We start from the raw sequence: 57,105 nt of genomic DNA on the forward strand, positions 1-57,105 counted from the left end.
GGGATTGGCTCTGCGTGGGTATGACGTGCTGGCCGGAGTGGCTGAAATGAGGACGGCTCTGCCGGGTTCTGTCGCCCTGTTGTTGTATTCATGGAACAAGGCGGATGAGTTGGATGCAACTTTGGCGTCGCTTCTCGATTCTGATTTGACTGGTGCATCGCTTTTCGTGCTGGATAATGGATCGACTGATCGGACAGCCGAGGTCCTTGCCGGATGGGAGTCCCGGTTTGTGGCCGAGCTTGGTGCTGATCGATTTACGGTAATATCGTTGCCGGTGAATGTGGGAGCTGCATCGGCGCGGAACTGGTTGCTGCATATGGATGTGGTGCAGGAACATGAATTTGTTTGTTATCTCGACGACGATGTAGAGTTATCCAAGGATTGGTTGTCTTGGCTTGGAGCAGCGGTAAAGGTGTACCCGGAGGCAGGTGTTTGGGGATGCAAGGTCGTGGATCATGCCAATGGGTTGCTAATCCAGAGTGCGGACAGTCATTTGCTGGCCGAGCCGGATACTATTGTGGATTTTTCAAGGCTGGCGCCGAATCCGTTCAAACTTTCCGATCTGCATATTCAGACGGTGGATTCTGGCGATTTTGATTTTATGCGGCCCTGTGCGTCTGTGACCGGCTGCTGTCATCTTTTCCGAACCGAAACTCTACTTGAGTCCGGTGATTTTGCGATTCAGCTTTCTCCGTCGCAGTATGACGACATGGAGCATGATATTCGTTTGTGTGAGGCTGGATTATTTCCGGTTTATCAAGGGCATCTGGCTGTGCGGCATAAGAAGCGTACGGGTGTTGCGTCTCATACCTCAATGCAGGAAGAAGGGAATGCTTTGGGGAATAAATATAAGATGCAAACCATGCACGGGGTTGAGGAGGTGTGTGCTGCCGCACGGGCTGAACAGGCTGTTTTGGAAGTTGATATTTTGGTGAAATTGAAATTCCTTGAAGAGTATATGAAATAAGGAAGGGCCGCTTTGGAAGCGGCCTTTTTGTTAGGAAGATGTGCCTTCGGCGAGAGTCATTGTTGGGCGCTGAAGCACCCAAGGCTTTCCATGCCCTGCGCGGGCGGCGGATCTTTTTGGCTGAACCGCCCCAAAAAGAACCAAAAAACTCGGCTCACTAGTTTGGCCGCCCCCATGATCTGCGGCAAGAATCTGATCCAATCGAGTCGGCTCCACCCGATTAAAAGTATAATCCCTTCCTCTTCCTTTATCCCCCAGTCTAAGACAAATTATCTGACTCCTTTATAAGAGCCGCCTCCTTCGATTGGTTAGCTTCTAAGCAGCCAATCAAAGGCTGGGTTCCGTCTTCGTCTGGTTTGGGAGGGAAAGAAATCGTCTTCGGAGGGAGAGCGGTGTTGGGGTGCTGGAGCACCCCAAGGCCCTCTGTGGATAACGAAGAGCCTTAAATCAGAAATGGACACCTACACCGAGAAATCCCTTACAACGACGAACAATTGATAACGGGCCTTAGAGCCTGTCTCGCGTGGCGAATCGTAGCCCGACCGAGTCTGCTGTCACAGACAATCCTGTCGGGCAGTGGAGCCGCGTACAGGCTCTTAGGACCGCTATCAGGCTCACACCGAAAAGGCGTTTTTTGCCTCCTTTTTTTCGCCTCAAAAAAAGCAGGTCGCCGTAAAGGCGAAACCTTTTTAATAAAGACCGTTTGTACCTTCACTGCGAAGCACGCAACGCCCACCAAAAAAAGTACCCCTTTTTCCCTTTATCTTCATTGCGGTCGCCCGCAACGCCTACCAAGAAAGTACACACTCAAAAAAAGGAACCTTACACTATCGAAGAAGAAGCCTCTGCGCAGCAGAAAAGCACCGTCGGCGGACTAACCCCGAGACGATGAGCGTCCCCAACGAAGTTGACGCAACCAACATCAGCATGACCACGATTTGATAACGAATGGCTATGAGTGGATCAGTCCCGGATAAAATCTGACCGGTCATCATTCCCGGCAGAGACACGAGCCCTACGGCCATAAGCGAATTGATGGACGGGATCATTCCCGCCTTGATCGCATTGCGCAGGATGTCCTGCGAGGCTTCGCGATAATCCGCGCCAAGTGCGAGTTTCATTTCCACCTCTTCCCGTCGAGTTTTGAGGTCTGAGAAGAGTCGATCCAGACAAATGGAAATTGCGGTCATGGAATTCCCGACAATCATACCTGCCAGCGGGATGAAATATTGTGGAGTCCACCATGGCTTGGCTCCGACAATCACGCCGGTAACGAGCATGGTGACGAGTGAATAGGTAACGATCATGGAGAGAAATGTCGGGATGACAAAGGGGATGGCTTTTTCAGACACACGGCCACGTATGATATGCACAGCCGCAGTGACCATGCCTGTAAATATGAGCAGTACGAGCCAGCTTATATTTGCACTGAAAACGAATTTGAGGACGTAGCCCATGAGAAAAAGTTGAGCAAATGTTCGGATGGTGCCGATGAAGAGATCTCGCCCAAGGCCGAGATTATATTTGAAGGACGTGACGCCTGCCAACAGCACGAATCCGAGACAGAGGGAGAGTTGAAGCGGACCTATTTCAATGATGGATTGGGTCATTGCGCCACCAGCCCTTTGTCGAGAATAGAGACGATTTGATTGACGCCTTCCGGTGTTTTTTCAGAGTGGGAAATCATGATGACCGTGATTCCCTGACGACTGAGTTCCATTGTTTTTTTGAGCACGACTTCTGCGCTTTCCGGGTCGAGTGAAGCGGTGGGTTCATCCAACAAAATAACTTCCGGGTGGAGTAACAGGCTGCGAATAAGGCATATCCGTTGTGATTGGCCTACGGACAACCTGTTCGCTTCGCTGTCCAGTGTTATCCCTGTGAGTAGAAATGAATCCAAGTACCCTGTGAGTTCCAGATCAGCAGGAGGAGTGACGTTTTTATTGGAATGGAAGGAGAAGGGGAGCAACAGGTTGTCACGCACGGTTCCGGGAAGCAGGGTGGGCATTTGTTGAACATATGCCACGCACCGGCGCAGGGATGCCGGAGCAATGTCCGTGATGTCACATTCCTTATATTGAATGCTGCCGGCCTGAATTTCTTCCAACCGGCAGAGCAGGCGGAGCAGCGTGGACTTTCCTGAACCGGATGGCCCTCGTACGAGATAATACGCCCCTTGCTCGAAAGTCAGATTGGCATCGTGCAAAATGGCTGGGCCATTCGGGTATGAAAAGGATACGGATTCAAGAGTTAAACACATGCGTTATTCTTCTTTATTGATATATGCCAAAAATTTGTTGGCTTCTTCGAAAGAAGGATTCAGTTCAAGCGCCTTGGCCAGGTTCGCTTTGCATTCGTCCTTTTCGCCTTGTTCAAAATAGGCACGGGCGATATTGTAGTAGAGGTTCTCGTCGTTTTCAGTGATTTCAAGAGCGCGGGTATAATACTCAACGGCCTGATCAAGTAGCTTGGATTTGCGTAGGTTGATGCCGAACTCGTTGAATAAATGCTTGTGTTCGGGCGTAAATGCTGCGTCTAGACAGACCACTCGTTCGAAGATATCTCCCGCTTTTTCCGTTTCACCTCGTTCCATATATGTCAGGCCGAGACCAAAGTTGGCGCGTACGTTTTGCTCGTCGAAGTTCAGTGTGGCTTCATACTCAAATTGAGCTGAGTAGAGTGCCCCCTGTTCGCGTTGATTTTCGGCGCGTTTCAAGGTGGAGTCCATCTCCTGCATTCTTGGATAAACTTCTGCCTGATAGTATTCCAATTCCGGGTCGAATTTTTCCAGAAAATCGGGCAATGGGAAACCTTCCTTAGGCCCGGAGGGGATGTTGTTATTATTGAGAGGTTGGACCATGACTACTCGTCCATTCTCATCTTGATCAGCTTCTTCGGCAAACCAGTAAGACTTCTGGATAGCCTTGCGGGAAGTGGTGCCGGTGCCGACTCTGTTGACTGATTGAGAAGAGAAGACTCCAAAGATTTTTTCGAGTTCCACATCTTCGGGAATAGTGACGGTCTCCATGGGTTCATCCGGGGTGACCTTGTTTTTATCTTGGTTCACGACATGTCCTCGATTGGTTTCAATTTATCGTGTGTGAATAAAAAAATACACGGCAGAGCCATGAATGGCAACTGGCAGAGGTGTCGATTGAACGACAAAATAACACGTTTACAGGATGCGTGCATCCGATCTGTTGCCGTGTGTGGTGATGCAAAAGTTTGAGCCTTTTATTGATGCGGAGAACAGACGTTTCCGACGAACATTCGTTTGATAGAATATGAGAAAAAAAGATGTATCCATTGTAAAAAAATGAGCATCCTCTCCCTGACCCTCCAAGGTGACAATCCGGTTTGTTTCGGGTAAACGCAAAGACGGCGAATTACCGTCTTCTGGATCGAATGATTGCAGAAGATTTTATATAATGTAGATAATTGTTGATGTTTCAAGGAGACTCCACTGATGGACAATGTCGGCAAAAGGATTCAGTCCTACCGAGAAAAACAGAATCTGACCATTGAGGATTTAGCCAATCGAACCACTTTGAGCGAAGAGTTCATTCGCGCCGTTGAAGACGAGGACATGTATCCTTCCTTGCAGCCGCTCGTGAAATTGGCACGCGCATTAGGGGTGCGGCTTGGTACCTTTATGGATGACCATGTGTCCCGTGATCCGTTGATCACGCGTCTTGATGAGCGCACAGAAGAATTGGTCATGCATCCTGCCGGAAAGGAACCGGGGTTGAAGTTTCATTCCCTTGGCAAGGGCAAGACCGATCGCCATATGGAACCTTTTTTTATCGAGTTGATGCCCGAATCCGCTAAGGACGAGCACCTTTCCTCTCATGAAGGTGAAGAATTTATCATAGTTCACTCCGGTAAGGTTCGCATCAAATACGGCCAGGAAGAGACCATTCTTGAAAAAGGAGATTCCTCCTATTTCAACTCCGTGGTACCGCACAATGTGGCGTGTGCCGGTGATGAAATGGCCGAAATCTATGCTGTCCTCTACTTCCCAGAATAGGGGGGCGTCATGACAGCACTTCGCGAAATAACCCTTGGACAACTTTTGGACGAGGCCGTTGAAAAGTGGCCTGATCAGGACGCCGTGGTCTACGTGGATCGCGACTTTCATTTGACCTATGAGGAATTCGGCGATTTGGTGGATACCATCGCCAAAGGTCTTATGGGACTGGGTGTGCAAAAGGGTGAAAAGGTGGCTATCTGGGCGAATAATGTCCCTTATTGGGTCGCCTTGCAGTTCGCCACAGCCAAGATCGGGGCCATTCTGCTTACGGTCAACACTCATTATCGTTCACACGAACTTAAATATTTGCTTGAGCATTCCGAGGCCGAAAATCTGTTCATCATTGGCGAATATCGGGGGCATGATTATCTCGCCTCGGTGTACGAGCAGGTGCCGGAACTCAAGGTGCAGGAACGTGGTCAGCTTCATACCAACACGTTTCCTCATCTTAAGCGTGTATTTTACCTTGGTCACGAAAAGCATCGTGGCATGTATTCCATTCCTGAATTGCAGGCCATGTCCGCTATGGTCTCCGATCAGGATTACAAGGCCCGTCAAGCGGGGATTGATGCGCATGATGTTGTCAATATGCAATACACCTCCGGGACCACGGGGTTCCCCAAGGGCGTGCAGCTTTCTCATTACAACATTGCCAACAACGGGTACTGGATCGGCAAGAACCAGAACTTTCAGCCAGGTGACCGGCTTGCTTTGACTGTGCCATTGTTCCATTGCTTCGGCTGTGTGCTTGGCGTACTCGCCTGCGTCAACCATGGTGTGGCCATGATTATTCTTGAGGACTTTGTACCCACGGATGTCATGCTCGCCATTGATCAGGAAAAATGTACTGCGGTGTATGGCGTGCCAACGATGTTTATAGCCATGCTTGATCATGCCATGTTTGATCGTTTCGATTATTCCTCCCTGCGTACTGGCATTATGGCTGGTTCGCCATGTCCGGTGGAAGTCATGAAGCGGGTTATGGACAAGATGAACATGAAAGAGATCACCATCTGTTATGGCCTCACCGAGGCCAGTCCGGTGATGAGTCAGACCACCATCGGTGATACCATCGAGCACATGACCGAGACCGTTGGTCCGGCTATGCCCGAAGTGGAGATTCGCATTACTGATCCCGAAACGGGTGAAAAATGTGCCTCCGGTGTTCAAGGTGAGGTTTGTTGTCGTGGTTATAATGTAATGACGGGCTACTACAATAACGAGAAAGCCACGATTGCCGCTATTGATACCGATGGCTGGCTGCATTCCGGTGATCTCGGTGTTATGGATGATGACGGTTATTTGTCCATTACAGGTCGTCTCAAGGATATGATCATTCGTGGCGGAGAGAATATCTATCCGCGCGAAATCGAGGAGTTTCTCTACACTATGGAGGGCGTTCTCGATGTACAGGTAGCTGGTGTGCCTAGCGAAAAGTTTGGCGAACAGGTCGGTGCTTTTGTTATTCTCAAGGAAGGCGTTGAACTGGAACCTGAAGATGTCATCGACTATTGCCGTGGCAAGATCGCTCGTTACAAGATTCCGAAATACGTCACGTTTATGACTGAATATCCCATGACTGCATCCGGGAAAATTCAGAAATATAAATTGCGTGACCACGCAGCCACCCTGTGGCCGGACGCGTAGAATAAAGATGAAGACTGGGGGAAACCTTTTGAAAGAGGTTTCCCCCAAACCCTCATCTAGAACTTTCAGACGTGCCGTCAGAGAGCTTAATGGGGGATATAAAGACACGTTGGCGGCGTGTTGGTGGCAAGCAAAGGGGAAAATGTTGCTTGTCAGGAAGAATCCTCCACCCCGCAGGGGTGGCGATAAAAAGTTTTGGAGGATTCTCAAGGAACCTTTTTTAAAAGGTTCCTTGAGCCGCCGGAGGCACTTCTTACAGGAGGTATATATGGAACAGTACAAGGAAATTGCGCCCCGTTTGGTGGGATTGCGAGAAGGAATCGGCTGGACCGTTGCTGAGATGGCAGACCTTTTGGGCCTGCCGGAAGACAAAGTTGCCGGGTATGAATCCGGGACAGTCGAGATTCCGGTTGGGTACATGTTGGATGTTTCCCGGCTGTGTCGGGTCGATCTGACCACGCTCATTTCCGGGCGAGAACCCCACCTGAAATCGTATTCCGTTGTCCGTAAAGACGAAGGGTACGCTGTGGATCGTCGCAAGGATTATGACTACAAGTCTTTGGGGTACAAGTTCGCCGGACGCGAAATGGAGCCGTTTTTGATCACGGTACCACCGAAACCCGAAGAAGAAATGGTCGAGACTGCACACCGTGGACAGGAATTTATGTACGTCCTTGAAGGTCGTCTTGAAGTCCGTCTTGGTGGTGAATCTATTGTTGTTGAGCCGGGTGACTCTTTGTATTTCAGTTCCGAAACGCCTCATGCTCTGCGTGGTATGGATGGCAAAGAAGTAAAATTCCTTGATGTGATTCTGTAGGGTTGGCCGATTTTTTGGTCCGCCCGGAACAAGGTATGTCATTTTTTATGTGCAAAAAAAACGCAAAATTGATTCAGAATCACGGAGTTATTTATCATGTTTACTAAGGAAGAATACGCCGATTACGCAGACTTGTGCGCCAGATATAAACCGGAATGCCCTGAGAATTTCAACTTTTCTTATGATGTTCTGGATGCAATGGAGCCGGGAAAAACCGCGCTTATTCATGTTGACGACGATGGTGTTCGTCGCGAATACGATTTCAAATTTTTTCAGGAAACGTCGAGTAAACTCGCCAATGCCCTTGTGAAAGAGGGCGTCAAGAAAGGTGATCGGGTTATGCTCGTCCTGTATCGCCGTTTGGAATACTGGACGGTTATGCTTGCATTGCATCGCATCGGCGCATTGCCAATTCCGTCCCCGTCCCTGCTGACAAAGAAGGATATCTCTCAGCGTGTAAATTACGCTAAGATTTCCGCTATCATCTGTGAAGATTCCATTTGTGCACGTGTGGATGAAGCCAAGGGTGATTGCCCGGGACTCAATCATTTCGTACAGATTGACGGCGAAACCAATGACGGTTGGCATGACTATGAAGAACTTATGGCAACTGGTGATGTGAGTTTTCCGCGTACGGCTGATTCTCCAGGCGGCGATGATCCCATGGTCATTTTCTTTTCTTCCGGTACCACGGGCCTGCCAAAGATGGTGCTGCACAATTTCTCCTATCCGGCGAGTCATTTTACGACAGCTGCAATGTGGCACGATCTTGAAGAGGGCGATATCCATCTGACTCTGTCCGAGACCGGTTGGGCCAAGTCCGTGTGGGGCAAGTTCTATGGCCAGTGGATGGCCGGTGCCGTCGTTTTTGTCTGGGATTTTCGAGGCAAGTTCGAGCCTGCTCATCTCTTGCAGATCATGGAAGAAAACAAGATCACGACCTTTTGCGCACCGCCGACCGTGTACCGATTCCTTGTGCGCGAGGATTTGTCCAAGTACGCATTGTCACTTCGTCACTGCACTACTGCTGGCGAGCTGTTGAATGAGTCGGTATTCCATGCCTGGGAAAAGGCTTTCAACATGCCTCTTTATGAAGGATATGGTCAGACTGAAACCACACTTCAGGTGGCGACTTTCAAGTGCATGACGCCCAAACCTGGTTCCATTGGTCGGCCTGTGCCTGGGTGGGACATTGCGCTTATGGATGATGAGGGTAAGAAAGTCCCTCAGGGCGAAGAAGGCGAAATTTGTATCCGTATTGACAAGCCGGTGCTCGGGTTGTTCGATTCCTATATGGATGAGCCGGAAAAGACCGCGTCCGTCAAGTTTGATGGCTGGTATCATACCGGAGACAAAGCTTGGGCGGATGAAGATGGATACCTCTGGTTCATGGGCCGTACTGATGACCTTATCAAGAGCTCCGGCTATCGTATCGGACCCTTTGAGGTCGAGTCTGCTTTGGTGGCACATGATTCCGTTATCGAAGCTGCCGTCACCGGCTTGCCTGATGAGGTGCGTGGGCAACTGGTGAAGGCAACGGTGGTTCTTGCACCCGGTTACGAGCCGTCCGAAGAGCTGACCAAGGCCCTTCAGACCTATGTCCGAGAATTGACCGCCCCGTACAAATATCCCCGCGTTATCGAGTATGTGGATGATCTGCCCAAGACCATTTCCGGCAAGATCAAACGTAAAGAGATTCGGGAAGCTGATTTGAAGAAATATAACAGTTAAGAATTCTGACGATTAAAAACGAAAAAGCCGACCATGTGGTCGGCTTTTTCGTTTTTAATAACAAGGTAAAGACTATTGCGGATTCTTTGGATCGGCTTCGCCTTCTCCATTCGCTTCTGCCGTAGCAACTCCATCTTCTGTCAACAGCGTGGCATATGCATCCTTGAAAATGAGTTTTGTTGCGAGTTCATCGGCTTTTTCTCCCAGCTCCATGAGGTGTTCAAGGAAGTCGAGAATAAGCAGTCGGCGTTCTTCTTCACCGTTTTCGAATTCGAATTTGCAGTCGCCGGATTCGAAATACTTGGCCACGCGTTCCAGATAATCGATGTCGAGCATACGTAAATCTCCGTTAGTCGTGATGGTAGGGCATGTTTTTATGAATGGTTCCGACGCGGTATAATTGTTCAAGCAGGAGTAAACGTGCCAGCTCATGTGGCAGTGTCATATCACTGAGCCGGATGGAATGACGGGCCGCTTTTTTGACGTCTTCGGACAATCCAAAGGGGCCGCCGATGACGAACACAGGTCGTTGGTTAGGCGCATCTGTCCATTTTTGAACCCGCTTGGCGAGTTCTCGCGAGGTCAATCGGTCGCCGTATTCATCAAGAATGATGAGGACGTCTCCCTTTTTGACCTTGGAAAGAATACCTTCTCCTTCCTTTTTGTTCTTGTCCTGAACCGGAAGTTTGCCGGGGGCGTCTTTGATTATAGACTCTTCCAGCTTGAAAAAACGCGATAGTTTTTTCAAGTAATGGGCGCATCCATCCTTGGAAAATGGTTCTTTGAGTTTCCCAACCCAGATGAATCCGATCTTGCTCATGACACGCTCATTAGTTGTGCGGAGACGGTTGAGCCTTCAAATTCGATGCGAATATAGCCGCCGCCAGCCAGCATGCCAGGATTAATAACCGGAGTTTTGCCGATCATGTCTACAGCTTTTGATTCGTGGATGTGGCCGGTGATGACCAGTGCCGGTTGGACGCGCTCGATGAATTTGCGGACGCTGGGGCTACCAACATGCTGTCCGTTACCGAGTTGATCAACCTTGGTGTCGTGTGGCGGCTCGTGGATAATTGCGATGAGCTGGTCGAATTCGTCTACCTGCGTATGGGTTTCATCCAGCCATTTGGCAATGGTTTCTTCCGGGACTTCGCTGGGTGTACCAAACGGTGTCGGCGTGGACATTCCCACACCCAAGAGGGCGAGGCCGGGAGTCAGCTCTCGGACTTTCAGATGGATGTCCATGTCCTGTTCTATCAGGTAGGTCTGCACAGTGTCTGTGTCCATATTCCCCGGTTGGGCCAGAATACGGGGATTGATCGCGGCCACAGTCTTGATCACGTTATTGACCGCTTCACGGCTCCCCCGGTTGGTAATGTCGCCGGAGATGATGACACCTTCCGCGCCGGAGAGGTCGGGAATGGCCTCAATAAGGCCTGTGGATTCGTGTATATCGCCAAATGCTATCCAATACATGATCGTGTTCTCCTGAAAAAAACTGGCATGACCCTATATCTGAGTCATGCCGTTCGTCAACGGACCGTGGAGGGAGGACATAAAAGAGCGGGTGGCCCCATTATGAAGTGGGGCCACCTGTGAAGCGTATCTTATTCGTTTTTGTCACCCGGCACGGCGAGTTTGGCGAGTTCTGCCAATCGGTCGTCAACCATGCGGTACAGTGTGCCTGTCGGATATTTGCCTTTTCTGTCGGGCTTGCCACAACGCATACCTGTGAGGATGAACATGGCTTCTTCAATGGTTTTGACCGGGAAAATGTGAAACATCCCGGCTTCAACGGCCTGAACGATTTCGTCTTTGAGCATCAGGTTGACCACGTTGTCAGCAGGCAGGATGACGCCTTGTTTGCCGGTCAGCTTGCGACGACGGCAGACTTCGAAGAAACCTTCGATCTTGCGGTTGACGCCGCCCACGGCCATGACTGCACCGCTCTGGGATACTGCGCCAGTGAAGGCGTAGGACAAATTGATCGGTGCGCCGGACAGGGCTGAAAGCAGGGAAGCCAGTTCCGCGCCTGAAGCTGAGTCACCTTCGATGCCTGCGTAGGACTGCTCGAAACAGAGTGACCCGGTCATGACGATGGGTTTGTCCTGTGCAAACAGTCGGACCAGATAGGACTTGATAATCATCATACCCTTGGTGTGAATGGGGCCACCCATCTGGGCTTCGCGTTCCAAGTCGAGAATGCCACCGTGACCAACGCCTGCGGTGCAGGAAATTTGGTGCGGTAGACCAAATTCGTAGTCGCCGAAGAGCGTCACGGACAATCCATTGGCGCGACCTGCGGCTTGTCCATCGGTGGCGACTTTGATGACCTGACGATCATAGTCGGTCATGAATTCTTCTTCATACAGATTGACCCGATAGTCCTTGGCGGTAACCGCCTCGTTTAGAGCTTCGAGATCTATGGTGTCTTTACCGGCCATGCGTGCGAAAGCTGATGCTTCGATCATGCGTTCACGTACTAGCGGGATGTAGAGGGATAACCGTTTCTGGTCTTCCACCAGTCTGGATGAGAAATCAACCAACCCGGCAATGGCCTCTCTTGTCAGCGGGAGGACTTTTGTTTCGCGTGCGGTCTGGCCGATAATCGAGATATAGTTCTTGATGTTGGCCGCGTTACGTGTGGCTGCGTGCTGCAAATGTGCTTTGAGCTTAAAGTATTTGGCAAAGCGGTCATCGTTGTAGAGCAAAACTTCATAGTGTTCGTCCGAACCGATAAGCACGATCTTGAGATCAAGATTAATGGGTTCTGGCTGGATGGTCCGAGCACGTACTTGTTCCTGATCAACAGGGTCTTCAATGCGTGATTGGCCTGATCTGAGGGCGCGGAGCAATCCTTCCCAAGAGACGTGGTTGGAGAGCAGATCCTCCATGTTCAGGAGCAGGAAGCCGCCGTTGGCCTGGTGCAGTGTTCCGGCCTTGATGAGGGTAAAGTCTGTGTAGAGTGCGCCCATTTCGGCTTCGCGTTCGATGGAGCCGAGTAGATTGAAAGCGGTGGGGTGGTCTTCCACCACGACGGGAGCGCCTTTGGTTTTGCCGTTGTCCACGAACAGGTTGACCTCGAACCGTGTGAAGAAGTCTTCACCGGACGGCATTCCTTCGGGGAGTAGGCCGGCCAGAGATGTGTCGCGGGGCATGAACTGGTCCACGTTTTCCACGACCTCGTTGACCAGTGCCTCAAAGTATTCCGGCAATCCCTTGATGGATTTGAACTTGTCTGAAACTTGTGTGAAACAATCATGCATGACAGCCTTGGCTGTTTCTCGGTGCAGATCGTTTTCGGACTCGCGCATATCCATTTCGTTCTGGTTGATCTGGCGTAGAATGGAGCTGACTCCGGCAAGGAGTTCTTCGCCCTTGACCTTGAGCTTTTTGCGTTGGGCTGGTTTGATTTTGTCGAAGTCCTTGTCCGATATGACTTCACCGTCCACGATGGGAGAGAGGGTGAGAACTCCCTCGTCATCGAGATTAAGGGAGAAATTCTCCTTTTCGGCGGTGGCATCCATCTTGTTGAACAGTTCTTCACGTTTGGCGTTGAACTTTTTGACTATCCGTTCATGTTTTTTCTGGAAAGTATCCTTTTCGAATCGAGCCGGGATTTCCTGACGGATATGGGTCATGGCCTTGTGTTGAGCCACTTTGAGCTTTCGGCCCTTGCCTGCAGGCATGGACACGGAAATAGGCCTGTCGTTGTCCTCGAAATTGTAGAGGTACACCCAGTCGCATGGCGGTGTGGCCTTTGCAGCTGTGGGCTTCAAAAAGGATTTGACGAAATATGTCCGGCCCATATTCGGCTCACCGGAAACGTAGAGATTATGTTCGTTGCCTTTGATCTCAAGGGCCAGTGACAGAGCTTGTATGGCCCTGGGCTGGAGTTTGGGATAGACATTCCTGTCCGGGATGTCTGCACTGGTTTCATAGGGGATCTTGGTCGGGTCCAGCGTGGCCCGGAGCTTGGAGCCGGGGAGCCCTTTGAGGGCGGGAGTAGTCTTGTTCATTAAATGCTCATGCTGTATTATTCGTGCGCGGCATTGGCACTTTATGAATCTAAGGTGTTTTTCCCCGGTTGTCACCATCCATTGTGCGGGATTGAGCATGAAAAAGGCGACCTCGAATGGCCGCCTAATTATTTCGAGCACAGTGTGTCTACAATCCGGTTCCTTTGAACAGGGCTTTTTGCAGCCCAAGGCTCCATTGTCCCTTGGGAAATCCGTATTTTACGGCGAAGTTATCTAGGGCCTGTCTTGTTATTGGTCCCCAGTTTTGGTCAATTTTTCCCTTGTAATAGCCAAGGTCGCGCAAACGGACCTGCATGGCTTTAACGTCTTCGGGGAAGACCGGATTCAGGAAAGCAGTGCCACGCCCATACGGGCCTTCGCCGGAGCCTGTTTGAGGTGTTGGCGTTGGAGCGTATGCCGTTTGGGGGCGTGGTGTGCTCGTGGGAACAGGAGGGGCGACTGCGCTTTTTATGGGAGCTGACGGCCCGGAGGCTGACGGTTTAGAGTTGTATCGAGCAACATGATTCCTTTCGCGCAGATCTTGGGCGATACCACTCCCCGGTGTGTAGTAGTAATTGTTGTAAAATCGGTCACGGAGGCTGGACGGATTGAATTTTGCTGCGAACATGTGCACTCGCCAACCATCATAGTCGAGATACGACTCCTGTTTTTTTGCCAAATTGTCTCGCTGCCACTGTGCTTTTTTTCTATCACTCATGATAACTTCAAATTTGGCATCCGCAGGGAGTCGGTTCTTGACGAAGGTCATAACCAAATATTTGTCGATTTTGGCCTGGTCCCGTTGTGGATTAAAACCGTATGTTTTGGCTGCATGGTAAACCGCTCCCCAATCTCCACGAGATTCAATCGGGACAGCCTGGAGAAATGTTTCATACGGGATCATATAGACTTCCAGAGTCATTTTTGATGGAGATGATGTTGCGGCTAGACATTGTGTGATGCTGATTTTGTCTTTTTGAACAGTATATTGAGCCAGATATTGCAGGGTTGCGATGCGTTCATTAGAGTCGAAAAGATGAATGACGCCGGCCACATCAGCCGCATAGTTGTCGCCGATGCCGTAGTTCTGGCCTATGACCGGGATAGCCCCGCCATGTTTGAAATTGTAGAAGTATCCGTTATTGAGACCTTCCATATATGCGTCTGCGCCGGGAGCAAATGAGACGGAACTCGGCCCTTGTTGGTTGGTGAGTTTGGCAGCTACGGCATAAGATACGGCAAGGGCATCCGGCGGCCATTCCACATCTTGTCCCATGACGGGGGAGGCTGTTGTCAGGCATATCAGAAAGCTGAGAGTGAGAATAATCTTTTTCATGGTGGTTTCTCCTCTACCAAAGCTGTGTGTCTTCCTGAGTTGCCTGAGGACCAGGCATACCAAATCCGAAGCCTGAGTAGTCGGGACTCATGTCTCCTGGGGCGTCAGCCGTGCCATCGTGTCCTGTTTGGACACCTCTTGAATTGCGCATGCCCATGGCTGATTTTCCGTAAGCTTTTTTTTCTTTTTCGAGTCTGCGGAGGACATCTACGGAAAGGTCTACGCCTTTCTTGATGCCCTCAATGGTTTTAATGGCTGCGATGATTTCTGGGTTGGATGCAAAGATGAATCCCATGATCATATCCTGAAAGCGGCTTTGTGCTTCATTTTTTGTGTAATCAATGATGGCAACGGCAGCTTTTTCAGCGGTTGTCAGTTCTCGATTGACGACTGGTTGCGGCGGAGTGTCAGTCCATGGACTTTTCCAACCTCGTTCGGGGTCCATTACCGGGACCCCTTCTATTCCTATGGTGGGTTCCATGGCCGGGCCTTTTCTTCCTGATGGTCCTCTCAGAGCAGAACCGTCGCTTCCGCCACCGCCTCCACTTCCTCCACTATCGCATCCGCTTGCAAAGAGTGGTGCAGGTGCAGCCATGAAGAGAATAAGGAGGACACCCGTTAGCCAATATGTGAGTGGTGCAAATCGTTGTGAGAGAAGCATTTGAATACTCCTTGTTGAAGGAAAAGATGCACCGCCTGATCTTTTGACCTTATATGTGCTTTTCATGTCCTGCCCGTACGGGATTTTTCCCTTGAAGGAAGGTTGAAAAAGGGTGGGCAAAGGCGGCCTCGGAGTTGAGACCGCCTTTGCTGGTAATGATTATAGTCCGGTCCCCTTGAACAGAGCCTTTTGGACACCGAGGCTCCATTGTCCTTTGGGAAAGCCATATTTTACGGCGAAGTTATCCAGAGCTTGTTTGGTCAGTGGGCCAAAGTTCTGATCGATTTTGCCCTTGTAGTAGCCAAGTTCTCTCAGTCGGACCTGCATGACTTTGACGTCTTCCGGAAAGACCGGATTAAGGAACGCGCGTCCAGCGCCTAATGGGCCATCTGTAGGGGCGGATTGTATCGCTGCTGGCGCGGGTGCTGCTATTGCAGGGGCAGGAGCTGCCATTGCCGGAGCAGGTGCCGCTATTGCTGGAGCAGGAGCTGCTACAGAAGCTGGCGCCGGAGATGCTGTGGCTGGTGCGGCTGGTGCGGCAACTGCGGCAACGGGAGCCGGTGGAGCTTCGGTGCGGTCTTTTTTCACGTTGGCGAACTCACCGACCACCACGGCTGGGAGATAGCCTGTTGGGTCTTGTTTGTAGGTCACACCCACGTAGAATCTGCTCTTGCTGGAGCCGGGGGTGAATTCGCCACCAGCTATCAGGATACGCCAACCAGAGTCATTGATGGAAATGGCGTCGGCCAGTTTCGTGCCTGCACCATATGCGCGGCTTGTTACTTTCATGGCCAGCGAAGATTCCTGGAACAACCGATCTTTACAGAAGGTCATGATGAAGTACTTGGATTTGATACCGGTTCGGGAACCGTCTTCGCCATAGGTCATGGGTTCGGCATTTTCGATGGCGAACAGATAGTAGTCCATGTAGCTGGTCAGAGTGGAGGCTACAGCCTTGAATGTTTTTTCCTTGACGAAGAATGTTTCGACCCTTGGGAAGTCTGGCGGAATGCCAACCACGACGGATTTGGTGATGTTGACGGATCTTTTCGTCACCACGTATTGGGCGGCGTAGTAGACTCCTGCACGACGGTTGATGACATCTTTGAATAGGAACACACCTTCGAGCATAACCAGAACCTCGCCCTGATTAAGCACGGTGGTTTCGTAACCGGTCACGGCTACGTTTTGGACGTCAAACCCTTCGTAGTCAAATTCCTTTTCACCAACGGCATGGCGGCCAGCAGGGTCGAAGGTGACATTTTCTACCGCGATTTTTCCACCGCGAAGACGTTCGAGGAGAGCGGAGGTAACCAACTTGATGTCATCAGGAGCCTGTTCCTGTTTGACGGGAATGACTTCGGGCGTCTGCACCTTTTTAGGCGGAGGCGGTGGAGGGGTTGAACCCAGACCGTCCATTTTGCAGGCGGTCAGGGCAAGGCTGAACAATACCAGAATCGTGAGAACGGTATATTTGCGCATGTGAATTATTACCTTGTTTTTGGACTCGCGGTGCAAGCGTTAAATCTGAGGCGTGCCGCCGGCAATCGAGCTGGCTGGTGCGGAAGACATGGGGTCAAATGTCGGGTCAGGCGAGTAGTCTGGGACCGAAGCGCGATTCTCTGCGCCCAGTATGTTGGCGGCCTGTTCCATGGCTTTACCGATGGCTTTTTCCGCACCGTAGTCCACACCCTTTTTGGCGCCGTATCGAGCTACTGCCTTGACTGCGACAACCGTGGCACGTTCACGGACTTTTTTTGTGATCGCATTGCGGGCCAGATTGATCCCTGCACGGGCAGTGGTGAAGGCTTTGTCTGCATTCATGGGCGAGAATTTGCCAACCAGACCGGATGCGCCACCGCCGATAACGATGCCTTTGACGATGTCGCCGGGAGTTTTGCCGTCACGGTATGCGTTGGCACCACCGCGAGCCGCGCCGAGCGCCGCTGCTGTCACCCAGCCTACACCGGGTACAAAGGACAGGCCTTCTTGTGAGTATTCGCCAAGTTTATCGAGTACTTCAAGTGTCTTGACACAGGCGTCCAGCATGGCCGCTTCGTTGTTGGCTGCATTGGAGTTTTGTTCGAGAAAGACCTGACGGATAGTGAGAAGATCGCGTTTCTCGATGGTCGAGCCGGTAAAGGCCGTTATCAGGGTGTCCTGTTGTGATGGATTGAGGGTCCCAAAAATGGAGACCAATTCACTGGGTTTCCACGGATCGATTTTTAAATCTTTTGGTGGGCCTCCTACGTCGCCTCCGCCTCCGCCGTAAGCCGAGGCCATGGTCGGTGTAAGGAGCAATGTGAGTGCGAGCAGGGACGCCACGAACCCATGCATACCTCTTGTCGTTTTCAACATGGTTATCTCCCGAGTAGTTATAAGTTATCTGCCGTCTGTAGCCATGGAATTACCCTTTGCCCCCTCCGGGTCGGCAAGTCCCATGGTCCTTTGTATTACGCTGTTGTCCGGCACGAATTCCGGGACCATGGCTGCCAGTTCCGAATGACTGAACCGAAACAGGCGCAGGGCCGGGCTGGATTTCCCATCTTCATCAATGTGTGTGAGATAAATTTCCGTATACGGTGAGTTGCCTTTTGATGAAAAGGCGAGCCAACGAGAATTGGGAGACCAACTGTGCCAGGAGTTCATCAGGTTCATATTAGCCTTGAGCACGCGGGGAATTCCCCCTTCTGCGGGGACAATGACCAATCGACTATCGGGTTGGAGCACCAGTCCTGTTTTGCATTGAGTGAATACGAGCCATTTCCCGTCCGGTGAATATCGGGGAAAGAAGTTGCTCATTCCGTTCTCTGATGCCCCTTTAACCGGGGAGGCTGTGCCTCCTGTCCCGTTGTTGAAAGGGACGGAATAAAGATCAAACTGCATGGGATATTTTTCATTGGTATCGAGAATAGTCTGGGAGGGATCTTCCTTGCGGAGTCTGCCTGCTTCGATGTCAGCCACAAGGGCTGGTTTGACTGAAGCTCTGGCAAACGTCACCCGGCGACCATCTGCGGAGAATGTCGGATTGGTCTGCACCGCTTCAATATTATCCGCGCCACTCAATGGCAGAACTTGTTCTGTTGTGCGGTCGTAGTATGCGATTACCCCAGTGGCCGGATAAAACATTTGGGAGAAATGAAGGTCGTCAAGCATGATGAACGCTGAGGATTCGCCCACAGTAGAGGCTGCATAACGGCCATTTGGAGAAAATGCGGTGAACAGGCCCATGCTGTATTTGGAGGGACCGGGGGCCTTGTAATCGTTCCAGGAGATGACATTGTCGTCAGTGATTGAAACCGTTTTTGATATGTCTACCAAGACATATCCACCCTTGTCGCCTTTGTAATCCATATCCATACCATAGGACTTTCCGTTAGCTGAATAAGCGTGGCAGTTGAAGCAGATGGGCTGATCCTGCAACACTATCCGTGGTTTGGCGAAGGACGAAAGGTCGCCAACAGCCATCTGGCTATCGTGTGGATTGTCTTTGGCTTTTTTGAAAGGTAGCCGCTTTCGAAGGAATCCGATATGCGAGCCAACTGGATCTTCAGATATGGCGAAGGAGGTTTCTCCTTTGGTATTGAGTGTACCGGTTGAGCTTATGCCGTTTACCGATACTTGGACCGGTGCGTTTCCGGCAGCGGATTTGATCTGTTCCCAGAGAAGTTGGTTTGGAATCCAGTATGGAGTGTCCATGACACCACGGCATAAGGAGGTGCCGTTTGTTGACAGGGGGATGAGCCATGTGGTGTTCAAGGCGTCTTTCCAGCGGATTATGGGCGATGCCGCATTCGCCGGGACCAAGGCTCCGGGCAGAGGCTCAAGTACGGGAATTGTGGTGGGCGATTCGTCGGGCGAGAAGGATCCTATCCAGTCTTTGAGGGTTTGTCCCTGAGGAGGCTGGATATCAATTGATCGGAAGAGGGGATATGCAAATATTGGCTGAGCGAAGAAGATAGTTGCCATTATGCAAGCAATGAAAAGAAAGGGAGAATACCGGGAGAAGCTCAGTTGTTTCGTCATAGTATCACCGGGTAAAAAATCTATATTGAGATTTATACAGTAACCCGGTGTGAAAAATATGGCAAGTTTTCCCTCTTTTTACTCGACGCTTGGTCAAGAAAAAGAAGTATGAAAAAAGCACCGAAAAAACGGAATGTTATTTGATATAATTGGGCAGATTCAGAAAAAGATTTGTTGTATAGGATGCCATTTTATCCATGATCCATGGGAAGGCGATAAGTAGGGCTAGAAAGATTGCGACAATTTTCGGGACCATGGTCAAGGTCATTTCCTGAATTTGAGTGGCAGCCTGAATGATGGAAATGATAATACCGACCACCATGCCGATACCGAGCATGGGGAGGGAAATGATCAAGGTCATCTCAATGGCTTGTCGGGCAAAGCCGACCACAAATTCCGGAGTCATACGACGCACTACTCCCAGGGAAGGCTTTTGTGTCCCGTCACTGGAACGTGTTGACCAGAGAACCCACGAGCAGGTTCCAGCCGTCGATAAGAATAAACAGCAAGATTTTAAATGGCAGTGAAATCATGACCGGCGGCAACATCATCATACCCATGGCGAGTAGGATGGAAGCAACGACCATGTCCAGAATCAGGAACGGGATGTAGATCAAGAAGCCGATGGTGAAACCGGTTTTGAGCTCTGAAATGGTGTAGGCGGCAATCAGCATCAGGGTGTTCACGTCCTCTTTGGTCTGGGGACGGTCTTCCTTGGTGATCGAATAAAAAATGGATAGATCTTTTTCGCGGGTATGCTTGAACATGAATTCGCGAATGGGAACCTGTGCTCTGTTCAAGGCTTCTTCAAAATTGATTTGTTCGTTCATGTATGGCTGGAGCGCGGTGTTGTTCACAGCCTTGCCCACGGGCATCATAATGACCAGTGTCATGAATATGGCCAACCCTGCCAATACCTGGTTGGGCGGCATCTGCTGCGTTCCCATGGCCTGACGAATGAAGTGAAAGACGATGATGATGCGGGTGAATGACGTCATGGTCAACATGATCGCCGGAGCCATCGACAGGACAGTGAGCAGGAACAGAATTTCGAGCAGGGTGGACACTTCCGCTGGGTCGGCCTGTCCTGCGGCTAGTTCCATGGTCAATTTGGGAATGGTCGGAGCCTGACCGAAAGCCAGAGCCGGGAGGAGAACGCCTGCCAAAGCGATCAGGATGAGTGCCGTTATCCGGCCCCTGTTACTCCTCATTGTCGGTGCTCCCTTTCAGGAATGCTGCAAAGCTTTTTACTGGTGTGATAGGTCCTTGTTGCGAATTGTCCGCTTCTTCTTCACTGAGCAGAGATATGCCGTTGTCGGTCACACCAAGCAATAAGTCCTTGTCGCGGTATCGGACTACGGCCACAGATTGACGATTGCCGAGCATGAGTCGGCTGATCAGGCGCGGTCCGTTTTGACCGGATGTAAATGCGGCAGGGACACCTAATCGTTTGAGTAGGTAGTAGGCCAGAAAAATGACGCCGAGCAAAAGAAACAGATAACCGGCAGTGGTCAGGATGGTTGTCCCGGAATCCACGGCTGGCAATTGCATTGGTGTTGCCACTGTTTCTACGACGGTCGTGTTAGCCAAGTTGCTTTACTCGTTCGATGGGGCTGATGATGTCCGTCAGCCGGATGCCGAATTTTTCGTTGATGACAACAGCCTCGCCGCGTGCGACCAGTTTGCCGTTGACGTAAATTTCAAGAGGTTCGCCAGCCAGTTTGTTTAATTCCACGACTGACCCCTGTCCCAATTGGAGCAGCTCGTTAATGAGCAATTTTGTGCGACCAAGTTCAGCGGAAACTTCCAGAGGGATATCCAGAATGAAGTCCAGATCGCGTTTGCCCGAAGAGCTTCCGGCTTTGGCATCCGGTCCCATGTCGGGGAGCTCGTAGTCATGAGTCTGAGTGGAAAGGAAAGCTTGTTCCTTCTCATGTTTGACCTCTTCCTGTTCGGTGTCGGCCAAGGCCGCTGCCCACTCGTCTGCAAGGGCTTCGTCATCCTGTCCAACGTCTGCACTGCCTGCGTCTGAAGGATCGGTGATGTTTTCTAGTCCACCAAGCGGATCATCAGAATCGACGGAAGCGTCGCCATCGCCATCCAGCAGGGCATCGGCCCATTCCTGTGCAAGTTTATCTTGATCTTCAGCCATATCTCTTACCTCACGAAAAAAGGTGTTCACCAGTAGGGGCTGTCAAAAAAAAAGACAGTCCGAAACGAGAATTGCAAGAAGCGTGCTATTGGATAACCATTTCTGTTATGTAGACTCTGAGCACACTGCCATTTCCGAGAATCTGGTTTAGCCTGTCAGCTATTTCCTGTTTGAGTTCTACTTTGGCTTTCATGGTGGAGAGTCCGTCATACGACTTGCTTGAAAGCAGTAAAAGCAGGGTGTCTTTGACCTTGGCTTCATACTTTGCCAGAGCAGCTTGCGCGTCGGCATCACGAACTTCAACTTCAACACCGAGCTTCAGGTATCTGCGACCAAGCGGATCGGCAAGGTTCACCAGGAAAACCGGTAGTGGGACGAGTTGCCCTTCCAAGTCTTCCAGAGGGGCCTGTGCGTCGGCCATTTCTTCACTGGTGGCATCTTCATCTGGCGCGGCAAAAAACATGGTATATCCGAAGTATCCGCCAACACCCAGAGCTATCAGCACCACGAGGATGATGATCCACTTGAGCATTCCGCCTTTCTTTTTCCCTTCTTCCTGCGTCAGTTCTTCATCAGCCATATCGGCCACCTTTCTTTTCTTGTTGTGACGTTTCTATATCGCCAAATGGGGTATTGTTCCAGACAAAGTTTAGACTACTGGTAGCCACCGATAGGGCGCGCAGTCTTCAACAATATTTCCACACGTCGGTTTTTGGGCGATTCCACAGGGAATCCTCGCTCATTCACCACCGGGAAGTTGCCGCCATAGGCTGACAGCGAAAATCGTTTGTTCGGGACGCCGAGGTCCACAAGATACGCGAGTACGGCCAGTGCCCGGTCTCCCGAGAGTTGCAGCGGGGTTTCCGTGTTGTCGCTCGTGTCGGTATAGCCTGCTACGTTGATTGGTGCCACGGTGTGGGTCATCATGGGAACGAGTCGTGAAATGAGGAATTGCCCTTTGCCTGACAGTTCACTGGTGCCGGGGGAGAAAAGGATGCCGTCGGTGAAGACGAGAGCGACCCCGTCGGGTTTGGCAAGCACATCAAGATTTTTGTCGAGGTCGGATTTGTCGATTTCTTCGGGCAGGACATCGTCCGGGAACAGCAGGTCCTTGATGCGATCTTTTTTATCCAACACTTCCCATGGTTTTTCCATGAGGTCGATAACCATTCGTTCTTTGACTGATATCCGGCCAGAGCCGCGTTTGTCTAGCAGGCCTAAGTCGGCGGTTGTCAGGGTTACGGTGGTCAAAATGGCGTTGTCCATGGAGGCCATGGTCAGGAGTAATACGAAAAAGGTGAGCAGAAGTGTCATCAGGTCCGAAAATGTGATGAGCCAGAGCGCCAAAGGTGCGCAGACTTCCTTTTTCTTTTTTTTACCCATAGCCTATTCCAATTCCTGCGGGGTGGAGACATCGAATTCAAATCCGTCCACCTTTAAGGTGTCGGTGCGCTTTTCTTCAACGGGAGCGGCTTGGATAATTTGTTCGCCCAATTGGTTGGAGCGTTTGTCCAGGACAATGTCCACACGCCGGTTTCGATTGCGATTCTCTACGGTGTTTTGTGGATAATGGGGACGAAATTTACCAAAGGCCTCTATCCTGAGCATGTCAGGACTTAAGCCGTTGTCCAGCAGGTATTGATAGATGGCAAGAGAACGGTTCAGAGAGAGTCGCCAGGAAAGATCTGGGTTCTGTTGAGCGTTGTCGGGTTGATAATCAAGGCCGAGCTCATCTCGGAGTGTTGAGGTGTGCCCGGCGAGAAGCAACGGGTAGCGCACCTGTTGTAACATGGGCAGAAAACCGTTGAGGGTGTCAATGCCTTCCTGAGACAGGGTGGAACCATCCGGCCCGAAGAGGAGTCTGGCGTTGATACTCAGAATTTGGACGAACCGGTTGGAACGGAAGTCGATGTCGTCGTCAATATTTTCCCACTTGAGTTCTTTGAGTGGCTCAAGGTCGCCTGAATCCATGGGGCCGGGTTCAACAGTCTTCTTATTGTCTTTTTTGGAGAATACTTCGTAACTGGCTTCGTTGAAGCCGAATGTGCCGATGATGGAACCAAGGGCCACGAGTTTGCGCCGTTGGTCCACGGTGGACATGGAGACCAGCAGGATGAAGAACGTCAGCATCAGCGTCATGACGTCCGCGAACGTGACCATCCAGGGGGGGATCTCTTCGCAGATGATTTTTTTTTCTTTCTTGGCCATGACGCGGTCCTCGGGCCTTGCGGCAACGTGTCGCTATTCCGAAACGATTCTGTCCTTGGGAGGCAGGTAGCTGTTTAATTTTTCCTCGATGATGCGCGGGTTTTCGCCTTTTGAAATGGAAAGAATCCCTTCCATAATCATTTCACGGAGCAGGATTTCTTCTTTGCTTCGAGCTTTGAGTTTTCCTGCCATGGGATTGAGGACGAGGTTCGCTATGATTGCACCGTACAAGGTGGTCAGTAAGGCGACAGCCATGGCTGGGCCGATGGAAGACGGGTCAGACATCGTTTGAAGCATCTGTACCAGACCGATGACAGTACCGATCATTCCCATGGCCGGAGCCAGTGTGCCGAGGGCTGCCACGACATCCGCACCTGTGGCATGTCGTTCACCAAGGTATGAAATCTCGGTTTCCAGAATTTCCTGGATAGTCTGAGGTTCCAGGCCGTCAACGGTGAGCTGCAATCCTTTGCGCATGTAATCGTCGTCGATTTCCTTGATGAGCGGTTCCAGAGAGAGGATTCCTTCACGGCGGGCGCGGTTGGCGTAATCCTTGAATCGTTCGATGACTTCAGACGGCGCATCTAGGCTGGAAAAGAATGTGTTTTTGATAACCCCAACAACGCCGATGACGTAATTCATGGGGTAGTTGACCAGACCGGCACCGATGGTACCGCCCACAACAATAAGCAGTGACGGCACGGAAACGAAAATGATCAGGCTGGAACCTGTCATGATAGCCGACAGCACCAGTCCGAATGAGAGAACAATGCCAATTATGGTTCCTAGATCCATACCGTATCCTCTGCCTTGGTTCTTATACCTTCGGAGGCCGTGCTCCGAAAATTCGTGTTCCTATTCGTACAAGAGTCGCGCCTTCCTGCACTGCCGGGATGAAATCTCCGGTCATGCCCATAGACAGGTGCGGCAATTGTGTTCCCAGTTGGCTTTCCAGTGTATCCCGTAACTCTCGTAAACGGGAAAAAACAGGTCGAGCTCGCTCCGGGTCATTGAAAAAAGGTGGCATTGTCATCAAACCGACAAGGCGCACGTTTTCCATTTTCATGACTTCATCAGCCAATTCTGGCAAAGAATCTACATTGATTCCAGACTTTTGTGCTTCTCCTGCGATGTTGACCTGCAAGAGTATGTCTTGAACTACATTGAGACTCAAAGCTTTTTTATGCAATGCTTGGGCCAGCTTACGTGAATCCACGCTGTGGACCAGTTCAAATTTCCCGGCCACGAATTTGGCCTTGTTGGATTGCAGCCCGCCGATAAAGTGCCACTTCACACGCAGGTCGGCTAGCTCTTCCTGTTTGTTCAGAACTTCTTGAACATAGTTTTCGCCAAAATCTATCTGTCCACTTTCAGTGAGCGCCCGTATATCCGAAGCAGGGTGCAGTTTTGACACAGCTACCAGCGAAACGTTTTCGGGCTTACGACCTGCGGCTTTGGCGGCCTCAGCCAGTTCCTCTTTCACCTGGGCCGTTTTATCGGCCAATTCAGTTTTTCTTGTGCTCATAACTTATCTATGAATCCCGGGCCTTATACTTCATTTTACTTTATCGGCCCAATCAATATTTAGTTTAATGAATTAATGATATTTTTTTCAATCCCCAGTCACAAACAAAGATATAGCACAGCTTTTCCCGCTGTAACCACCCGAAATTTCGTTGAAATCGGTTCAAGGAGGGAAAGTATAGTTTTATCGGGATTTTATGTCTAGATTTAGTCTATAAACGATTGATTACCACATGGCTCTGGTCGAGATTGAATGAGAGGGATTTTTCGCCCATTTGTCAGGAAGTGGAAATGGGGAAGGAATAAAAAAAGGGCCGGTAAGTTCGGCCCTTTGGGGTACTTTGAGAATGAGCTGTTACGCGGGGGTAACAATCGAATGCACGGTGCGTGTGAGTTCGGCTTCGCCCTGTGCTGCGTAAGCTTCGTAGAGAGACATGATGGTGGTTTGAGAGAAAACGTAATTGCGAAGTTGGTTGAATGGTTTTTTCTTGAGGTCGTTTTCACTCATTTTGTAGTCGCGGACTGCTACTTTTTCCATGATCGGTATAATCCATTGGGCAGCAGGGACGGTCAGCACCCAGTCGTGGTCGCCGAGGTGGGTGACAAATCCCTCCTGGCGACGGGGCAGGGGCAGTGTTTTGCCGCCTTTTGCCAGCAGACCGTGCTTGACTGGATCAACTCCAGCGATGAGCGAAGCTGCCTGAATCCAGCCGACGACCTTGGCTTCATCTTCCGGGGTGCGCGGGTGATTATGCGCACAGGCCTGAGCTACACAGACTTCGGCGGGCAGACCGCGCACAATGGATTCGGCAACACCTAGAGGGTGATGTTCGCCAGTACCGCCTAGTTTCATTTCGGTTCTGGATTTGCCATTTTCATCCCATTGAAAAACCCATGGTTTATGCAGGTCATGAAGAATTTGGGCCGCGATGACCACGTCGCGATCCAGCAGGTAGTCGTATACGCTACGATATCCATCATAGAGGGCCATGGATACCCGGATGTTGAGGTCGGTGTGCGTTGCCAAACCTCCGGGGTAAGAATGGTGGCTCTGATAGCCGCTGCCCGGAGCAGAATAGAACGGCTGGGATGATTTGGAACTGTCGGTCACCGGCGGGAGGAAGTCGGCTTCTTTTACATCCTTGAGTAAGCCCTTTGCGGTCAGTTCTTTGTATATGTTTTTTTTGTTTGATCGACTCATTCCCTTGGTCAGAGTGGGAGCAGGGTTGTCGAGGATCGCTTCCACGCGGTTACGGATATCTGGGTTGCGAATTTCTGCGGCAGCGAGCCGAATGGATCGCCATGATGCCGAAACCGGTGCTGAGGCTTCGGCCATGGAAACAGGATTCATTTCCATACATTCATCCAAGGTTTTACAGGACGGTGCTGCAAGGACAGGATTTGCTATGGCGCTGGCTGCAACGACTGCACCGGCTACAGCTCCGAGTTTCAGGAAGTCGCGACGATTCAAGTGTTCGATAGACATATGGTTTCTCCTAGAATACAGGGGTTTTATTGATGTCTTCTCTATACTTTTTTAGTGCGATAATTGTGTGCCTTCGTCGTGACGGAGTGTGTCTGCGTTGTGAATATTCTGTGAAAAGTGAGGCGGTTGTTACGCTTTGATGGGAGGGTAAGAAGGAGAAATCATCCATTATCTATATTAGAAGGGTTGACGAATTGCCTAATAAGCGTGCATACAGCGCAATCTGACCACCCGGAATGTGATTCGGATTGTCTGATGACCATTATAGCCGGATGGAAAACCGGAAAATTTCTAACAGTCTGTTCAAGAATGCGCGAGTGCCGGGCAGCGAAGCCGCTGTTAAGCGTGATGCAATCGTGAGTTTTTGAAGAGCCTGATATGAGAGAGCCGAACATGTCGAAAGATCTTATTATCGTTGAGTCCCCTGCCAAGGTGAAGACCATTTCCAAATTCCTGGGCAAGAATTTTATTGTCGATGCCTCGGTGGGCCATGTTCGTGATTTGCCCACCCGAGACCTCGGTGTAGACGAAGAAAATGACTTTGCTCCCCGTTATGAAATAATTCAAGGCAAGGAAGATGTGGTCAAACGTCTTCAAGCCGCAGCAAAGAAGGCTGATACAGTCTTCCTCGCCCCTGACCCCGACCGCGAAGGTGAGGCCATTGCATGGCACGTTGCTGAACTTTTGAAGCCGGTCAACGATAAAATTCGGCGTATTCAGTTCAACGAAATTACCTCCCGCGCCGTTAAAGAGGCTTTGGAAAACGCACAGGAACTTAATGAAGACCTGTTTGATTCCCAGCAGGCCAGACGTATTTTGGATCGGTTGGTGGGCTACAAGATTTCTCCCATCCTGTGGAAGAATGTGAAACGCGGTATTTCCGCAGGACGTGTCCAGTCCGTGGCACTCAAAATTTTGGTGGAACGCGAAAAAGAACGTCGGGCTTTCCGGGCTGATGAGTATTGGCCTTTCAAGGTGCTGCTTGAGGGTGGCAACCCACCGCCGTTCTGGTTGGACCTGCATAAGCTGGCCGGCAAGGCTGTCAAACCCGGCGTTAATCATGTCGGCAATCAGGGCGAAGCTGAAAAACTTCAGAATGCGTTGGAAACCGGCGAGTTCAAGGTTGATTCCGTGCAGGAGAAGCAGCGCAAGCGTAATCCTTTGCCGCCATATATTACCTCGACGCTTCAGCAGGACGCCAACCGGCGTATGGGCTACTCCGCCAAGCGGACCATGTCCATTGCCCAGCGTCTCTACGAAGGTGTGGAACTCGGCAAGCGTGGTACCACGGCGCTTATCACCTATATGCGTACTGACTCCGTCCGTATCGCCAAGGATGCACAGGATGCGGCCAAGGAGTTGATCCTTGATCGGTTCGGCGCTGATTACTATCCGCCCAAGCCCCGTCAGTTTAAGACAAAGGGCGGCGCTCAGGATGCGCATGAAGCCATACGTCCGGTTGATGTGACCATTACGCCTGATGACGTGAAGTCTTATTTGCCTTCCGAGCAGCATAAACTGTATCGACTTATTTGGCAGCGTTTTGTCGCTTCACAAATGGCCGTTGCCACTTTTTGGGATACCACGGTTCTCGTGACCGCCCCGGAAACCATCTGGCGTGCCAAGGGAGAACGTTTGCTCTTTGCCGGTTTTCTGGCTGCCATGGACAAGGCCAGCAGCGATGACGATACTGAATTGCCCAAGCTCCACGAAGGTGACGTTCTCGCCCTTAATGAATTGAAGAAGGAACAGAAGTTCACCCAGCCACCGCCGCGTTACTCTGAAGCATCGCTGGTCAAAACGCTGGAAGAGCTTGGTATTGGTCGTCCTTCTACCTATGCGGCGATTATTTCCACATTGCTCGACCGCGAGTATGCCCGTCAGGAAGAAAAACGGTTTGTGCCTACGGAACTTGGTTTCACTGTTTCCGATAAGCTCGGCGAACATTTTCAGGCGCTCATGGATGTGGGCTTTACCGCCCAAATGGAAGGCATGCTTGATGCCGTGGCCGAGGGTAAGAAGGACTGGAAAGATCTGCTGAAACATTTTGGCGATGATTTTTATCCGACCTTGGAAAAAGCCCGTACCGAGATGGCTCGGAGTCAGCAGGTCACGGACATCAACTGCGAGAATTGCGGCAAGCCCATGGCTATCAAGTTCGGCAAGACCGGCGAATTCCTCGGATGTACTGGTTTTCCAGGCTGTCGTACCATCAAGAACTTTACCCGCGATGAGCAGGGTGCCATTCAGGTTGTTGAACGTGAAAAACCCGAAGAGACCGGCGTACTGTGCGAAAAGTGCGGTCGTCCCATGGCGATTAAGCAGTCTCGTCGAGGAGAATTTCTGGGCTGTACAGGCTATCCTGATTGTAAATCCATTGTTAATTTCAAGCGTGATGAAAACGGCAAGATTCAGGTCGTTGAATCTGAAAAGCCCGAAGTTGTCGGAACCTGTCCTGACTGCGGCGGCGAATTGCTGCTCAAGAAGGCCCGTACCGGTTCCCGGTTTATTGCCTGTTCAAATTACCCGGATTGTACCTACGCGGCACCGTTTTCCACTGGCGTTCCTTGTCCGAAAGAAGGGTGCGAGGGCGAATTGGTGGAAAAATCGTCGCGTCGAGGCAAGCTTTTTTATTCTTGTTCAACCTATCCCAAGTGCGACTATGCGGTGTGGAACTGGCCTGTCAACGAGCCGTGTCCAAAGTGCGAGCATCCGATTCTGACCCGCAAGACCACCAAGGATAAGGGCGAACATATTGCTTGTCCCAAGAAGGGCTGCGGATACACTCGTCCTGTCGAGGACGAATAGTCCGGCTTCCGATAGCGGGCCATCTGCACATTTTTCGGGCACAGTTTTAACCCTCAACGTAGCTAGGCTACGCCTCCGGTTAAACTGTGCCCGAGAAAATGCACATCTGACCCATTCTCGAAAGCCTCACGTTGTTGTGTGGCGGGGGTGAAGGGCGCTGCGCTGCTTCGCTTCGTCGGAGTCGGAATGTTTGGAGTGGAGAATTTATAGGGATAATTCATGGCGAACGTATCTCCTTCATATGATGATGTCTTAGCTGCTGCGGAGCGGTTGGGTCGACCCGTGGATGCGGAGCAGGCAGAACTGTTGGCGGTGTATCTGAGGCAGCTGATCAAGTGGAACAAGAAGATGAACCTGGTTGGCAAGTCTGACTGGCGGACCGTTTTCAATACACTTGTGGTGGACTCCTTGTTTTTGGCGGATTTTTTGAAAGGGCTGCCACTTGGCGACAAACCGTTGTGTCTCGATTTTGGTGCCGGAGCGGGGTTGCCGGGGATTCCTTTGCGTGCGTTATGGCAGGAAGGAGATTACTGGCTTGTCGAATTGCGCGAGAAGCGAGCGTTGTTTATGACATCCGTACTCAGCAAGCTCAAATTGCCCGGTACAAATGTCTTTCGCGGTAGGGCAGAAGATGCTTTGGCGCGACTGGAAAAGGGCAGGACAGAAGCAACTGCTGATCTTATCCTCAGCCGTGCGTTTATGCCGTGGCCCAAGCTGCTTGATTTCATTTATCCCATGTTGCGTAAGGATGAAGAGAGGGCTGGTGTTGCGGTCATCTTGTCCAATGATCTGCCTCCCGCTGAATCTGAATTGCCTGAAGGGTGGGTGCTCGGAAATGTCGCGAGTTATCCAGCGGCCCGGGGAGAGCGTTTTTTTTGGTCGTTGAAGGTGCGGTAGAAGATGCCTCCGGCGAGAAGATTGATATTTTTGAAGAAAGCCCTGACAGCGCGTGTTGTCGGGGCTTTCTTCTATTTACTGTGGTTTTTGTGCAACGACGATGAGTCTGCTGCTTAAGGCGATCACTTCCGGGTGTGTAGCGTAATCGCGTTCAAGTTTTTCAAGGGCCTGAGTGGTGTCTGTTGCTTTCATTGCGGCATTGGTCTTTGCGCTGGGTGGGAATGTGAACAGGGGAGTGAGGCCTGCGAGGGTGTGTATTGTCATGCCAAAGTGCTCAAAGGTTTTTGTAAGCTCTGTCGGGCCGAACAGGTGCAGATCCATATTCCCCTTGGATGAAAATTCGCCGGTTTCAAGCGTGTGCATGAAATCTGCGGATGGCTTGTCGCGGAATAAGTCAAAAGCGAGGCGGTATTTGTTTCCTGCATCGCATAAGACGTACCCGCCGGGACGGACGACACGGCAGTATTCGCCTATGGCTTTCTTCGGGTCGGAGGATAAGGAAATAGGTTCCCCGGTTGATATGACCATATCGAAGCTGGCGTCTTTAAAGGGATGCAGGTCGCAGACATCCAACACCTCAAATCTGATGTTGTCGAAACCTTTACGGTCAGCGTCTTCTTGTGCTTTCGCGAGCATGCCAGGCGAAAAATCCGAACACGTGAGAGCAAAACCCATGGGGACCAGATGCTCGGCCCATCGTCCGGTTCCGCAGCCTGCTTCCAGTACTTTACCTTCGGGAAATTCTGGGAGAAGTGGTTCTATGTGCCGCCACCAACTTTCATGATAGAATTGGCCTGAATGGTTATCTGATTTGCACAGCTTTCTTGCCGCATGCTGTTCAGCCCTTTCGTCCCAAATTTTTCGCAGTTCGTCATTGTTCATAATGTCTCCTTGATGGTCTGGAAGAATGATAGATGTAAATAAATTATTTTGTAAAGCTTCTAAACAAAATAAAGTTGATTAGTGAACAATCAATTGTCGAGAAATCAAGCTATTGAAGCGAGAGCTAGTACAAGTGTTGTACAAAATGTGTATTTACTTTACATTTTCAGCATGACGACAAAAGAAGAAACCATTGTACATATTTCTGGAAGGTTGAAGCGGATTATTCGTCAACATATGCGTATCGAGAAGTTACCAATTCATATTGGTGAGTCGTGTGTGCTGCGGCCGGGAGAAGTGCATTTCGTGCAGGCCATTGGCCGAAATCCCGGGATGAATATACATGAACTCGGTGGGGTGATGGGGGTGACACGGAGTGCCTCATCACAAATGGTTGGCAAGTTGGTGGAGAAATGTTTTGCAGAAAAGCGTTCTACACCTGAGAATCGCAAGGAAGCTCGGGTTTATTTAACTTCTGCAGGAGAAGAGGCATTTAGTGTTCATGAAGATTTTCATGAGCGGCATTTTAAAGAGTTGCTGCACAGACTCGATGAGTTTTCTGATACTCAGATAGCGACGGCTGCAGCAGTCCTTTCCGTGTTCGAAGGCATCATGGACGAACGCATGGAAGAACTCTTCGGCAAAGAATAGACAAGAAGTCTCGGTAGCATTAATGCTACCGAGACTTCTTGTTTTTTTATAAACCCTTTCGCCGAAGGCGACATGGGATTCTTAAGGCCTTCGACCTTAAGCCGTCGGAGACGAAATCACCCGACAATTTCGCCGAAGGCGGTTCCCAACTTAATTTACTGCACGTCCCAAGTAGCGCCCTGCGGCGTGTCTTTAACCTCAACGTTCATTTCAGCCAGTTCATCACGAATGGCATCGGACTTCTCGAAATCCTTGTCTTTACGTGCCTGCTGACGGGCGTCTAAAAGCCCTTGAACCTTGACCGGATCTATATCGGTCCGGGCGGCGCGGTTATCTCGCAACTCGGTCAGAAACTCGACAGGTTCGCGTTCGAAGATACCGAGTACCTCGCCCCAATGGGCAACGTTTTTTTTGATGCGGGTGAACAGATCGCGACCACCTTCGGATTTGCGCAGGTTCTTGTCCTCTGCAACGCGTCCGGCCAGACGAATGGCGGAGAAGACATGTCCTAACGCACCAGCCGTGTTCATGTCGTCTTCCATTGCTTCGTCGAAATGCTTTTCGATCTCGGTCAATTCAGTAACCAGTTCTTCAGGGAACGGAGATTTTTTCCATTTGGATTTGGCCAGTTCAACGTCCATCTGGGCCAAAGCGGAGTAGATGCGTTTGATGCCTTTTTCTGCTTCTTCGAGGGCCTCGAAAGAAAAGTCGAGTGGGCTGCGATAGTGCATGGTCAGCAGAAAGTACCGCAGTGTCTCGGCAAGGAATTTGTCCAGAATGTCCCGGATGGTGAAGAAGTTGCCAAGGGACTTGGACATCTTCTCGGAGTTGATCTGTACGAATCCGTTGTGCACCCAGTAGTTGGCGAACGGTTTGCCCGTGTCAGCCTCAGACTGTGCTACTTCGTTTTCGTGGTGCGGGAAGGAAAGATCCTGTCCACCGCCGTGAATATCCAGCGGCAGGGAAGAGTATTTTTCGGACATTGCCGAACATTCCAAATGCCAGCCGGGACGGCCTTGGCCCCAAGGGGATTCCCAGGAAGGTTCGCCGGGTTTTGCTCCTTTCCACAGTGCGAAATCGAGCGGGTCCTGCTTTTCTTCACCGGGGTCGATGCGTGCACCGGATTCCAACTCGTCGATGTTGCGGCCTGACAGTTTGCCGTATCCTTCAAAGGAACGGACCTTGAAATAGACGTCACCGGATGGGGTGGAGTAAGCGTGTCCTTTGTTGATGAGACGTTCGGTCAGGGCGATCATTTCAGGGATGTGTTCGGTACACTTGGGTTCCACATCTGGACGAAGTACGGATAGTTTGTCCATGTCCACATAGAATTCACCGATGAATTTTTCGGCGATTTCGCCAGCTTCCTTTCCGACTTCATTGGCGCGCTTGATGATCTTGTCATCAATGTCCGTGAAATTGCGGATGAAGTTGACGTTGTAACCTTTGCGCTGGAGATATCGGTACAAGACGTCGAAAACCACGCTGGAGCGAGCATGGCCGATGTGACAGAGATCGTATGCCGTGATGCCGCAGACGTACATATTGACGTCATTGCCGTTCGCCGGGGTGAATTCTTCTTTCTGTCGTTTGAGCGTATTGTAAAGTCTCATTGAATTACTCCATTTTTATTCATTTGAAATAATTGATATTTAATTAAATTCCATCGCTGGAAGTCGTGACAATTTTCATATTCAGGAGCTGCATGGTTTCAAATATATCGCGGCCCATGAAAAAGTACAGTACTGGAAATGGCTCTTTTGGAGATATGGAAACTGTCATGGTGGCAGGGTCTCCCATGAAACGCCTCAGGCCAAGCATGACGTCTTCGGCTACATCGTTTTCCTTGCTGGCAGCGTGTTCGGCCAAACCGGCCAGCTCATGCTGAATGGTTGCCACTGTCAGAGTTTCGGACATGTTCATGGCCGCTGACCAGTTGCGAACCACTGTTTTTGTCAATGATCGATCCGTGAATCGCAGAGTGGCATTGTCGAGGCGTAGGCCGACCAGCTGCTCAAGGCGCATGTCATTGAGATCAATACCGTCCACTGCACAGGTCAGCATGGCGTGCCCCAATTTGGGGTCATCCATGGAAAGCGTTTCCAAGGTCAGGATACCGTTGGTCGCATCGTACGTATAGTCAAGCTCAATGTTACCGACGATGGAATCAATGCCGGATTTCAGCATGATGTCGGTCCATTCTCCGAAATTTTCTGGCGTAACCGCACAGGAAAGTCTGGACGCGGTTGCGTGTGCATGGTGCGGAATTGGGTTGCGCTGGTCGAAGTCGTCGATTCGCAGGGTGTCGGCTGAGAAGTGCTGCCCCGAAGGGAGGGTCGCGTTGACATTTTCCAGTGTGACCATATGGTCGTAAATGTCGACGGACAGGTTGTCATACGTCAGGGTCAAGCCCGGCGTTTGCGCGACGGTTCGGTCGAGTTCTTTGCGGACTTCGGAGTGGACGAACCAGTTCAGGGCTACTGCACAAATGACCACGAACACGCCGAACGAGATGAGAAATTTGGCGATTTTATTCATGGTCTACAAATCCCGGAGACCCGTAACGGAAGCTACGGCCTTGATACCTTTTTTGGCGCCGGTAAAGCCGAGTTTCTCTTCAGTGGTGGCCTTGAAGTTAACCTGATGAGCATCCAGTCCGAGGAGACGGCAGATGTTTTTTGCGATTTGATTCGCATGCGGGGAAAGTCTCGGCGCTTGAGTAATAACCGTCAGATCCGCGTGGACGATACGCGTTCCGGTTTCTTCTGCCATGGTCAGAACTTCTCGCAGAAAGATAGAGCTGTCCACGCCCTTGAATTTCGGGTCCGTGTCCGGGAAATGTTTGCCAATGTCTCCGCCACCGAAAGTGCCCAGAATGGCATCTGTCAGGGCATGCAGGAGTACATCGCCATCTGAGTGAGCAATGATGGTCGGGCCACCGGCAATGGGAACCCCACCAAGTGTCAGTGGACGATCATTTTCACCGCCAAAGCGGTGGACATCGTAGCCCCAGCCCATACATGGGACAGTGGTCTTTGTTTCTTCCAGACGCTTTAGGTCCTCGGGAACAGTGATCTTGATGTTGCGTGTCTCGCCGGGAATCACGTCCACTTCAGCCAGCTTTTCAACCATGCTGGCATCATCTGTTACTTCCCACCCTTCGGCATCAGCCCGGTCATGGGCTTCTTTGAGAATGGATGTTTCGAATCCCTGCGGAGTTTGGACCGCGGCCAGTTCGGCCCTGTTCAGGGTGTCGACAACCTTATCGTCAGCCACGCGTTTGACCGTGTCCGTCACCGGTATGGTAGGGATCACACCGCGCGCGCCATTATCGAGGGTGTCGATAAGGTCAGTGATGATTCGAGGTGATACGAACGGGCGAGCCGAGTCGTGGACCAGAATACCGTCGCATTCCTTGGGCAGACCGATCAGACCGTTCTTGACGGAATCCTGACGGCGTTCGCCACCGGGGATGACTTTCCACTTCAGGCCGAGGTCTTCGGATTTGAAATATTGGCGGAGTTTTTTCTCCATGGTCGGAGCGTCTTCGGGCGGGAAGACGAACACTAGCCCCTTGACGCGGGCTACACGTGAGAATGTTCGGGCGCAATGCCAGAACAGTGGTGCCGATTTGTATTCGAGGTACTGCTTGCGTTCGCCGTTTACGGCTTCAGCCAGTCTTGTACCGGAGCCTGCGGCAAGGATTATGCCCCAGATATTTTTGAGTGGACGCGTCATGCGAAAACCTATGCCGTTGAATGAAAAGTGGTCGCGCGGGAGAAGGTATGCGCCTTTTCCCGCGCGGTATATCAAGTTGGAGCCGGTCATAAGCCGGGTTTTGTCGCCCCTTACGGGGTGGTCATCATTCATCTAGACCGACTGTTACCAGCCGGTTCGAGCAACCTACCCGACAGCTCGATCGGGCCGATCTACAGCGCTGTCCTATTTGGTTTTGCTTCGGACGGAGTTCACCTGGCCTGCCGTGTCACCACGACAGCCGGTAGGCTCTTACCCCACCGTTTCACCCTTACCGCCGGTTAAAACCGGAGGCGGTATCCTTTCTGTTGCACGTGACGGGGATCGCTCCCCCTGGGAGTTACCCAGCGTCCTGCCCTGAGAAGCCCGGACTTTCCTCCCCGATCAAAGATCGCGGCGATGACCTGTCCGACTCCAAACTTGTATTATATCCAACGAGGCCGTGAGGCCCCGAATTCAATTTCTAATCCTGAGATTCCGGTTCAATGTGCGCCTTCCAGTAAATGAGGCGCTGGCAGTTGGGGCAGCTCAAAATTTGCTGGCCTTTCTGCAAATCATTGTAGGACTGCGGCGGAATCATGATATTACAGCCCGAACATACGCCTTTGGAAACTGGTACGATGACCGGATTCTTCAAGCGTTCACGGATGAACTCGTAACGCCCCAGGATCGGCGGCGGAACAGCCTTGCTTGACTTCTTGCGCTTGCGGCCCAAGGAGTCGAGTTTCTTTTGAGCTTTGGCCAGACGTTCGTCCAAGGTTGTCTTGAGAGCTGCGTACTGCTCTTTGACTCCACTCATTTCTTCGGTCAGGGACTCAGTGGCCTCGTCCTGACGGATGAGCTCCTCACGCACGGCTTCCTGCTCGTCATCACGCATGCGGTTGAGCTTTTCCAGGGAATCCATTTCGCGCATCATGGCGTGGTATTCCTTGGTGTTGCCAACCAACATCAGTTTGTTTTTGGACTTTTTGATTTTCCCGGCGTCCTCATCGATTTCAAAGGTCAGCTTTTTCTGCTGTTCTTTGAGGATGCCAGTCCTTTCGTCGATCTGGTTGCGGCGCTCATCGAATTCGCTCATCTGTGATTCAAGGTCGGACAGCTCTTTGGGAGCCTGCTCGATCACATCCCTGAGGGTGAGGATTTCGTCGTCAACCTGCTGGAGAACGATCAACTGTTCGATTTGTTTCTGATACATTGTTAACCTCTCTATCTATTTGAAATTTTGCCAAATCATTTAATCGGCTTGTTTCGCTATTTTTTGACGTGTACCCGGAACGGGTCTTCGCCTTCGAAAAATTGTACGTCCGCGTCAACCATTTCGCCTGTAAGTTCTTTGGCAAATCGACGCATCATTTCTTCTTCCAATGAAAAATGTCCGGCATCTACAACACAAATGGGTGTTTCTACCGCTGCATGATACTTCATGTCACCGGTAATAAATACGTCAGCTCCGGCTTTTGCGGCCTTTTCGATAAGCGACGATCCAGATCCGCCGCAGTAGGCTACCGTTGTAACGGTTTCGGGCTGCGGTCCGCAAATTATGAGCGCGTCACGCTGGAGAAGGGTATCCAGTTTTGCGATGAACGCATCCCATGGCATGGGCTCAGGCAATCTGCCGACTTCGCCAAAACCGACTTCGCGCCGGGGCGCAGTCAGTGAACGAATGTAGAACAGAGGACGTTTGCTCATGGAAAATTCAATTTTATTGGCAACATCCGCCCAATGCGATTCGTCGCAGACCAGGCGGACTTCGCCGGTACGACTCTGCGACACGGAGTGAATGCCGTCGTGATTGGCCCAGATGTCGGCAGCTTCGCGGGAGATAGGTTCTTCCGTGTAGAAAGAGGCCTCGATGGGAGTGTAGCCGGTCTCGATTTCGAGGAGTTTCCTGTCTTCCAATGCAAAATCGTATCCCAGCCAGAAGGCCGGACCACCGGGGCGAGTGTCCAAAGACGTATGTGCGCTGTACAGCCATGCACCGCTTTTAACTACTTGACGCAGAACGTCCATATACATGGACTCCACGTTCGGAGCCTTGGGCTTCATGTACAGAGGGTGATGTGTAATCACGGCCCCGGCGCCCCAATTTAGACACTTTTCAAGGGTTGCCGGAGTCGGTTCTAAAGCTACGGCGACTTTGTCGGTTTCCGTTATTTCACCGGCAATTTGGACACCACAATTGTCCCAGGAGCTTTGATTTGCTTCTGGGGACAAAAGGCGGAAAAACGATAAAATATCCTTAATTTTCATATACTTATGACCACCTATCGTAAAGAAGATGCTCCCGTAGGGTTTCCCCCTCGGGAGCATTAATTTCCTCTTCAATAACCCAGCCATTGGCCTTCACGGGATACTTCAAGATATATGCGTTGAACTGGTTTCCAGTATCAAACTTCTTCAATCACGTCTCCCGTTTGGAGGGTCGTTGGTGGGCCAGCCAGGATTCGAACCTGGGACCGACCGGTTATGAGCCGGTGGCTCTGCCAACTGAGCTACTGGCCCGTTGTCGAGTCCGGGAAGATAGACGTACCAAGAACGATTGTCAAGCTGGCCGGTTCTCGATATCGATGAATCTTTCAATTGTGAATTTTCATTTTTTTTGAAAGTCCTTAGACCTCGCGAAGCGCCCTAAAAATTAAGGAAGGAGAGTAGAGGGTGAAAGTTTCCCCTACTGTGTCTTTTCAACCTGTCGGATCACCTTCATTGCGTACCAGGATGCTATGGCAGCGGATATCCAGACGATGGCAAGGATGGAAAGCCAGAGTGAGATTGTTCCATAACCGAGTACTGCGGTGAACAAAGTAAAGAGTGCGAATGGCGCGACGACTTGGCGGGCAAGGCCCATCCAGATGGCGAAAAGGGGGCGCTTCATGCCTTGTAGAGTGGATGTTGCCACGAAGATGATTACGTATCCGTATAAGGTAAACGCATCAATGCGCAGATATTCCGCGCCAATGGATATGACTGCGGGGTCGGAGGTGAAGAATCGCATAAGCGGTTCGGCTAACAGAAAGATAGGTATCGAAAGTGGCAGGAGGAGGATCGCTCCATACTTGAGATTTTTGCGTACGGATTCGCGGATACGGTCAATGCGGTTTGCTCCGTAGTTTTGCGCGGTGACTGTCAAGGCGGCTACACTCAGGCCGATGGATGGCAGAAGGACGATCTGGTCGATGCGGGTGGCGATACCATAGGCTGCTGCCGCTTCAGGCCCGAAACCGGAGACGAATTTGAAGATGACGAAAAACCCGAGGGCGATGGTCATGGAATTAAGCGCTGCCGGGAATCCCTGTCGTGCTATGTCGGCGTAGAGAGTGGGGTGCGGAATCAGGTTTTTGCCGGCGTTGGTGACAACCAGTCCTGTTTGACGCGCTCGGTATCCGAGATAGATGGCTCCGAAAGCCTGGATGATGACCGTTGACCATGCCACGCCTTGAAGTCCCAGGGCGGGGAGACCGAAACCGCCATAGATGAACCATGGATCAAGGGCTATATTCAATGTGGCACCAAAGACGAGGACATTGCGAAAACTTTTGGTGTCACCCTGTGATTGAAGAATAGCGTTGAAGAGGAAAATAGCCACTGTAGCGATGTTGCAGGCAAAAATCGGGTTCATATAGGCCAGACAGGTCTCAAGGTAATGGCCTTCAGCGCCGAGCCAGCCAAAAATGGACGGAGAAAACGTCAGGCCGAACCATGCCAGGAAAATGGATACAAAGATGCCGAAACTGAGCATCTGCACGGCAATGAATGATGCTTGTTTACGATCTTTAGCCCCGAGAGCAGACCCCATGAGGGCGGTGGAACCAGTGCCGATACCACTGGCAAGGGCGGTAATGATGAAATAGACGGGCAAAGAAAGGGCCAGCGCAGCTACGGCCTGAGTATCAATGCGTCCAGCCCACCACGTGTCCACCACGTTGAACATGGTGTTGAAAAAGAAACCCACCGAAGCGGGAACGGCGATCTGTCGGATGACTGCGGAAACTGGGCGCGAGGTGAGGTCTGTGGTGTCTGTGGTCTGTGTCATTGATTTTGTATAACAGATAATGAGGTCAAAACCGACCCCCTGTCGATTACATCGTTATGTTTGCTCGGGGTTCACCGGCGTCATCGGAATAGGCAAAAGCCATGCGTGGCGTATTGTGGGCAAATCCGTATTGGGTATTCGAAGAGAGTGTGATTACTTTATCGTGAACTGTAAATCTTGGTTGTATTGCATCCACCTCTGATTCTTTATCAAGTCCGGCGGAGTATGCCAGAAGGTATGATGGGAGTATAGCCGATTGTTGACGTGCCTGCGGTGTGCCTATAGGAATTGAACCATGGGAAAGACTCCAACGAATACAGATGTGCGGTTTTGGCGCGCCCCAGACTTACCGGGCGTGGAAGTCCGTTATTCCAGTTACAACGAAGAGGCTTTTCGCAAGCATACCCACGTGGCCTATTCAATAGGACTCATAGAGACAGGGAGAACAACATTTACTCTTAACGGCGAAGCTTTTCATGCTGGTGCCGGTCAGTTGGTTTTGATCGAACCGGAGGTTGTTCATGTCTGTAATCCTGATTTGGATTCCCGTATGACCTATCGTATGTTTTATGTGGAATCCTCATGGTTGGAAGCAGTGGGGGCAGAGATGTTTGGCCGGGAGATAAGGCCTCCTTCATTTCCCTTGCCGGTCGTGGATGATCCTGAATTGGTTGCGCATTGGCGGGATTTGCATGAGGTGATCATCAGCGATGGTGAATGTCTCGAAAAGGAATCCTTGTTGGTGGAAGGGCTTGCAGACTTGTTGTCGAGACATGCCGAATGTGGAGACGTTCAGGTTCTTGTTGGGCAAGGTGACGCAATCTTGGCCGTGAAGAATCATTTGGCGGAGAATTTGGCTGAGAAGGTCAGTCTTGATGCGTTGTCAGAAGTCGCGCATGTGAGTCGTTATCATTTGCTGAGGACATTTCAGGACGCCGTGGGCTTGTCGCCACATGCATATCAGAATCAGCTTCGGGTCGATTTGGGCAAGAAGCTCCTGGCGGAGAATCTCTCCATTAGCCATGTCGCTGTAGAGGCTGGGTTCGTGGATCAGAGTCATTTTTCCCGAGTGTTCAAGCAGTATACCGGAGCTACCCCTCAACAATATCAGGCTGGGGTCGGAATTCGCAGCTGATTCGATTTCGCAATTTCATACAATACCTTTGTTCGTCTTCCTCTCATGGTGTCCCTGAAAATAATTCAGGAGGCTGTTGATGAAAGAGACGATGACTGACGGCACGGTTGTGGATGCTTTGCTTCATTCTGGTGTTCACTCCATGGGGCCACGTTTGCTTGCTTCGCTGTGTCTTGCCGGAGCCGTTTTGCTTTGGGGGACATCGTTTATGGCGACCAAGATCGCTTTGACCGAATTTTCCCCCATGGTCGTTATCTGGTTGCGTATGGCCATCGCCGCATTTTTGGTTTTGTTTCTTTTTAAACACATACCCGCACCTGACTATCGAAAAGGGGATTGGAAAGTTCTGGCCTTTCTTTGTTTAATGCAACCCTGCCTGTATTTTTTGTTCGAGGGGTATGCCATCGCCCTGACAACGTCCGCTCAGGCCGGCATGATTTCCGCTCTGGTGCCTTTGATGGTTATGGTTGGGGCGTGGGCCATCCTTAAGGAGTCCATGTCTTTGAGGGGGGTGTTGGGGATAGTAGTTTCCATATGCGGTGTGATTTGGCTGTCGTTTGGCGGGATACCTGACGTGACTGCCCCAAATCCACTTCTTGGAAACACGCTCGAAGTCGGGGCCATGGTGTGTGTCGCTATTTATATGGTGGTCATGAAAAGGCTGTCAGCACGATATTCCACATGGTGGCTGACGGGTATGCAATGCGTAGCCGGCGCATTCTTTTTTTTGCCGGGAGCGATTGTGTCAGGCTTTGGCCCGTTGCAGGAAGTCTCTTTATCTGCATGGTGTGCAGTGGGATATCTTGGTTTTTTCGTCACTTTGGGGGCGTTTGGTTTATACAATATGGCCATGACATTCATGCCTGCGGGACGGGCTGCCTTGGCTGTTAACATGGTCTCGCCTGTGGCCTTGGTGACGGGGTGGCTTGTACTTGGTGAATCCATGTCGTTGATGCAGTTGGTCGCCTGCGGGATTATCGGTCTTGGTGTGTGGCTGGGGCGGAGAGGATAGTAAAGAGGGATTTTGGGACGTTAAATTTTTGAGATAGTCCGGGATTTCTTTAGTGCATAAAAAAACAGCCTCCCAATTCGGGAGGCTGTTGAATTAATTTCGTTGAGGAATGACTATTTCAGTCCCAGTTCTTTTTTCAGGAACTCGAAATCGATGTTGCTGGCGACCAGTTCTGCGCCTTGCTTGATCTTGATGGCATCACGCAGTTTGTGGCGTGACAGGATATCGTCCATTTTCTTGGCTACAGTGAAGGTGTCTTCGCGGACCATGATGATAGGCGTTTCCAAGACCTCGGAGCGGGTCAGGATAATGTCATTGGGATAGAGATTGCCTGTTAGAATCAGACAGGGGCAGTCGCCTTCGAGTGCCACGAGTTGGACATCCGAGCGATCACCACCCACGATGATGGCAGAATTTTTCTTTTTGCGGAAATGCGTCATGAAGTTTTCCACCTGCATGGTGCCGATGAGAAAAGATTCCACAACACGTTCACTTTTGTTGTGTGCGGAAATGATCTTGCCGCCAAGACGATCGGCCAGATCGCCGACCTTGATGGCTCCCATGAGTGGATCACGAGGAATTACGCCGAGAACTTTGACGCCCTTGGATTCCAACGCAGGGGCGAGAAGCTGGTCGATTTCGTCCATGAAATTCGGTGGGACATCGTTTAGGATGACGCCGGCCATGAGGTCTCCCAGAGTTTCTTTCATGACCATGAGATAATCGTATTTCAGTTCCTTTTGGAACCGGTCGATGATGATGGTCTTGATGCCGAGCTTTTTGATGACGGAAATAGCGTCAGTGTCGCAGTACTTGCCGGAGTACATGGAGCCGGACCCCGCCACCAAAGTGACGTCCTTTTCTTCGGATACAGCGGCGTAGCCTTCCACGATCTTGTCGAGGAGGCCGTCCATCTTGCCGGTGAAGGCTTTGACTTTGAAATCTTGGGTGACAACCACGGGAGTGACCATTTCTGGGTCAGCTGTGACACCGAGCACATCCTGCACGAATGCCGCATCCTCGTCGCCGAGTTTGCCGTCGATCTCCATGGGCATGGCTCCGACCGGTTTCATGTACCCGACGTTGAAGCCTTCTTTCTGTAGTTTCAGGCCCAGACCCATAGCGATCATGTTTTTGCCTGAGTATCCCGTTGTTGATCCAATGTAGAGACCTGCCATGGAAACCTCCTGAATTATGGCGTGAGCGGGGCTGTTCAAGCACCTGTTGCTCATCTATGTCACATTGCGAAAAAATCAGCCGATGGTCAAGCGCAGGTCTGTGACAAGCGCACCTTCGGCATCCACCAGAATCGGGTTGAGTTCAACTTCCTGAATTTCTGGAAAGTCCGTCGCCATTTGCGACATGGACAGTAAAATATCTTCTATGGCCGCCAGATTGACCGGTTCTTCACCCCGAATGCCTCGAAGCAAGGGGAATGATTTTATCTCACGGACAATGTCCTGCACGTCTTGCAAGGTCAATGGGGCCAGTCGATAGCTGATGTCTCCAAGAATTTCGGATGACGGTCCTGCCAGACTAAAGGAAACCAGCGGTCCGAATTGTGGGTCCTGCGTGAATCGGATGACGACTTCGCGGGCTTTGATCGGTCCCATGGTCTGGACAAGGCAGCCTGCGATGTAGGCGCCGGGGCGTTTACGTTGGGCGCGGGATGTTATGTCGAGCCATGCGTCGCGCACTTCGCGGGGTGTTGCCAGATCCAAGGCCACGCCATCGACATCGCCACGACTGGGAATATGCGGAGAAACCAGTTTGAGGGCAACCGGGTAACCGAGTTTCTTGGCCGCTCGGACAGCCTGATCGCTGGTACGGACCAGACGGGTCTCAGGGACGGGGAGTTCATAGGCCAAGGCGATGTTCATGGCATCGGAAAATGGCAGTTCGGAAATTCCTTGCTTCAGCAGTTGTTTGATGGTTCGTTCGGCTCGTCCTTTGTCTCGTCGGAAACAGACCTCGACAGGGTACGGGCGGTTTTCCCACTGGTAATGGGCGTGCATGGCAGAAATGGCTCGGATGGCTGGTTCCGGGTAGCCGTAGCAGGGGATGCCTGCCTGCAGCAACATGTCTCGGCCTGGGCCTATACGTTCATCACCCATGAAGCTTGCGAAAATTGGTTTGTCGCACGTTTGTGCCACATCAATAATGACTTGTGCCGTTGCTTCAATCTCGGCAGATGCGGTGGGTGTCAGCAGGACCAGTATGGCGTTGGTCATTTCATCTTGAGCCACGGCCTCAAGAGTGACGCGATATCGTTCAGCCTTGGCATCCCCGATAATGTCGATGGGATTGTAGATGGCGGCAAAGGGAGGCAAAGCCTCGGTAAGTTTTCCTAGAGTAACCGTGGACGGGCGTGCCAGATGCAGGTTTGCTGCTTCGCAGGCGTCGGCGGCCAGAATACCGGGGCCGCCTGAATTGGTGACCACGGTCAGGTTCGGGCCTTTGGGCAGTGGTTGCTCGGCAAAGGCTCGTGCCAGATCGAATAGGGATTCCAGGCTTTCTACCTGAATGATACCTGCTTGTTTGAAAGCTGCGGTGGAAGCGACAACGGACCCGGCAATGGAGCCTGTGTGGCTGGATGTGGCTCGTGCACCTGCCTGAGTGGTTCCTGCCTTGATCATGATGACCGGCTTTTTGTCTGTGACGGCGCGAGCTTTTGCTAAGAATTTCTGTCCGTCATCGACAGATTCCAGATAACCGATGATGACTTTAGTGTCCGGGTCTTCGCCCAAGGATTCAAGGACGTCGGCTTCTGATATGCCGGCTTTGTTGCCAAGCGAAATAAATTTTGAAAATCCTATATCTTCTCCGTCAGCCCAGTCGAGGATGGCCGAACAGAGTGCTCCGCTTTGTGAAAAGAAGGCGATGGACCCTTTAGCAGGTTTGGCCTGTGCAATGGTTGCATCCAGGCCGATAGCCGTGTTTATGAGCCCCAGCGTGTTGGGACCGAGCAGGGTGATACCTTTGCGTCGGGCAAGTTCGGCCATTTTCATCTCAAGCTCGAAGCCGTCCCTGCCGGTTTCGCGAAATCCGGCCGTAATGATGCAGATGGCACTGACATTGGCGTCGGCCAGTTCTTTCATGGCTGGCAGGACTTTTTCACGTGGTAGGACAATAATGCCGAGGTCCGGTGGCTTGGGAATCGAAGAAATGTCGGAAAAAGTCGGAATGCCGAGGATTTCTCCCCCTGCGGGATTGACGGGGAAGATTGTACCCTTGTATCCTGCGGCAATCAAATTGGACAAAATGACGTTGCCGAGCTTATGCGAACTCCTCGATACGCCAATGATGGCGATGGAGTCCGGATTAAATAGAGAGCGAAGATGTGCGTCTGCTTGCATAAATACAGGGGGTTGAATGGATACTGATGAACTACAGGATTGTATCCACCATAGGTTTGGTCAAGTCAAGTTTCTGGAGGTCGCTCTTACGCACTCCTCTTTTGCCAATGAACAAGAGGTGAATCAGGACAATGAACGCCTGGAATTTCTAGGGGATGCAGTGCTTGAGCTGTGCATTTCTGAAGAAGGTTTCAAGCGTTATCCCAGAGCTGCTGAAGGACAGTTGACCCGCATCCGTTCTCAATTGGTTAAAGAACAAAGTCTTGCGGCAATCGCCCGTGATCTTGATTTGGATAAATACATTCGATTGGGACGTGGTGAAGAATTGCAGGGCGGCCGTGAACGGGATGCCTTATTGGCGGATGCTCTTGAAGCTGTGCTAGGAGCCGTTTTTATGGACGGTGGATTCGAGGTGGCCAAAAGAACCATCTTGAATATTTTTGAAGGAGAATGGCCGGAACAGGCCATGCTGCCTGAGACTAAAGATTATAAAAGCCGTTTGCAGGAAGTGGCGCAGGAGCGTTTTCGGGAACGTCCTGTGTATGTGTTGGCTGGAACCAGTGGCCCGGAACACGAAAAGTTATTCATGGTTGATGTGACGTTGCCAGAAAGCGAAGTATTTCGTGGAGTGGGGACGAGCGTCAAGCGAGCGGAGCAAGAATCCGCTCGTGCTGCATTGAAATTCCTTTCCGAAGAATAATTTCAAAAAATATGAATGTATGAGAACGACACAGATTTTCTGTGTCTGCCGGTCAATAAACGGAAACGACCGGAGAACCAGCCCCGTGGCATCCTTGCCACGGGGCTGGTTTCCGATCGTCTTCAGCCGTGTGTCGGTGTCGGCTAGCCGCCGATGAGCTGCATGGCCATTCTCGGCAGAGAGTTGGCCTGTGCCAGCATGGCGACAGCAGACTGTGTGAGAATCTGATTGCGGACGAATTCGGTCATTTCCTGCGCCACGTCGACGTCGGAAATGCGGGATTCAGCTGCCTGCAGGTTCTCGGCCTGGATACCCAGGTTGGTGATGGTGTTTTCCAGACGGTTCTGCATGGAACCGAGGTTTGCACGGATCTTATCCTTGGAAATGATCGCATTATTGATCGCTTCCATGGCTGCCTGCGCCAATCCCTGCGTGGAGATGGCCTTACCGGCATTCTGTGCTTCCCAAGTTGTTTGGTTGGTGTCGAGAGCCGCGGATTGCCCCAGACCGAATGCAGATGCACTGGAACCCTGAATGGCGACATAGTAATAATCTTCCGCGCAGTCGTTGCCGGTACCGAAGTGAATCTTCAGAGGGCCGGTGGACTGTAAACCGGTGCCGTCATGATCGACGGCAGGGTTGCCGGAAAGGTTGCCGTTCAGGAGATAAATTCCGTTAAAATCAGTTGCGTTGGCAATACGGGTGATTTCCGAGGACATTGCCTGATACTCGGAGTCAATGATCAGACGCTGATCTGAGTTGTATGTACCCGTAGATGCCTGCATGGCCAGCTCTTTCATACGAATGAGCTTTTCATCAATGACCTGCAGTGCGCCGTCAGCGGTTTGAATCAGCGAAATTGCATCAGATGCATTACGAATGCCCTGGTGCAGTGAGCTGATTTCCGAGCGCATGAGCTCGCGAATTGCCAATCCGGCGGCATCATCGGCAGCCGTGCCGACTCGCAGACCGGAAGATAAGCGCCTGGTGGAGACACCCAGACGACCATAGTGGTCGGACAGGTTTCTCTGGGCGTTCATCGCCATGAGGTTGTGGTTAATGACTAAAGACATCAGAACCCTCCTTGTTCGATTATCAAATCCATTTGGCATTGTTAAGCAGTATGCGTGCCAATATAATTTTATTAAGATATATTAAGACTATAAGTATCTAAAAAAAGTCTAGAATGGTTATTTTTTCCTATACTGAAAAGCTCCGAAAAGCTTTGTTCGTCAATGGTTTGTCGGTGGTGGTGAAAAAAATGCCACTTCGAGCAGTGGAGGGGGGAGCGTTCTCGATAAAGATAAAGATGAAGAAATAAGGATGGCCGCTTTCATGCGGCTTTTTGTTTGAAGATGCGCCTTTGGCGAGAGTCATTGTTGGGTCTGAAGCACCCAAGGCTTTCCATGCCCTGCGCGGGCGGCGGATTTTTTTGGCTGAGCCGCCCCAAAAAGAACCAAAAAGCTCGGCTCGCGAATTTGGGCGCCTCCATGATCGGCGGCAAGAATCTGATCCAATCGAGTCGGCTCCACCCGATTATAAGTATAAGCTTTACCTCTCCCGTCATCCCTCAGTTTAAGACAAATTACCTGATTCCGTTATAAGAGCCGCCTCTTTCGATTGGTCAGCTTCTAGGCCGCCGGTCAAGGGCTGAGGTTCGTCTTCGTTTGGTTGTGCGAGGAAGAAATTGTCTTCGGAGGGAGAACGGTGTTGGGGTGCTGAAGCACCCCAAGGCCCTTTATGGATAACGAAGAGCCTTAATCAAAATGGGCATTTTCACTAAGAACGAATTTATAGCGATGAAATGTGAAATTTTAAAGTTATGTATTGTTATCAAAGCACCTAGAATCAAAAAATAAACACCTACACCGCCCCCCCCCTACAACGACGGACAATTGATAGCGAGCCTTAGAGCCTGTCTTGCGCGGCGGAACGTAGCCCGACCGAGTCTGTGTCACAGACAATCCTGTCGGGCAGTGGAGTCGCGTACAGGCTCTTGGGTTCGCTATCAGGCGCACAACGAAAAAGGCGTTTTTTGCCTCCTTATTTTCGCCTCAAAAAAAGCAGGTCGCCGTAAAGGCGAAACTTTTGTAATAATTCCGTTTGCTCCCTCACTGCGAAAGCACGCAAAGCCCACCAAAAACGAAGACCCTCTTTTCCCTTTCTATTAAGTATGAATAACATTTCGCTTCATTCACGTGCCTGCACCAAAGACCAAAGCGGCCCGGCAGATGGGTATTCTGCCGGGCCGTAAGGTCTTCTGTTATCCCCCGCGGGTCAGACGGGGGATATCTTGGAGAAGGAGTCTATGAGTATGGGTTACTTTAGACCTCTATGTGCTTAACGCTTCATGGCGATAACTTCGCCGAGCATTGAGTCCGTTGTGGTGATGACCTTGGTGTTGGCCTGGAATCCTCGCTGCGTGGTGATCATGCGAACGAATTCAGTAGCCATGTCAACGTTGGACATCTCCAGTGAGTTGCCGTCAATGGTTCCCTTGCCTGTGGAGCCTGCCTGCCCTGTCAGGGCGGGGCCGGATTCACGGGTTTCAGAGAACAGGTTGCCGCCTTCTCGTCTGAGGCCGTGCTCGTTGGTGAAGGTCGCCAGGGTGACGGCGTAGAGTTCGAGTACCTGACCATTGGAATAATGGCCGGTGATAACGCCTTCGCGAGAAACGGATATGTTCTGCAGGATACCTGCGGAGTAACCGTTCTGGCTTTGGAACAGTGTGGAGGAACCGCCAGTGTCATAGCTCTGTGTGGCCAGTGCGCTGACTGCGGGGTCCTTGAAGTTCGCCAGATATCCGGTATTGCTGACATTGTTGCCAACCATGGCTGCGGTGGTAGGTAAGGTACCGAGGCCTCCTTGCCAACCAATAGTGACCGCCCCGCCGTTACTGGACAAGTCGCGGTTGCTCATGCCGAAATCAATTTGGAGCGGCGTGGCATTTGTCGCTTGAGCTGTACTAGCATTGGATTTACCCAGAAAGTTGGCTGTACAGACAGGGTAACCACTGGTGGAGAAATCTGCCAAATCCCAGTTGTTCAGATCCTTGAGCGCACCGCCACCATTAGACTTGAGCGTGTATGCACTCATGCCGGACAATTGACCTGTGGTAAAGGTCATGGTGCCGATCATGAGCACACCTGCTGCTGAAGTCCCTCCTTGTCCAACAGATGTCTGGAGTCCGTTTGCGCCGGAGAGGACACGATTGTCTGCATTAGGTTCACAGGTGACCATGTATTCCCAGACTGTGTCGCCACCAGCGTTGCTCATCGTTACCTGATCGTAGTAAACAGTCAGATTGTGTGCGGTGCCGATGTCGTCATACACCTTCAGGGTGGTTGAATACCCATAAAGCGTCGGTGCCAGCGGAGTTTCTTCGTTACCGCGCCAGTTGTTGAACATGGCAAAGTACGGATTGGTATCGCTGGACGATCTGTCTGGTGCCGTCGGGTCCAGGTTGGTGACGATGGACACGTTGCTGGTTGCATTTGGTTCGGATTGGAAATTTTCTAATCTGATGTCCGTTGGGGTTCCGATGATTCGGGCTGAACGCGGGGACAGGGATGTGTCCGAGCTGGACGTTGTTACCGATGTCGTGGAACGTTCGATTTCCCACCCTTGCAGAACGTAGCCGTGGGGATCCACGAGAAAACCGTCCTGATCAAAGCGGAAGTTACCTGCTCTGGAAAAATATTTCATGTCTTCGCCGAGGGGTGAGACGAGAAACATGCCGTCACCGGAAATTGCCATGTCGGTGGCTTCGGTGGATGCTTCGAAAGCTCCCTGACCAAAGTCCGAGTATACAGTGGACACGCGGACACCGCGACCCACCTGGCCGATACCGTTGACTGTCGAAAAATCGGTGCTCATGAGATCTTCGAACTGCATCCGTGCGCCTTTGAAACCCGTGGTGTTCACGTTGGCGAGGTTGTTGCCGATGACCGTCATCCTTTCGGAATGCGCCGTAAGGCCGGAAATGCCTGAATACAGTGATGCTCCTAAACCCATATCTACCTCCTAATCTCTTCTCCAAGAGCCTGCGGCTTGGATGCCGTCAGGTGAAATTCGTGTGACCTATTCTTCTTCGTTTTCATCTTCTGAAGGTGGAACCACCGGATCTGTTCCGGGATCAACCACTTCCTTGACGTTGAGGAAGCTGATAAATCTGCCATCGCTCAGGCGCAGGTACTGCGTGCCTTTTTCGTTGACGACGGCATCGACCCTGCCGGAAATTTCCGTCTGGACCATGACGTGTTTGCCGTTGAGATCTTCGCCAAGGACACCGATGCCGTATTGACCATCGGGTAATTTCTGACCGGCTTCGTTCTTACCGTCCCATTCATACTGATAGGAACCGGCTTTTTTGCTTCCCAGCTCGACAGAGCGGACGATGGCACCTTCTGAATCGTAGATGTTCATCATGATCTTTGAGACTGGTTCGCCGAAGCCATAGTAAATGGTCGAGGCATTACCTTCGTTCATGCTGATTTTGTAGCCTTCAGCCTTGACTTCCTTGCCGATGAAACTGACGGCTGAGAGCATATCGCTCTGCTGCATTGAGCTGCCCAGCGATTTGATGCCGTCGTTGATGTTGGTGAGCTGCTCAAGGCTTGAGAACTCGGCCAATTGGGAGGTCATCTCTGTGTCCTCCATTGGATTGAGCGGATCCTGATGGGTAAGCTGTGCCACCAGGATGGTCAGGAACGAGTCCTGGTCCATTTTTGATTTGTGCTCAGGGGTGTTGGATGCGGCGAGTCGCTGTTCCTGTGTCCCGAGAACCATTCCACCATTGTCTATGTAACCCATAATAGACCTCTCCTACGCAATAACGTGTAACCCATGTGCGGCATTAATTGCCTGCTCACGGAGTTGTTGCAGGTCTCGGGCCACCATGCCGCCATCGCCGTTACGCATGTTCTTCATATGGTTGCGCATGGCGACCATGGCTTCTTGATCGCGGGACATATTATGTTGTTCTTGTCCGAACCAATCATGGGCGTCCTGGTTGCTGGCAAGCCCGGTTTGGACGTCCAATTTCTCAACTTTTAGCCCTTGGTTTTCTAAAGAATTCTTAATGATATCTAAATGTTCATTGATAATCTTTGCAGCTTCGGGACTCTCTGCCCGGATACTTGCGCTCACTTCCTTGCCGTTGACCTGAAGCACGATAGAGAGCTTGCCGAGGTTTTCGGGCGTGAGTTGCAAGGTGAGTTGCTTACCACCATTATTCAGGGTTTTGATGAAGGCATTATCCACCTGCTTCATAACCTTGGGGGCGGAAACTTTTTCCCATGCCTGGGTCTTGGTTCCGGTTTCGGTTGTGGTGGTTAATCCTGTTTTGAGAGCCTGCGCTGTATCTTCAGTCTTAATCTGTGTTTTGTTTTGTACGGAACGGGAATCGTCGTCGGTGACCTTGCCGAGCAGATTGGTCCAATGTTCGTTGGATGCAGCGTTCTGCTGTTCGGGAGTGTCGGTGTTGGCATCCGGTTTGGCGTCAGTCTTGATCTCGACTTTGTCCGCCATGTTCTTTTCGGAGTGGTCCCTGACTTTGGCATCGGGCAGGGCGTCTTTGCGGTCTTGTGTGGCCTGCTTGAAATTGCCATTCACTTCGGTCTCAAGAGAATCCTCTGCCACACGGGGTTTCAGATCAACGGCTTCGGCGACCTGACGCGCGAGAGTGCTCTCCTTGGCCGAGTCGCCCATGGCGTTGACAAAGCCCTTGGTGACGGCGCGGACCAGTTCCTGATCCTTGGAGTCCATCTTCCCCATCTCCTGACGTATCAGGGTAAAGGCTTGCTTGACGTCCTTGGGAAGGGAATTGGTGCCGAAGAGTTCTTGAATCTTGGATGTGAATTCTTTGGAAAAGCTCAAAGCCGAAGTAAAGGCTTCGATTTCTTGCTTGTTGAAAAGCAACTGCTTGCCCTGCGGCATGGCGTCGATCTTGGCCTGGAGGGCCTTCATAACTTTAGCTTGATTGCCATTCTCCAGGTTGCTGATCAGCTTTTCGCTTTCCTTGGCGGTAAAGCCAAATTTCGAAAAGAAAGAATTCAATTTTCCTTTTTGCTCGTCGGAAAATTCGTGCGTTCGCATTTCGGCCATACTTTGAGCTACGGTCGAGACGAACTGTCCCCAAGTCATGCCTTCTTCACTGTTTATCTTGTCTTCAATCTCGGTGATTTCTTCTTCCGACATTCCGTATGCTTCAAGATCGTTTTTGACTTCTTCGAAATCTTCTTGAGTCATCAGGGATTCGCGTTCATCCATTTCAGGTTCCGGTTCTTCTTGAACTGGGACTTTGGTGCCGGCGGCATTGACAGCCTCTTCCTGGTTATCTGTGTCAGGAGCGGATTCGAGCATTTGTTCCTGAGAGGAGACAGGTGCCAGGGCGAGTTCGTTCTCGACCATGTTGGCGTGCTCATTGAACAGATCAGCGAACAGGGCGTGTTGATCACCCTTGTTTGCGGAGGCTATTTTTACCACCGGAAGTTGTTCGGTTTTCTTTTCTATGGCGATGCCGGGAATATTTTGCATACTTTTCTCCTTCGCCTCACTTACAATCAAAAGGCGTGCCAAAGGAAAAGTATCAAGGAATCAGTATGTTGACTGGATGTTCAGGTAGGAAGAAATAACCCTTTTGGGTCTTGGAAGTCGGGAGGGAAGTCTTTATCGACAGGCTGCGACCAGTTTCTCCAGGAGCATGAGAACTCTGGCCCAGGCCGGGCGGGAGTAGTCATTGTTCTCAAGGTACATGTGGGCGTATCCGGTGAGCGGTTTCATTGCGACAGGGCTGTCCGCCCAGAAAGATTCGTCGAGAAGTGTGCCGTTTTTTAGTCCGTGTTTGAACTGACGGCCCATCTCCGGGATGTGCGAAAGCAATGCTTCGGCTTCTTTCTCGGAAGACTCGGTTAGGTTGCTCCATGCCGTTGAGAGGGGCGAAGCTTCCCACAGGCCGAACTCGTGACCAAAGTACTGTTGCCAGAAGCGGGATAGGAGTCTTTCGGCGTCAGGAGGTGCTGGGTCGAGTCGTTGTATCTGATAAAGGCCGAGGTCGGATTTTCCGGTCTCGAAAAGTGTCAGTTCTGGCAAGTCCAATTTGGCGAGTTTGGCCGATCCGTTCCCGGCCAATATGCATACGGCAAGTGCAGCCACTCGTCCGGGCTTGAACGCGTCACGACAGTAGAGCCGGTCGCGGGTACATTGCCAACACCCTTTTGCGCAGTCCATATCCGCTCGAAGTACATAATGACCAGGTGAGTATGGGCCTGTTTCCCATGGATTCACATTGCCCATGGATAAATTTAGACATTTCAACCCGGACCATGCTGCCAGATGCATGGGGCCGGTGTCTGGAGTGATGAAGAGTCCCAGCGTTTGTCCCACAACACTGAATTCATCCAGTCCGAGGGTTCCGCACAGATTCAAGGCCGGCCCTTTGGCGAGCGAGACGACTTTTTGTCCCAGTTCCTTTTCTGCCGGACCGCCAAAGAGAACCGGGCGCAGATTGCGACCATGAAGTTCATCTACAAGTGCGGCCCAGAAGGTGGCGGAAGGGCGTTTTGCAGGATCGCTTGCACCGAGAAAAAGACCGACTTTGTGTCCATCCGCAAGGGTGCGGGGCATGCTAAATCGGGTGGCCTTGATGCTTGCATGGGGTATAACGTCAAGAGCGTTGAGTTCTGCCCAATGATATCGGTTGTAGAGATTATTTTTCACCAGTGACGTCCGATAGAGCTGCCAGTCTCCATGAACAAAGTGGGAGCCGTCGGCAGATTGAACCGGACCAAGTTTGTGTTCTGCTGCAACTTCTCCTGCCAGAATGGCGGCTTTTTCCTGAATGGACAGATTGAGAACAAGTTCGAATGAGTGCCGTTTGAGAACATGCAGGCCGGACCACGGGAAATATGTGACCGCAGGGGAAAGTTTCATGAGCGGTGTGTAAAAGGCTTCCTCGGCTGCTACAAAAATAGGGTGGCCGGGATAACTGCGGGCGAGCCAGAGCATGAGTGGGTAGGAGAGAATGAGGTCTCCCATCCGCTGCATCTGGAGTATGAGAATCGGTTTTTTGTTCGCCATGGATTACTCGAACGTCTGGCGCATGGTTTCCATGAGGCTGAGCATGCGGTGGTCGTATGTATGCTCTGCCAATACGCGTTTGCGGGCGGCGTCGATGATTCTTTGCCGTTTGTCCGGTGCGTTCAAATAAATGTCCACCAGTCCGGGAATTTCGTCCGGGTGGTTGTAAAAGACGATTTCTTTGCCCGGTTCGAACAGTTCTTCCATTTGTCGGCGGTAGTCCGTGAGCAGGAACGCACCGCAGGTGGGCACGTCAAAGACTCGTTGGTTGACCGCACCTTTCATCTGTTGACTGGTACAATTGAAGTTGATGTCGGAAAGCGGATAGAAATCCGGTAGGTCGTCGTAGTATGACAACTCGGAGTGGTATCGCCAGCCCGTGCGCCTTTTGAGCAGCTCGTTCCACCCGGGATCGCCTATGATGAGCGGGTCGAAGTCGAGGATGCGAAGGATGCAGTCCAGTCTGTAGAGCAGGGTCGACTGCCATGTGATGAAAGTCAGGTATGCCTGTTTTCGTTCCGGTGTTTGCAGATTGTCGAATTCCGATAATAGCTCAGGGAAATGTTGTCTCAGGAATCGACCGGCCTGTGGTTCGCCGGATTCTCCAAAGGCCTTGGCGACCACCATACCGGCTTCCAGCAAACGGGGAGACGGCATGGATGCCTGAATGCGTTTGATGGTTTTCGTCAACATAGAGTTGCCAACAAAGGAAATGGGGGCGCGCCATTTTTCCACAGGTTGTGTCCGATGCGGTACGAGTCTTGTTGGATCAGCGCCGAGCGGAAGATGGAAGACGTTATGAAATCCCATGTTCTTGAGTGAGTCCACAGTGTCGAAGTCCCAAGTGAACAGGGCTGTTCGGCATTCGAAGAGATTTTGGTAGGCATCAAGAATGAGGTGTGGGTTGTCCACGAACCAGGATGCCAGCGGAATATCGTAATTTTTGAGCAGGGTGGTGAGTATTCCCTCGCGGTCAACGCCAAGATGGTTGACCGTGAGAACGAAGTCCGGCTTGAAGGCCGTCAGGGTTGCCACCATTTGTGTGACAAAGGTGTCGAGGTCCATTTCCTTGGTGCCGAAATCCAGAAAATGATATTCTACGCCGAGTCGTTCACACGCGGCTTTAAGTTCGCCGATAAGAAAATACTGGCTGGTGAGCAGGAGTATGCGCGGAGCTGTCTCTCTGAAACCGGGCCATGGATTTTGGTCTTTTTGCATTGCCCACAAGGGTACCTGCGCCTGGCAGATTTGTCTACAACTCGCCGGAGCCGTTGTGCTTCTTGGACCGGTAGAGGTCCTTATCCGCTCGCATGGTTATGGAGAGAAGATCTTCACCTTCTTCGTATTGGGCTAACCCATAGCTGAAAGTGATGGGAAGGTCCTCGGAAGATTTAGCAACAGCCGTGAGTGCTCGTTCTGCCAAAGCACCGGCATCATCGATGTTACCGGTCAGGAAAATGATGAATTCATCGCCACCCCAACGGGCCAGAATATCTGTCGGCCTGATGGTTTCTCCCACGGTGCTGGCTACGCATTTAAGCACTTCATCGCCCTTGAGATGTCCGTGTTTGTCATTGACATCTTTGAACTTGTTGAGGTCTAGGATGATGGTGGATAGTTGTTCGCCGTATCGTTTGGTTTTGTAGGTTGCCTGTTGGAAATATATTTCCAATGCACGACGGTTGGCAACACCGGTCAACGGATCGGTTTGGGCCAGCCGTTCCAGTCGTCCCTGGAAGTGATTGACCGTGAACGTGCACAGTACGATTATTAGAAGTGACGTACATATACCTATAATAATGGTGCGGACAAGATTATCCCTCGCAGAAATCAAAGCGTCATCTTCGCTTTGTTCGACGATGAGATACCAATTCAGTTCCGGGATGTATTGGGTAGAAAGCAGGTAGTGAGTGTCGTCCCAATTATATTCCAAGCTGAGTGATTTTTCTCTTTTGGTGAGTATCTTTGAAGCAAGGTCACGGATTCCACCGGCCTTAGCAATGGAATGCTTCTCGATAAGCCGTTTGTCGTGGTGTACCTGAACTAGGCCATCCTGATCCACGAGGTAAATTTTTCTGTTGTATTTCTTTTTTGATTTTTTCAGGAGCTCGGCAGCATGTTCGATGTTCAATCCCACACCAGCAACACCGATGAAACGGCCATTGTTGTCTTCCACTCTGAAGTTGACGAAAATTGTCAGTTTGTTGTTTTCAACTTCATTGGTGTCCACATCCAGATCGAATTCCTTGCCTGAACGTCGAAAAGCATAGAACCAAATATCGTGAGGGTCTCGTGGCCCAATTTCTTTGAGTATGCCTTCTTGGCTGTAATAGGCGTCTGTTGCTGATGAGACGAAAAAGGTGGAAATGAATCCATATTTTTCCTGAATTTTTTTGAGGTAATTCGTGATTTGCCCGATATCCCGTTCTCCATCGGTCACCCAGTTTTTGAGAAATGTGTCATTCGCCATTGAGGACGATACGAGCAGTGGCCGCATCATGACGGCTTGAATTTCCGAATAGATATTTTTGCCGGTCAACGGCAGGGAGGAGTGGAGCAATTCGGCTCGGATGGCCCTGCGCGTGAAAACGTAGTTGACCAGACTTGTTGCCAGAAAAGCGGAAACAAGAATGAAGGAAAGGGCTAATATCAGTTTGGATTTAATGCTCATTACGACAGTTTAAGGTATCCGGCTTATAAGGACAACGGTTTTACATCTCGTCTGAATCGAGAATGATGGTGACGGGACCCCAATTGGTGAAGTCCAGATGCATTTCTGCTCCGAATCGGCCAGTGGCAAATTGACCGGGGGCAGCCTTGCGTGCGTCTTCCACAAAGCGGTCGAATAGGGATTCCGCAATATACGGATGGCAGGCGTTGGTGAAGGACGGACGGCGACCTTTTTTGCAGTCTGCATATAACGTGAACTGGGAAATGAGCATGATGTCGCCCTGAATGTCTGTGAGCGATCTGTTCATTTTGTCGTCTTCATCCGGGAAGATGCGTAGGTTCACCAGTTTGTCGAGCATTTTCTTCCAGATGGGCTTGCTTGGCAGGTCCGCTTCATCTGCATGGCCGAATCCGACGAGCACCAGCAGGCCGGTGTCAATCTCACCGACAACAGCGTCGTTGACCGTAACCTTTGCGTCGGAAACACGTTGAACGACCAAACGCATGACTAAACTGTCCTTTCAT

At 51.1% G+C, this 57,105-nt stretch carries 54 protein-coding genes, 1 tRNA gene and 1 other RNA gene (2 of these 56 running past the window's edge); 12 read left to right on the top strand and 44 right to left on the bottom strand.

The genetic code is table 11. From position 1 onward, the window contains the following. Positions 1-967: the 3' portion of a glycosyltransferase gene (locus SYK_RS13805; protein ID WP_281760858.1), read on the top strand. It extends 608 nt beyond the left edge of the window; only the last 967 of its 1,575 coding nucleotides appear in the window; the start codon falls outside the window, past its left edge; it ends in the stop codon at positions 965-967. Between the two features lie 827 nt (positions 968-1,794). Here SYK_RS13805 and SYK_RS13810 read toward each other — a convergent pair. Genes SYK_RS13810 through SYK_RS13820 form a run of 3 tightly spaced genes read right to left on the bottom strand, consistent with a single transcriptional unit; the run spans position 1,795 to position 4,034 of the window. After that, positions 1,795-2,577, bottom strand: a complete 783-nt coding sequence (locus tag SYK_RS13810; protein ID WP_281760859.1) for an ABC transporter permease — start codon at positions 2,575-2,577, stop codon at positions 1,795-1,797. Next, entirely contained in the window at positions 2,574-3,227 is a 654-nt protein-coding gene (locus SYK_RS13815; RefSeq protein WP_281760860.1) for an ABC transporter ATP-binding protein, read from the bottom strand. The genes SYK_RS13810 and SYK_RS13815 overlap by 4 nt, the downstream gene beginning before the upstream one ends. A 3-nt stretch (positions 3,228-3,230) precedes the next feature. Continuing rightward, positions 3,231-4,034 (bottom strand): tetratricopeptide repeat protein, encoded by an 804-nt coding sequence (locus tag SYK_RS13820; RefSeq protein WP_353618235.1) that lies wholly within the window; start codon positions 4,032-4,034, stop codon positions 3,231-3,233. Between the two features lie 399 nt (positions 4,035-4,433). On the opposite strand from SYK_RS13820, the gene SYK_RS13825 reads away from it, so the two are divergent. From SYK_RS13825 to SYK_RS13840, 4 genes are all read left to right on the top strand, one after another. After that, complete coding sequence (locus SYK_RS13825; protein ID WP_281760861.1) at positions 4,434-4,994, top strand: helix-turn-helix domain-containing protein; 561 nt, start codon at positions 4,434-4,436, stop codon at positions 4,992-4,994. A 9-nt stretch (positions 4,995-5,003) separates the two neighbouring features. Beyond that, the gene (locus tag SYK_RS13830) at positions 5,004-6,644 is read left to right on the top strand and encodes an AMP-binding protein (protein ID WP_281760862.1); all 1,641 of its coding nucleotides are present in this window, start codon (positions 5,004-5,006) and stop codon (positions 6,642-6,644) included. Between the two features lie 268 nt (positions 6,645-6,912). Next, the gene (locus tag SYK_RS13835; RefSeq protein ID WP_281760863.1) at positions 6,913-7,461 is read left to right on the top strand and encodes a helix-turn-helix domain-containing protein; all 549 of its coding nucleotides are present in this window, start codon (positions 6,913-6,915) and stop codon (positions 7,459-7,461) included. A 96-nt stretch (positions 7,462-7,557) separates the two neighbouring features. Then, a complete protein-coding gene (locus tag SYK_RS13840) occupies positions 7,558-9,192 on the top strand; it encodes an AMP-binding protein (RefSeq protein ID WP_281760864.1) in 1,635 nt (544 codons plus the stop codon). Positions 9,193-9,264: 72 nt separating this feature from the next. Here the strand turns inward: SYK_RS13840 and SYK_RS13845 are convergent, their stop codons facing one another. From SYK_RS13845 to SYK_RS13935, 19 genes are all read right to left on the bottom strand, one after another. After that, a complete protein-coding gene (locus tag SYK_RS13845; protein WP_281760865.1) occupies positions 9,265-9,528 on the bottom strand; it encodes a hypothetical protein in 264 nt (87 codons plus the stop codon). Positions 9,529-9,541: 13 nt separating this feature from the next. Continuing rightward, positions 9,542-10,012 (bottom strand): 23S rRNA (pseudouridine(1915)-N(3))-methyltransferase RlmH, encoded by a 471-nt coding sequence (locus tag SYK_RS13850; protein WP_281760866.1) that lies wholly within the window; start codon positions 10,010-10,012, stop codon positions 9,542-9,544. Then, on the bottom strand, positions 10,009-10,668 hold the full coding sequence (locus SYK_RS13855) for a metallophosphoesterase family protein (RefSeq protein ID WP_281760867.1): 660 nt from the start codon (positions 10,666-10,668) through the stop codon (positions 10,009-10,011). Before SYK_RS13855 ends, SYK_RS13850 begins: the two co-directional genes overlap by 4 nt. Positions 10,669-10,799: 131 nt before the next feature. Further along, entirely contained in the window at positions 10,800-13,211 is a 2,412-nt protein-coding gene (locus SYK_RS13860; protein WP_281760868.1) for a Lon protease family protein, read from the bottom strand. 148 nt (positions 13,212-13,359) lie between these two features. Beyond that, positions 13,360-14,547 carry a peptidoglycan-binding domain-containing protein gene (locus tag SYK_RS13865; RefSeq protein ID WP_281760869.1) on the bottom strand — a complete coding sequence of 396 codons (1,188 nt, stop codon included), beginning with the start codon at positions 14,545-14,547 and terminating at the stop codon, positions 13,360-13,362. Between the two features lie 13 nt (positions 14,548-14,560). Beyond that, on the bottom strand, positions 14,561-15,142 hold the full coding sequence (locus tag SYK_RS13870; RefSeq protein WP_281760870.1) for a hypothetical protein: 582 nt from the start codon (positions 15,140-15,142) through the stop codon (positions 14,561-14,563). A 225-nt stretch (positions 15,143-15,367) separates the two neighbouring features. After that, positions 15,368-16,690: a peptidoglycan-binding domain-containing protein gene (locus tag SYK_RS13875; RefSeq protein ID WP_281760871.1), complete on the bottom strand. Its 1,323-nt coding sequence runs from the start codon at positions 16,688-16,690 to the stop codon at positions 15,368-15,370. A 39-nt stretch (positions 16,691-16,729) separates the two neighbouring features. After that, complete coding sequence (locus SYK_RS13880) at positions 16,730-17,566, bottom strand: hypothetical protein (RefSeq protein ID WP_281760872.1); 837 nt, start codon at positions 17,564-17,566, stop codon at positions 16,730-16,732. A 24-nt stretch (positions 17,567-17,590) separates the two neighbouring features. Then, the gene (locus SYK_RS13885) at positions 17,591-19,234 is read right to left on the bottom strand and encodes a TolB family protein (RefSeq protein ID WP_281760873.1); all 1,644 of its coding nucleotides are present in this window, start codon (positions 19,232-19,234) and stop codon (positions 17,591-17,593) included. 136 nt (positions 19,235-19,370) lie between these two features. Next, the gene (gene fliQ, locus SYK_RS13890) at positions 19,371-19,640 is read right to left on the bottom strand and encodes a flagellar biosynthesis protein FliQ (RefSeq protein WP_281760874.1); all 270 of its coding nucleotides are present in this window, start codon (positions 19,638-19,640) and stop codon (positions 19,371-19,373) included. Positions 19,641-19,677: 37 nt separating this feature from the next. Further along, positions 19,678-20,445 carry a flagellar type III secretion system pore protein FliP gene (gene fliP, locus SYK_RS13895; protein ID WP_281760875.1) on the bottom strand — a complete coding sequence of 256 codons (768 nt, stop codon included), beginning with the start codon at positions 20,443-20,445 and terminating at the stop codon, positions 19,678-19,680. Further along, the gene (fliO, locus tag SYK_RS13900) at positions 20,435-20,824 is read right to left on the bottom strand and encodes a flagellar biosynthetic protein FliO (RefSeq protein ID WP_281760876.1); all 390 of its coding nucleotides are present in this window, start codon (positions 20,822-20,824) and stop codon (positions 20,435-20,437) included. Before fliO ends, fliP begins: the two co-directional genes overlap by 11 nt. Then, positions 20,817-21,386: a flagellar motor switch protein FliN gene (gene fliN / locus SYK_RS13905; RefSeq protein ID WP_281760877.1), complete on the bottom strand. Its 570-nt coding sequence runs from the start codon at positions 21,384-21,386 to the stop codon at positions 20,817-20,819. The genes fliO and fliN overlap by 8 nt, the downstream gene beginning before the upstream one ends. An 85-nt stretch (positions 21,387-21,471) precedes the next feature. Continuing rightward, positions 21,472-21,966 carry a flagellar basal body-associated FliL family protein gene (locus SYK_RS13910; protein WP_281760878.1) on the bottom strand — a complete coding sequence of 165 codons (495 nt, stop codon included), beginning with the start codon at positions 21,964-21,966 and terminating at the stop codon, positions 21,472-21,474. 74 nt (positions 21,967-22,040) lie between these two features. Then, positions 22,041-22,769 (bottom strand): OmpA/MotB family protein, encoded by a 729-nt coding sequence (locus SYK_RS13915; RefSeq protein ID WP_281760879.1) that lies wholly within the window; start codon positions 22,767-22,769, stop codon positions 22,041-22,043. 3 nt (positions 22,770-22,772) lie between these two features. Continuing rightward, complete coding sequence (locus SYK_RS13920; protein ID WP_281760880.1) at positions 22,773-23,594, bottom strand: OmpA/MotB family protein; 822 nt, start codon at positions 23,592-23,594, stop codon at positions 22,773-22,775. A gap of 33 nt (positions 23,595-23,627) precedes the next feature. Continuing rightward, positions 23,628-24,389, bottom strand: coding sequence for a motility protein A (locus SYK_RS13925; protein ID WP_281760881.1), 762 nt, complete (start codon positions 24,387-24,389; stop codon positions 23,628-23,630). A 22-nt stretch (positions 24,390-24,411) separates the two neighbouring features. Next, a complete protein-coding gene (locus SYK_RS13930) occupies positions 24,412-25,119 on the bottom strand; it encodes a YggS family pyridoxal phosphate-dependent enzyme (RefSeq protein ID WP_281760882.1) in 708 nt (235 codons plus the stop codon). Between the two features lie 354 nt (positions 25,120-25,473). After that, complete coding sequence (locus SYK_RS13935; RefSeq protein ID WP_281760883.1) at positions 25,474-26,604, bottom strand: twin-arginine translocation signal domain-containing protein; 1,131 nt, start codon at positions 26,602-26,604, stop codon at positions 25,474-25,476. 393 nt (positions 26,605-26,997) lie between these two features. Between SYK_RS13935 and topA the strand changes: the two genes are divergently transcribed. Then, positions 26,998-29,412 carry a type I DNA topoisomerase gene (gene topA, locus SYK_RS13940; RefSeq protein WP_281760884.1) on the top strand — a complete coding sequence of 805 codons (2,415 nt, stop codon included), beginning with the start codon at positions 26,998-27,000 and terminating at the stop codon, positions 29,410-29,412. A 62-nt stretch (positions 29,413-29,474) separates the two neighbouring features. On the opposite strand, the gene SYK_RS13945 is transcribed toward topA, so the two are convergent. Then, positions 29,475-29,633 (bottom strand): hypothetical protein, encoded by a 159-nt coding sequence (locus tag SYK_RS13945; RefSeq protein WP_281760885.1) that lies wholly within the window; start codon positions 29,631-29,633, stop codon positions 29,475-29,477. Between SYK_RS13945 and SYK_RS13950 the strand changes: the two genes are divergently transcribed. Continuing rightward, a complete protein-coding gene (locus SYK_RS13950) occupies positions 29,632-30,309 on the top strand; it encodes a 16S rRNA (guanine(527)-N(7))-methyltransferase RsmG (protein WP_281760886.1) in 678 nt (225 codons plus the stop codon). The two genes, SYK_RS13945 and SYK_RS13950, sit on opposite strands and share 2 nt — an antisense overlap. Positions 30,310-30,384: 75 nt before the next feature. On the opposite strand, the gene SYK_RS13955 is transcribed toward SYK_RS13950, so the two are convergent. After that, positions 30,385-31,191 (bottom strand): class I SAM-dependent methyltransferase, encoded by an 807-nt coding sequence (locus tag SYK_RS13955; protein ID WP_281760887.1) that lies wholly within the window; start codon positions 31,189-31,191, stop codon positions 30,385-30,387. Between the two features lie 171 nt (positions 31,192-31,362). Here SYK_RS13955 and SYK_RS13960 point away from each other — a divergent pair, with 171 nt between their 5' ends. Beyond that, complete coding sequence (locus SYK_RS13960) at positions 31,363-31,842, top strand: MarR family winged helix-turn-helix transcriptional regulator (RefSeq protein WP_281760888.1); 480 nt, start codon at positions 31,363-31,365, stop codon at positions 31,840-31,842. Positions 31,843-31,997: 155 nt separating this feature from the next. Here SYK_RS13960 and cysS read toward each other — a convergent pair whose 3' ends face one another. The 9 genes from cysS to SYK_RS14005 form a co-directional block, all read right to left on the bottom strand. Then, the gene (gene cysS / locus SYK_RS13965) at positions 31,998-33,455 is read right to left on the bottom strand and encodes a cysteine--tRNA ligase (RefSeq protein ID WP_281760889.1); all 1,458 of its coding nucleotides are present in this window, start codon (positions 33,453-33,455) and stop codon (positions 31,998-32,000) included. Positions 33,456-33,498: 43 nt separating this feature from the next. Further along, entirely contained in the window at positions 33,499-34,380 is an 882-nt protein-coding gene (locus tag SYK_RS13970) for a hypothetical protein (protein WP_281760890.1), read from the bottom strand. 3 nt (positions 34,381-34,383) lie between these two features. Beyond that, on the bottom strand, positions 34,384-35,580 hold the full coding sequence (gene ispD / locus SYK_RS13975; RefSeq protein ID WP_281760891.1) for a 2-C-methyl-D-erythritol 4-phosphate cytidylyltransferase: 1,197 nt from the start codon (positions 35,578-35,580) through the stop codon (positions 34,384-34,386). A gap of 74 nt (positions 35,581-35,654) precedes the next feature. Continuing rightward, positions 35,655-36,014: RNase P RNA component class A (gene rnpB, locus SYK_RS13980), an RNA gene on the bottom strand. A gap of 47 nt (positions 36,015-36,061) precedes the next feature. After that, on the bottom strand, positions 36,062-36,793 hold the full coding sequence (locus SYK_RS13985) for a zinc ribbon domain-containing protein (protein WP_281760892.1): 732 nt from the start codon (positions 36,791-36,793) through the stop codon (positions 36,062-36,064). A 56-nt stretch (positions 36,794-36,849) separates the two neighbouring features. Further along, positions 36,850-37,848 carry a Nif3-like dinuclear metal center hexameric protein gene (locus SYK_RS13990; protein WP_281760893.1) on the bottom strand — a complete coding sequence of 333 codons (999 nt, stop codon included), beginning with the start codon at positions 37,846-37,848 and terminating at the stop codon, positions 36,850-36,852. Between the two features lie 4 nt (positions 37,849-37,852). Next, a complete protein-coding gene (locus SYK_RS13995; protein WP_281760894.1) occupies positions 37,853-37,999 on the bottom strand; it encodes a hypothetical protein in 147 nt (48 codons plus the stop codon). Between the two features lie 25 nt (positions 38,000-38,024). Further along, positions 38,025-38,100, bottom strand: a tRNA-Ile gene (locus tag SYK_RS14000). Positions 38,101-38,266: 166 nt separating this feature from the next. Further along, a complete protein-coding gene (locus SYK_RS14005; RefSeq protein WP_281760895.1) occupies positions 38,267-39,628 on the bottom strand; it encodes an MATE family efflux transporter in 1,362 nt (453 codons plus the stop codon). 295 nt (positions 39,629-39,923) lie between these two features. On the opposite strand from SYK_RS14005, the gene SYK_RS14010 reads away from it, so the two are divergent. Together SYK_RS14010 and SYK_RS14015 are read left to right on the top strand one after the other, a co-directional pair. Next, positions 39,924-40,763 carry an AraC family transcriptional regulator gene (locus SYK_RS14010; protein ID WP_281760896.1) on the top strand — a complete coding sequence of 280 codons (840 nt, stop codon included), beginning with the start codon at positions 39,924-39,926 and terminating at the stop codon, positions 40,761-40,763. A 79-nt stretch (positions 40,764-40,842) separates the two neighbouring features. Further along, positions 40,843-41,775 carry a DMT family transporter gene (locus SYK_RS14015; protein ID WP_281760897.1) on the top strand — a complete coding sequence of 311 codons (933 nt, stop codon included), beginning with the start codon at positions 40,843-40,845 and terminating at the stop codon, positions 41,773-41,775. A gap of 113 nt (positions 41,776-41,888) precedes the next feature. On the opposite strand, the gene SYK_RS14020 is transcribed toward SYK_RS14015, so the two are convergent. Next, complete coding sequence (locus tag SYK_RS14020; RefSeq protein ID WP_281760898.1) at positions 41,889-42,953, bottom strand: phosphotransacetylase family protein; 1,065 nt, start codon at positions 42,951-42,953, stop codon at positions 41,889-41,891. A gap of 75 nt (positions 42,954-43,028) precedes the next feature. Continuing rightward, positions 43,029-45,131: an acetate--CoA ligase family protein gene (locus tag SYK_RS14025; protein WP_281760899.1), complete on the bottom strand. Its 2,103-nt coding sequence runs from the start codon at positions 45,129-45,131 to the stop codon at positions 43,029-43,031. Positions 45,132-45,147: 16 nt separating this feature from the next. Here SYK_RS14025 and rnc point away from each other — a divergent pair, with 16 nt between their 5' ends. Both rnc and SYK_RS14035 read left to right on the top strand, forming a co-directional pair. Then, the gene (rnc, locus tag SYK_RS14030) at positions 45,148-45,831 is read left to right on the top strand and encodes a ribonuclease III (RefSeq protein WP_281760900.1); all 684 of its coding nucleotides are present in this window, start codon (positions 45,148-45,150) and stop codon (positions 45,829-45,831) included. Between the two features lie 15 nt (positions 45,832-45,846). Further along, positions 45,847-45,978, top strand: a complete 132-nt coding sequence (locus SYK_RS14035) for a hypothetical protein (RefSeq protein ID WP_281760901.1) — start codon at positions 45,847-45,849, stop codon at positions 45,976-45,978. Here the strand turns inward: SYK_RS14035 and SYK_RS14040 are convergent. From SYK_RS14040 to SYK_RS14080, 9 genes are all read right to left on the bottom strand, one after another. Beyond that, positions 45,975-46,904, bottom strand: coding sequence for a flagellin N-terminal helical domain-containing protein (locus SYK_RS14040; protein ID WP_281760902.1), 930 nt, complete (start codon positions 46,902-46,904; stop codon positions 45,975-45,977). The genes SYK_RS14035 and SYK_RS14040 overlap by 4 nt on opposite strands. A 1,267-nt stretch (positions 46,905-48,171) precedes the next feature. Next, positions 48,172-49,845 (bottom strand): flagellar hook protein FlgE, encoded by a 1,674-nt coding sequence (locus SYK_RS14045; RefSeq protein ID WP_281760903.1) that lies wholly within the window; start codon positions 49,843-49,845, stop codon positions 48,172-48,174. 66 nt (positions 49,846-49,911) lie between these two features. Further along, entirely contained in the window at positions 49,912-50,643 is a 732-nt protein-coding gene (locus tag SYK_RS14050; protein WP_281760904.1) for a flagellar hook assembly protein FlgD, read from the bottom strand. Between the two features lie 12 nt (positions 50,644-50,655). After that, a complete protein-coding gene (locus tag SYK_RS14055; protein ID WP_281760905.1) occupies positions 50,656-52,368 on the bottom strand; it encodes a flagellar hook-length control protein FliK in 1,713 nt (570 codons plus the stop codon). A gap of 132 nt (positions 52,369-52,500) precedes the next feature. Next, positions 52,501-53,910: a glycosyltransferase family 9 protein gene (locus SYK_RS14060; protein ID WP_281760906.1), complete on the bottom strand. Its 1,410-nt coding sequence runs from the start codon at positions 53,908-53,910 to the stop codon at positions 52,501-52,503. Positions 53,911-53,913: 3 nt separating this feature from the next. Then, on the bottom strand, positions 53,914-55,128 hold the full coding sequence (locus SYK_RS14065) for a CgeB family protein (protein ID WP_281760907.1): 1,215 nt from the start codon (positions 55,126-55,128) through the stop codon (positions 53,914-53,916). A 34-nt stretch (positions 55,129-55,162) separates the two neighbouring features. After that, a complete protein-coding gene (locus SYK_RS14070; RefSeq protein WP_281760908.1) occupies positions 55,163-56,581 on the bottom strand; it encodes a sensor domain-containing diguanylate cyclase in 1,419 nt (472 codons plus the stop codon). A 40-nt stretch (positions 56,582-56,621) separates the two neighbouring features. Continuing rightward, positions 56,622-57,086 (bottom strand): D-aminoacyl-tRNA deacylase, encoded by a 465-nt coding sequence (dtd, locus tag SYK_RS14075; protein ID WP_281760909.1) that lies wholly within the window; start codon positions 57,084-57,086, stop codon positions 56,622-56,624. A 2-nt stretch (positions 57,087-57,088) separates the two neighbouring features. After that, on the bottom strand, positions 57,089-57,105 hold the 3' portion of the coding sequence (locus tag SYK_RS14080) for a hypothetical protein (RefSeq protein WP_281760910.1). 238 nt of this gene lie beyond the right edge of the window; only the last 17 of its 255 coding nucleotides appear in the window; its start codon lies off the right edge, out of view — the gene reads right to left on this strand; the stop codon is at positions 57,089-57,091.

It is taken from the genome of Pseudodesulfovibrio nedwellii (assembly GCF_027923765.1).
GTDB lineage: Bacteria > Desulfobacterota > Desulfovibrionia > Desulfovibrionales > Desulfovibrionaceae > Pseudodesulfovibrio > Pseudodesulfovibrio nedwellii.

Excerpts from the sequence above, each read along its gene's own strand:
- SYK_RS13810 (WP_281760859.1), bottom strand. The coding sequence starts at position 2,577 with ATGACCCAATCCATCATTGAAATAGGTCCGCTTCAACTCTCCCTCTGT.
- SYK_RS13815 (WP_281760860.1), bottom strand. The coding sequence starts at position 3,227 with ATGTGTTTAACTCTTGAATCCGTATCCTTTTCATACCCGAATGGCCCA.
- SYK_RS13825 (WP_281760861.1), top strand. The coding sequence starts at position 4,434 with ATGGACAATGTCGGCAAAAGGATTCAGTCCTACCGAGAAAAACAGAAT.
- SYK_RS13830 (WP_281760862.1), top strand. The coding sequence starts at position 5,004 with ATGACAGCACTTCGCGAAATAACCCTTGGACAACTTTTGGACGAGGCC.
- SYK_RS13835 (WP_281760863.1), top strand. The coding sequence starts at position 6,913 with ATGGAACAGTACAAGGAAATTGCGCCCCGTTTGGTGGGATTGCGAGAA.
- SYK_RS13840 (WP_281760864.1), top strand. The coding sequence starts at position 7,558 with ATGTTTACTAAGGAAGAATACGCCGATTACGCAGACTTGTGCGCCAGA.
- SYK_RS13845 (WP_281760865.1), bottom strand. The coding sequence starts at position 9,528 with ATGCTCGACATCGATTATCTGGAACGCGTGGCCAAGTATTTCGAATCC.
- SYK_RS13850 (WP_281760866.1), bottom strand. The coding sequence starts at position 10,012 with ATGAGCAAGATCGGATTCATCTGGGTTGGGAAACTCAAAGAACCATTT.
- SYK_RS13855 (WP_281760867.1), bottom strand. The coding sequence starts at position 10,668 with ATGTATTGGATAGCATTTGGCGATATACACGAATCCACAGGCCTTATT.
- SYK_RS13860 (WP_281760868.1), bottom strand. The coding sequence starts at position 13,211 with ATGAACAAGACTACTCCCGCCCTCAAAGGGCTCCCCGGCTCCAAGCTC.
- SYK_RS13865 (WP_281760869.1), bottom strand. The coding sequence starts at position 14,547 with ATGAAAAAGATTATTCTCACTCTCAGCTTTCTGATATGCCTGACAACA.
- SYK_RS13870 (WP_281760870.1), bottom strand. The coding sequence starts at position 15,142 with ATGGCTGCACCTGCACCACTCTTTGCAAGCGGATGCGATAGTGGAGGA.
- SYK_RS13875 (WP_281760871.1), bottom strand. The coding sequence starts at position 16,690 with ATGCGCAAATATACCGTTCTCACGATTCTGGTATTGTTCAGCCTTGCC.
- SYK_RS13880 (WP_281760872.1), bottom strand. The coding sequence starts at position 17,566 with ATGTTGAAAACGACAAGAGGTATGCATGGGTTCGTGGCGTCCCTGCTC.
- SYK_RS13885 (WP_281760873.1), bottom strand. The coding sequence starts at position 19,234 with ATGACGAAACAACTGAGCTTCTCCCGGTATTCTCCCTTTCTTTTCATT.
- fliQ (WP_281760874.1), bottom strand. The coding sequence starts at position 19,640 with ATGACTCCGGAATTTGTGGTCGGCTTTGCCCGACAAGCCATTGAGATG.
- fliP (WP_281760875.1), bottom strand. The coding sequence starts at position 20,445 with ATGAGGAGTAACAGGGGCCGGATAACGGCACTCATCCTGATCGCTTTG.
- fliN (WP_281760877.1), bottom strand. The coding sequence starts at position 21,386 with ATGGCTGAAGATCAAGATAAACTTGCACAGGAATGGGCCGATGCCCTG.
- SYK_RS13910 (WP_281760878.1), bottom strand. The coding sequence starts at position 21,966 with ATGGCTGATGAAGAACTGACGCAGGAAGAAGGGAAAAAGAAAGGCGGA.
- SYK_RS13915 (WP_281760879.1), bottom strand. The coding sequence starts at position 22,769 with ATGGGTAAAAAAAAGAAAAAGGAAGTCTGCGCACCTTTGGCGCTCTGG.
- SYK_RS13920 (WP_281760880.1), bottom strand. The coding sequence starts at position 23,594 with ATGGCCAAGAAAGAAAAAAAAATCATCTGCGAAGAGATCCCCCCCTGG.
- SYK_RS13925 (WP_281760881.1), bottom strand. The coding sequence starts at position 24,389 with ATGGATCTAGGAACCATAATTGGCATTGTTCTCTCATTCGGACTGGTG.
- SYK_RS13930 (WP_281760882.1), bottom strand. The coding sequence starts at position 25,119 with ATGAGCACAAGAAAAACTGAATTGGCCGATAAAACGGCCCAGGTGAAA.
- SYK_RS13935 (WP_281760883.1), bottom strand. The coding sequence starts at position 26,604 with ATGTCTATCGAACACTTGAATCGTCGCGACTTCCTGAAACTCGGAGCT.
- topA (WP_281760884.1), top strand. The coding sequence starts at position 26,998 with ATGTCGAAAGATCTTATTATCGTTGAGTCCCCTGCCAAGGTGAAGACC.
- SYK_RS13950 (WP_281760886.1), top strand. The coding sequence starts at position 29,632 with ATGGCGAACGTATCTCCTTCATATGATGATGTCTTAGCTGCTGCGGAG.
- SYK_RS13945 (WP_281760885.1), bottom strand. The coding sequence starts at position 29,633 with ATGAATTATCCCTATAAATTCTCCACTCCAAACATTCCGACTCCGACG.
- SYK_RS13955 (WP_281760887.1), bottom strand. The coding sequence starts at position 31,191 with ATGAACAATGACGAACTGCGAAAAATTTGGGACGAAAGGGCTGAACAG.
- SYK_RS13960 (WP_281760888.1), top strand. The coding sequence starts at position 31,363 with ATGACGACAAAAGAAGAAACCATTGTACATATTTCTGGAAGGTTGAAG.
- cysS (WP_281760889.1), bottom strand. The coding sequence starts at position 33,455 with ATGAGACTTTACAATACGCTCAAACGACAGAAAGAAGAATTCACCCCG.
- SYK_RS13970 (WP_281760890.1), bottom strand. The coding sequence starts at position 34,380 with ATGAATAAAATCGCCAAATTTCTCATCTCGTTCGGCGTGTTCGTGGTC.
- ispD (WP_281760891.1), bottom strand. The coding sequence starts at position 35,580 with ATGACGCGTCCACTCAAAAATATCTGGGGCATAATCCTTGCCGCAGGC.
- SYK_RS13985 (WP_281760892.1), bottom strand. The coding sequence starts at position 36,793 with ATGTATCAGAAACAAATCGAACAGTTGATCGTTCTCCAGCAGGTTGAC.
- SYK_RS13990 (WP_281760893.1), bottom strand. The coding sequence starts at position 37,848 with ATGAAAATTAAGGATATTTTATCGTTTTTCCGCCTTTTGTCCCCAGAA.
- SYK_RS14005 (WP_281760895.1), bottom strand. The coding sequence starts at position 39,628 with ATGACACAGACCACAGACACCACAGACCTCACCTCGCGCCCAGTTTCC.
- SYK_RS14010 (WP_281760896.1), top strand. The coding sequence starts at position 39,924 with ATGGGAAAGACTCCAACGAATACAGATGTGCGGTTTTGGCGCGCCCCA.
- SYK_RS14015 (WP_281760897.1), top strand. The coding sequence starts at position 40,843 with ATGAAAGAGACGATGACTGACGGCACGGTTGTGGATGCTTTGCTTCAT.
- SYK_RS14020 (WP_281760898.1), bottom strand. The coding sequence starts at position 42,953 with ATGGCAGGTCTCTACATTGGATCAACAACGGGATACTCAGGCAAAAAC.
- SYK_RS14025 (WP_281760899.1), bottom strand. The coding sequence starts at position 45,131 with ATGCAAGCAGACGCACATCTTCGCTCTCTATTTAATCCGGACTCCATC.
- rnc (WP_281760900.1), top strand. The coding sequence starts at position 45,148 with ATGGATACTGATGAACTACAGGATTGTATCCACCATAGGTTTGGTCAA.
- SYK_RS14035 (WP_281760901.1), top strand. The coding sequence starts at position 45,847 with ATGTATGAGAACGACACAGATTTTCTGTGTCTGCCGGTCAATAAACGG.
- SYK_RS14040 (WP_281760902.1), bottom strand. The coding sequence starts at position 46,904 with ATGTCTTTAGTCATTAACCACAACCTCATGGCGATGAACGCCCAGAGA.
- SYK_RS14045 (WP_281760903.1), bottom strand. The coding sequence starts at position 49,845 with ATGGGTTTAGGAGCATCACTGTATTCAGGCATTTCCGGCCTTACGGCG.
- SYK_RS14050 (WP_281760904.1), bottom strand. The coding sequence starts at position 50,643 with ATGGGTTACATAGACAATGGTGGAATGGTTCTCGGGACACAGGAACAG.
- SYK_RS14055 (WP_281760905.1), bottom strand. The coding sequence starts at position 52,368 with ATGCAAAATATTCCCGGCATCGCCATAGAAAAGAAAACCGAACAACTT.
- SYK_RS14060 (WP_281760906.1), bottom strand. The coding sequence starts at position 53,910 with ATGGCGAACAAAAAACCGATTCTCATACTCCAGATGCAGCGGATGGGA.
- SYK_RS14065 (WP_281760907.1), bottom strand. The coding sequence starts at position 55,128 with ATGCAAAAAGACCAAAATCCATGGCCCGGTTTCAGAGAGACAGCTCCG.
- SYK_RS14070 (WP_281760908.1), bottom strand. The coding sequence starts at position 56,581 with ATGAGCATTAAATCCAAACTGATATTAGCCCTTTCCTTCATTCTTGTT.
- dtd (WP_281760909.1), bottom strand. The coding sequence starts at position 57,086 with ATGCGTTTGGTCGTTCAACGTGTTTCCGACGCAAAGGTTACGGTCAAC.